Consider the following 57671-nt stretch of genomic DNA (forward strand, 5'->3'; position numbering starts at 1 on the left):
TTTTAAGGTAAGACCCCAAGAAGACTACTTGGTTGATAGGCTCAAGGTGTAAGCGCAGTAATGTGTTCAGCTTATGAGTACTAATAGGTCGAGGACTTGACCAAATATGCTATGCAGTTTTGAAAGTGTTATTGATTTGATTCACATTCCGAGTTTCCTCAAGCAAGCTTGAAAGTCAACTCTAGAATGTAAATTCAAATCAAGTACATTAAAATAACTTAGGCTTGAAAGTCGATTCTTAAGTTTATACTAAGTATGTAAAGCAAACAAGGGTATATTACACAATTAAGATTATGTGGTTACTATAGCAAAGAGGATACACCTGTTCCCATTCCGAACACAGAAGTTAAGCTCTTTTGCGCCGATGGTACTTGGAGGGAAGCCTCCTGGGAGAGTAGGACGTAGCCACATAATCTTTTTTATAATTTCCGTTATAAATTTCAAAAAAGCTTACCTTTAAAATCTTTCAAAGAAAGACTTTTTTATAATGAATAGGAAATTATAAACTTTTTGAATTGTGGATAATTTATAATTTCCGTTATGAATTTCAAAAAAGTCTACCTTTAAAATTTTTCAAAGAAAGACTTTTTTATTGCCAAAAATAATTAAACCTAACTAATTATATTTGTGCAATTTAACCATACCAAAAACTTCTAAATTGTCTTAATATTAATTACAAGATAATTTATAAGGGGTGGTATATATGGCAGGATTAGTACTTAAAGATATATGCAAAGAGTATGACAATGGGTATAAAGCTGTTAAAAATGTGAATATAGAGATAAAAGATAAGGAGTTTATAGTTCTTGTTGGTCCATCAGGTTGTGGAAAATCTACTACTCTTAGAATGATTGCAGGACTTGAAGATATAACTTCTGGAGAGATGTACATAGGAGATAGACTTGTAAATGATGTATCGCCTAAGGATAGAGATATAGCTATGGTATTCCAAAACTATGCACTTTATCCACATATGAATGTATACGATAATATGGCATTTGGATTAAAATTAAGAAAAGTACCTAAAGATGAAATAGATAAGAAAGTAAAAGAAGCTGCAAAAATACTAGACCTAGCTCATTTGTTAGATAGAAAGCCAAAGGCACTATCAGGAGGACAAAGACAAAGGGTAGCATTAGGTCGTGCTATAGTAAGGCAGCCTCAGGTGTTTTTGATGGATGAGCCACTATCGAATCTAGATGCTAAGCTTAGAGGACAAATGAGAACAGAAATAAGTAGGCTTCATAAGGAATTAGAAGCAACATTTATATATGTTACTCATGATCAAGTTGAGGCTATGACTATGGGAGATAGAATAGTAGTAATGAAAGATGGAGTAGTTCAACAAATAGATACACCTCAAAAGATATATGAAAAACCAGACAATATGTTTGTTGCAGGATTTATAGGAAGTCCACAGATGAACTTTATAGAAGTTGAATTAAAAGAGGAAAATAAAGATATAATTGCTAGCTTTGAAAATATATCTATAAAGTTACCTGGAGGAAAAGGAAAAGTACTTAAAGATAAAGAATATATCAATAAAAAGGTTATTATGGGAATAAGACCTGAAGATATACATGATGAAGAGGTATTTTTAAGTGCATCTCCTGATACAATATTTGAAGCTATTGTAGATATAAGAGAAATTATGGGTGCAGAAATATATGCTTACCTAAAAGTTGGAAGCACACCAATTACAGCAAGATTTGATGGAAGAGTGAAGATAAATCCTAAAGATAAATTAAAACTAGCATTTGATGGAAATAAAATACATATATTTGACAAAGAAACAGAACTTAGAATAATATAGTCTAAAAGAGATAGTTTACTTTAGTAGACTATCTTTTTTAAATTACAGAGAAAAGGAGTAGGTATGAAAAATCTTATTAATTTTTTAGAAGAGAAGCTAGATAAGAAAATAGAAATATATGAATATGATGAAAATTTAAAAGACAAATACGAGGAAGTTGAGTTCAGAGGAAAAAAATATCTAATAGAAATAAAAGAAAAAGAATATATCAAAATAAATGGACATACATATATACTAAGATGTAAGGACAATCAAAATGAAGCATTAGAGGTTTTGAAGAATTTATTTTGCGATGAGAAAGTATATATTAAAGAAGATTATGTTATTATACAGCTACATAATAATATAGGATTTGAAGAAAGCATAATAGATATACTAGCTAGTGAAATTTATTCTAGTGTCAAAATTGTTTACTTAGGGTACATCAAAGATAATGAAGAATTTAATTTTAGATTTAATATAGGAAAGAATATACTCAAATACACAGAGCAAATAAATGAAAGAAAAAACATATTCAAACTAAGGGATATAGTGAAATATGACTTACTAAATCTAATAGACAAAAACAAAATTAAGGAATATAAAGAATATATATTGAATGGAAAAGATATAAATATACTAGATAAAGATATTATAAATACATCATTAGAATTTATAAACTCTGATCTTAACATAGCCCAAACAGCTAAAAAACTATATATACATAGAAATACATTAATATATAGATTAGACAAGATAAAAGAAATTTTCGATCTTGATTTGAGAAAATTCGAAGATGCATTTTATTTTTATATTTCTATATTATTTTTTCAAAAAAATAAAAAAATAGATTGATTTATTACAAAAATTTTAGTAATATATATACAACGGATTATGCAAACGATTGCATGAATTGGAGGGGATTACAATAAAAAAGAGTGTAAATATAAAGGATGTAGCACAGTATGCTGGAGTTTCTCCTTCAACAGTATCAAGAGTTATATCTAATGATGAAAGAATAACTGATGCAACCAAGAAAAAAGTTTTAGAAGCTATGGATATATTAGGGTATTATCCTAATGTAATAGCTAGAAGCCTTGCAAATAGAAAAAGTAATGCAATAGGTCTTATTATGCCAGCATTTTCAGATATACTTTTTATAAATCCATTTTTTCCTGAAGCCCTAAGGGGTATAAGCATGGTAGCATCGAATAACTCTTATGACATTCTAATGTCTACTAATTCAAAGCACTCTGAAGAACTAGAAGTTATAAAAAACTTTATAAGAGGGAAAAGAGTTGATGGAATAATACTTATGAGTTCTAGAGTAAATGATGAATCTATAAAATTTTTGAGAGAAAGTAAATTTCCATTCGTAGTTGTTGGATCATCTTTAGAGTATGACGATATAAACTGTGTTGATAATGATAATGAAAAAGCAGCATACGATATGACTAAACATTTGATAGAAGTAGGATGCAAAGATATAGCACTAGTGGCTGGTAACTTAGATTTAGTAGTTACAATCAATAGACTTTCAGGTTACAAAAAAGCACTTTTAGAAAACAATATAAATTTAAACAATGATTATATAATAGCTGGAGAATTTTTAGAAGAAAGTGGATACATAGCAGGAAAAAAACTTTTAAGCTTAGATAAAATACCTGATGGGATAATTGTAACAGATGATTTGATGGCACTAGGAGTTATAAAAGCAATAAAGGAAAGAAACCTTAGGATTCCAAAAGATATACGCGTTGGAAGTTTTAATAATAGTATATTAGCTAAGTTTGCAGTTCCAACTATTACATCTATAGATGTTAATGCAGTAAAACTTGGGAAAAGTGCAGTAGATATACTCATAAATGCTATAGACAAAGGTGAAGGATTTGACAGTTTAATAGTTGATCACAATCTTGTTGTAAGAGATTCTACAACGTAATTTTTTTAAGGCTTTATGCAAGCGATTGCATAACATATATAATTAAAAGGGAGGTTTTAAAAATGAAAAAGCTTAAGAAATTAAGCATCTTATTGTCTATGCTTCTTGTATTTGTAGGAGTACTAAGTGGATGCTCTAAAAATGAAGAAGTGAATTTAGAGGAGTTAGAAAAGGAAACATCAAATGAAATCAAGGGGGAAATAGTATTCTGGCATGGATGGTCAGGAGCAGAAGAAGAAACATTAAAAGAAGCAATAGCAAAGTTTGAAGATAAGTATCCAGAAGCAAAGGTTACAGCAGTACCAGTTGTATTTGAACAATTACAAGACAAATTGAAAGCTTCTATGCAAGCCGGAGAATCACCAGATTTATTCCTTGGACCAAATGACTGGGTTGGAGTATTTGCAACACTAAATCAAATAGAGCCTTTAGATACATATTTAGCTGATGTAAAGAATGACTATATACCATCTGGTCTTGAAGCAGGAACATTTAATGGAAGATTATATGCACTTCCTGAGTCTATAGAATCTCCAGTTCTTATATACAATGCTGACTTAATAAAAGAAGCTCCAAAGACTACTGAAGAATTAATAAAGTTAGCAGTAGAGAACACTAATGAAGCTGAAGGAAAATATGGATTTGTAATGGATATAAGCAATTTCTACTTTAACAAAGGGTTCCTTGCAGGATATGGAGCAACCATATTTGCAGATGAAAACGCAAGCATAGGATTTGAAAATGAAGCAACAGTTAACTTCCTAAACTTCTTAAATACATTAAGAAATGAAAAGAAAGTTATGCCAAAAGAAGTAGATTACAATGTTATGATGACTTTATTTACAGAAGGAAAGGCAGCTATGATAATAAATGGGCCTTGGTCTTTTGGAGATATAGATAAGTCAGGTATAAATTGGAGAGCTGCTAATTACCCAGTAATTTCAGAAACTAATAAAGAAGCACAACCTTTCATGGGTGGAAAGATGCTATTCTTACCAAAGGGAGCTAAAAATAAAGAAGGATCAGTTGAATTTATGAAGTTTATAACATCTCCAGAAATATCTAAGTTATTTGCAGATAAGGCAGGACACGTTCCAGCAAATAAAAATGTTGACTTAGGAGATAACTGGAAGATAAAAGCAATACAAGAACAAGTTAAATTTGCAACACCAATACCGAGCATACCTGAAATGGCACAAGTATGGGATCCAGCGAAAGTAATGGTTGATGAAGTATTAAGTGGAAAATCAAAACCAGAAGCTGCAGTAGAAAATGCAAGAAATACTATGATAGATAAGATAAAGGAAATGAGAGGTAAATAAAATAGGGCCTTTTAAAAAGGCCCTTTTATTTTAAGAAAGGGAGATTAAGATGGTTAAAAAAGATAATAAACTAGCATACCTGTACTTAATACCAGCTTTTTTAATAGTCATGATAATATCTTTTGGACCAATACTTTACGGTATAGGGCTATCCTTTTTAAATGTTAATTTATACACTATGGGGGAAGATAATAGAATAAAGGAAATACAGGGTAACATTGAAAATACAGTTAATATTATAAATGCTGCAAAGAAACAAGATAGATTGGATTTAGTAAGCAAGTATGAAGAAAAACTTAAAATATATGAAGAGCAAAGAGACAATCTTACAAAATCTAAAATACAAACAGTAAAAAGTAGTATAGCATCACTAGAAAATGAAATAAAAAATTTAGAGCCTAACAAAGAAGACCCTAAAGTTAATGCAAGGATAATAGAAAGACAGATACAAATAGAAGGATACAAAAATGAGCTTGAATACTTAAACGAAAGACTTGAAAATAAGGAATTTTATAAGCCTATAAAATTCGTAGGACTTAGAAATTACAAAAGATCTCTTCAATCGCTAAATTCAGAGTTTGTAAAAGTTTTATATAGAACTGTAATTTGGACAATAATCAATGTATTTTTTCATGTTACCATAGGTATATTCTTAGCATTACTATTAAATAGAGAAGACTTAAAGCTAAAAGGTCTTTACAGAACAATACTAATACTTCCTTGGGCAGTACCTCAGTTTATAACAGCTCTTATATGGAAGATACTATATCACTCTCAATTCGGGTTTATAAATAAGTTATTAAATGTTGTAGGAATACCAAGCATTCCTTGGCTTGTAAATGAAAGATGGGCATTTGTAGCTGTTATAATAACTAATATTTGGCTAGGATTCCCATTTATGATACTAGTTGCAACTGGTGCACTTCAAAGTATATCAAAGAGCTTATATGAAGCAGCTGACATAGATGGAGCAACAACATTACAAAAACTAAGATTAATAACATTACCATTAATAAAGCCAACAATGATTCCTGCTACAATACTTGGAACTATCTGGACATTTACAAACTTTAACGTCGTATATCTTATAACGGGTGGAGGACCAAACAAATCAACAGAACTTATAGCAACGTATCAATATAATGCATTAGTTGGAGGTAACTATTCATTAGCAGCAACATACTCAGTTATAACATTTATAATACTTGCAATATTTACAACAATAAATACAAAAGTATCGAAGGCCTTTGATGAGTAAGGAGGACTATTATGAAGAAAAAAATTAATTTAGGCCTTATATTGAGCCATATAACACTGATTATAGCTTGTATATTAACAGTAATACCTATTTGGTGGATACTAAATACTGCACTAAGCAGTAGAGTTTCAATAGCATCAACAAAGATTTCATTCATACCAGAGGGAATAACAATAAAGAATTTCATTGAAGTATTAACTAATGACAATTTCCTGTTGTGGCTTAGAAATTCGATAATATTCTCAGCAGGAACAACGCTTCTAACATTATTTTGTGCAACAATAGCAGCGTATGCATTCTCAAGGTTTGAATTTAAAGGAAAAAAAATAGGTTTAATGTTTTTTATAGTTCTTATGATGCTACCAATAACAGCTGCTATGGTTGGTCAATTTAGGATATTTAGAGAATTTGGACTTTTAAATAAGTATACAGGTATGATTTTACTTTATTCATCAAGTGCTATGGCGTTCTCAATTTGGAACCTTAAAGGTTACTTTGACACTATACCAAAGTCACTAGAAGAAGCAGCTGTAGTTGATGGTGCTAGTAAGGTACAGATATTCATAAATATCATACTTCCACTTTCAAAGCCAGCACTTGCAATAACAGCATTATTTATATTTATAATACCGTGGACTGATTTTGCAGCAGCATTTTTATTCATTTCAGATCCAAACAAATATACATTAGCTATGGGTCTTTATCAATGGGCATCAGATCCTAGAAACATACCATGGCCACTATTTGCAGCAGGTTCTATAGTAGTTGCAGCACCACTTGCAATATTATACTTAGTTTTCCAAAGATATATAGTATCAGGACTTACGGTTGGAGGAGTAAAAGAATAGTAAATTATTAGAAACAATATAAGAAATTTTAAAATAATAGCTCCCTTTATGGGAGCTAATTTTAAGAGGTGAGAAAATGAGATTTGGGAAAAAAGATTGGAAAAGCTATGAAAGTGGAATTCAAAAAGAATGGATATTAACAAATGGACTTGGGGGATTTGCTTCATCAACCATAATAAACTGCAATATAAGAAAATATAATGCACTCTTAAATGTTTCATTAAATCCTCCTGTAAATAGAATAGTACTTTTATCTAAGGTAGATGAAGAAATAATAGTAGATGATAGAAGTTATTACCTAGGAACTAATAAAACCTTAAATGGAGTAAAGGATAAAGGATATTTACATCTTCAACAATTCATATTTGAAGATACTCCAAAATTTATTTACTCAGTGAAAGATTTATTTATAGAGAAAGAAATAGGTCTTGTCTATAATGAGGATAAAGTTGTAATAACATACAAAATAGAAAGTAAAGATAGCAGTGCAGTGCTTAGATTATATCCTTTTACAAACTACAAAGACCACCATGAAAATTCAAAAAAATATGAATTTAAATACAATCAATCGAAAATACCAAATGGATTAAAGCTAGAGCTTGAAAATAATCCAAAAATAAATATATTTATGAAAACTAGTTGTGGAAATTATATACCGAATGAAAAATGGTTTGATGGAATGTATTATGATAATGAAGAATACAGAGGACTTGATCCAATTGATTATCACTTTATACCTGGATATTTTGAAATAGAAATAAAGCCAAATACTCAAAATGAGATATCATTTATAGCATCGACTGAACACTTTGAAGATCTAAATGGATTTGAAGTAATACAGGAAATAAAAGAAAGATACAAAACCTTAGTAAACAAAGCAAATTACAATGATAGTTTCGCAGACAAATTAGTTAGAGCCTGTGATGACTTTTTGGTTTACAGAAAATCAACAAACACTAAAACTGTAATAGCAGGATATCCTTGGTTTACTGACTGGGGAAGAGATACTATGATATCTTTGACAGGTCTTACTTTAGTTACAAAACGATTTGATGAAGCAAAAGAAATTCTAACTACATTTATAAAATATTTAGATGAAGGCCTTATACCTAATATGTTTCCTGATGAAGGATGCGATCCACTTTATAACACAGTAGATGGAACACTATGGTATTTCTATGGTGTGTATAAGTACTTAGAGTACACAAATGACTACGATTTTGTAAAAAATAACATATACGAAAAACTAAAAGAAATAATAAACTATCATATAAATGGAACAAAATATAATATAAAAATGGATAGTGACTTTTTGATTACTGCTGGAGAAAAAGGAACTCAACTGACTTGGATGGATGCAAAAGTTGATGATTGGGTTGTAACTCCAAGACATGGAAAAGCAGTTGAAATAAATGCTCTTTGGTACAATGCCTTAAAGATTATGGCAAACCTTTCTGAAAAATTTGAAGAAGATCATTCATACTATGAAGATATAGCTCAAAAAGTAAAAGAAAGTTTCAATAAATTATTTTGGAATGAAGATAAAAAATATCTATACGATGTAATAAATGAAAATAGTAAAGATGATAAAATAAGGCCGAATGCAATATTTGCTGTGAGTCTTCCATATCCTATATTACAAAAAGAAAAAAGAAAATATATAGTTGATAAAGCGTACAAAGAGCTTTATGCAACTTATGGAATGAGATCTTTAAGTGAATATGAAGATGAATACATAGGAGTATACGGAGGAAATAGATACAAAAGAGATGCTGCATATCATCAAGGAACAACTTGGGCTTGGCTTATAGGTCATTTTATAACATCGTATGTAAAAGTCTATGGAAAAAGTGAAAATCTAATAAAGAAATTCATAGATCCATTTAAGGATCACCTAAAGGATCAATGCGTTGGTCAAATAGCAGAAATATTTGATGGAAATGAACCTATAATTCCTAGAGGATGTTTTGCTCAAGCGTGGTCTGTTGCAGAAATTTTGCGAACTTATATAGAGGATATAATCTAAATTTGTCTATTTCCAGGGAAATATAAATTATTTAATAAAAAAATTGGAAAATAATCATACAAATACCTGTTAAGGATAAAAATGATAGATATGTTTTAGACTATATTTGCAATAATAATAGTAGGCAACAAACTATTCAACAAAAGGAGTGAAACTATGAATAGATTAGCGCTATTATTAGTTATAATAGGAGCTTTAAACTGGGGACTAATATCATTATTTAGATTAGACTTGGTGGCTACCCTATTTGGAGGAACATACAGTTACTTAAGTAGATTAGTATATGGTTTAGTTGGACTTGCAGGAATATACTCTATAACATTTTTATTCAGAGACAGAGAAAATAGAGAATTAAGTTAAAAATAGAAGGGAATTTTCCCTTCTATTTTTGTATGCTAAATAAAAAAGTGGAAATAATACAAAAGAGAGGAGATGAGAAAATGATAGAAAATGGTGGAAATCCTATGCAGTGTTCTATATGTAGCGAGGAACGTTTAGGTGGAATAGACGTACTTGGAAGTTACATATGTAGAAGATGTGAAGATGAAATGATTAAAGAAGACCTAAATGAGCTGAAATTAGAGTATTACAAAAATAGAATGAGAAGCCTTTGGAGAAACAAACTTTCTTAAAGCTAATCCTAATGGATTGGCTTTTTTTCTGTTATAATACTTATTGAGGAGGGAATTATGCTATACAAAGAAATAGAAAATGTAACAAAGGATTTAGTTTCATTTCATGTACCAGGACATAAAAGTGGGAAATTACTTGATAAGTATAAAAATTTTAAAGACAAAATAATAAACATAGATACTACTGAAATAGAAGGAACAGATAATTTACATGACTGTGAAGGAATAATAAAAGAAGCGTCAAATAGAGCTAGCAAAGTATTCAAAAGTGACAATACATTCTTATTAGTCAATGGATCAACATGTGGAATATATGCAATGATTATGACAATAACAAATCCAGGTGATAAGCTTATAGTAGCTAGAGATTGTCACCAATCAGTTATAAATGCATGCATATTAGGAGATGTAGAACCTATATATGTATGCCCAAAGATTGATGATTATTTAGGAATATCAAAAGGAGTAAGCTATGAAGATATAAAAAAAGCTATTAGCTTAAATCGGGATGCAAAAGGAGTTATACTAACATCTCCTAATTATTTTGGAATTACCTGTGATATACAAAAGATATCAGATTTATTAAAAGAAAGTGACAAATATTTGTTAGTTGACGAGGCTCACGGTGCACACTTAGGCTTAAGCAATTTACTTCCAAGGCCCGCACTTTCTCAAGGAGCAGATATGGTAGTCCAAAGTACACACAAGACACTTCCATCATTTACTCAATCTTCCATGCTTCACACAAGAGGAAATAAAGTGAATATAGAAAAGCTAAAGTCAATACTTAGAATGGTTCAATCGTCTAGTCCTTCGTATATACTTATGTCATCTTTGGATATGGCTACAAAGATATATGAAGAAGAAGGAAAATATTTAATGAGCAACCTTATAAATTATATATTAGATCTTAAAGATTTTGCAAAAAAGCTTGATAATATAAAAATATTTGAATCTCAAGATATAACAAAGGTATATATAATAACTAAAGATCTTAAAAGAAGTGGATATGAAATTGAACAAATGCTAAGAGATAGATATAATATACAAGTAGAACTTTCAAATTTATGCGGGGTGCTTTTAGTTTGTAGTATAGGAAATGATAAAGAAGACTTTGAAAGATTAAAAAAAGCACTATCAGAAATAGATAAATTCATTGGAAAAGAAAGTATAATAATGCCTTCATACAAAAATATAAATCCAGTTAAAGTATTAAATCCTAGGAAGGCATTTTACCTTCCTAAAACTAAAATAAAAATAAGACAGTCAATAGGAAAGATATCTGGTGAATATATAATACCGTATCCTCCTGGAATACCTGTTATATCTCCAGGTGAGAAAATAAGTGAAGATATAATAAATTATATATTAAGTACAAAAAAACTTGGCATGAAAATCACTGGAATTAAAGATAGTAATTTAGACTATATAGAAATAATTGACTAGAGGTGAGAGTTTGAAAGGATTATTTATAACAATAGAGGGGCCAGATGCCTGCGGAAAATCAACTCAAATAAATTTACTTAAAGAATATTTTCAAAATAAAGGATACGATGTAGTAATAACTAGAGAGCCAGGAGGAACAAAAATAAGCGAAAAAATAAGAAACTTAATACTAGACAAAGAAAATAAAACAATGTCTTACAAAACAGAAGCACTGCTTTATGCTGCGTCTAGATCACAACATGTAGATGAGCTTATAAGACCATCTCTTAGTAATGGTAAGATAGTAATATGTGATAGATTTGTAGATTCAAGTTTAGTTTATCAAGGTATAGCTAGAAGTCTAGGAATAGAAAATGTGTATAATCTTAACTTATTTGCAATGGAAGAAGTTATACCAGATATAACTATATTTTTTGAAATAGATGAATGTGAAGTCAAAAGAAGAAAAAACAATAGAAGAAATTTAGATAGATTAGAAAGTGAAAAAGATGAATTTCACAAAATGGTATACAATGGATACAAAACACTTAAAGGTATGTATCCAGAAAGAATAAAAACAATAGATGCTAACGGAACTATACAGCAAGTTCACCAAAGAATAATAAAATTAGTTGAAAAAGTTATGGAGAAATAAAAATGTTTGATAATATCTTAGGACAAGATAAAGCAAAGAGAATTATAACTAATTCTTTAAGAAAAAACAGAATAAGTCATGGGTATTTGTTTGAAGGACCAAGTGGAATAGGAAAAATGGAGTTTGCTATACAATTTTCGAAGATGCTACTTGGAATAGAAAATATTGAAAATTCTCCCGACATTAAAGTAATAGAGCCAGATGGAGCTTCATTTAAGATAAGTCAAATAAGAGATATATGCTCAGATATACTAATAAAGCCGTATGGTCAAAAGAAAATATATATATTAAAAGATGCACATAAAATGACTATACAAGCTCAAAATAGTTTACTCAAAACACTTGAAGAGCCTCCTAATTACTCTGTAATAATACTTCTTGCTCAAAATAGCTATGCACTATTAGATACTATAAAGTCTAGATGTGAAAAAATAAAATTCAGCCCTATTTCTCAAAAAGAAATAGAATATTATTTAATAAATAATAATGGAATACCAAAAGATAGAGCTAGAGTTGTAGCATCTTTTTCCTCGGGAATAATATCAAAAGCATTAAATTTAATAAATAATGAAGAATTTAATGAAATAAGAGATTGGGTAGAGAAGTTTATAGACCTAATATTCAATGGAGATAAAGTAAGTCTTATGAACATACCTTCATATCTAGAAAACTACAAACACGATATAGAAAATATACTAGACATGATAATAACTTATTTCAGAGATGTAATGGTAGTAAAAGAAGAAATAGGGGAAGAACTTATAATAAATTTAGACAAGCTAGAGCTTATAAATGATATAAGCAAAAAACTTACCTATTTCCAAGTTTCAAGTATTATTGATATAATAGAGGAAACCAAAAAATATATAAAAAGTAATTGTAACTTTAACCTTTCAATAGAAGTTATGGTTTTAAACATACAAGAGGTGATCAAATGACAAAGGTTGTTGGAATTAGATTCAAAAAGGCAGGTAAAATATATTATTTTGACCCATTAGATTTTGAAATAAAGTTAAATGATGATGTAATAGTTGAAACTGCAAGGGGATTTGAGTATGGAAATGTAGTTGTAGGACCTAAAGAAGTTGAAGATAGCGAGATAATTCATCCTCTAAAGCCGATTGTAAGACTTGCAACAGATGAAGATAGAACTATCAATAAAGAAAATAAAGAAAAAGCCAAAGAAGCTTTCGATGTTTGCATTAGCAAAATAAAAACTCATAATTTAGAAATGAATTTAGTAGATTCTGAATATACTTTTGATAGAAACAAACTTATATTTTACTTTACAGCAGAAGGAAGAATAGATTTTAGAGAACTTGTGAAGGATTTAGCTTCAATTTTCAAAACTAGAATAGAACTAAGACAAATAGGAGTCAGAGATGAAGCAAAATCAATAGGAGGACTTGGTCCTTGTGGAGTATCTCTTTGTTGTTCTACTTGGCTTGGAGATTTTCAGCCAGTATCTATAAAAATGGCTAAAGATCAGGATCTATCACTAAACCCTACAAAAATATCAGGAATATGTGGAAGATTGTTTTGCTGTTTAAAGTATGAACACAAAACTTATAGTGATTCACTTGAAAAAATGCCTTCAGTAAATTCTATTGTATTAACTCCAGACGGTGAAGGAAAAGTTGTAGACACTAATACTCTACAAGAAAGGATAATGGTAGAATTTCCACCAGCTCCTAAAAAAACTGCACAAGTAAAAGAATACACATTAGATGAAATAAAGATAATCAAGAAAGCACATGAATGTGGTGGATGTTGTAAGGGAAAAATAGAAGATGAGTTAGATGAAGAATTAAGAAAACTTGAAGATTAAGGTAGGAAATCCTACCTTAATTTTTTCTAGGTTAAGGAGGATACCAAAATGAGAAAATTTATAGCATTTCTTATTATACTAGTTACAATGATTTCTATAACAGCTTGTGCAAGCATACAGACAAGTAACCAAAATGGAAATACTAAAAATGATGACCAAAGCAACGATATACAATACGGTATATATGAAGGGGATAAGGCCTACGATTTTACACTTACTGATCAAAATGGAGAAAGTATAAAGCTATCAGATTTTAATGGTCAGAAAGTATTTTTAAATTTCTGGGCTAGTTGGTGTCAATATTGTGAGATAGAAATGGAAGATTTAGTTAAACTTAAAGAGGAACATAAAGATGTTAAGTTTATAATGGTAAATCTAACACAATTTGAAAAAATCAGCAAAGAAGAAATAAAGGAATATCTAGATAAATACTCTAAAGACTTTACACTTTTATATGATGAAATAGCTAGTGTTGCAAAACTTTACAACATATCATCAATACCTACATCTTACATAATAGATGAAGATGGGGTAATACAAAAATATATAGTAGGACCTATAATAAATGATAGCTTAAAAAGAGAAGTAAAAGAATTACTAAGCAACTAAAGGAGAAAGACTATGCGTGAAATAAACTTAAGAGAAAATGAAAGAATAGATGACCTTCAGATGAAAGGTCTTAAAATAATACAAAATAAAGACGGATTCTGCTTTGGAGTTGATGCAGTTTTACTTGCAAACTTTGCAAAAATAAAGAAAGATGCAAAGGTAGTAGACCTTGGAACAGGCACTGGTATAATACCTATACTAATAGCTGGCAAAAGCAAGGCTAAAGAAATTATAGGAGTGGAAATACAAGAAGAAGTAGCAGAAATGGCTGAAAGATCCGTTAAGCTAAATAATCTTGAGAATAGAATAACCATACTAAATGAAGATCTAAAAAACTTAGAAAATAAACTTGAAACTCATGGATTTCACGTGGTAACATCAAATCCACCTTATATGCATCCAGAAGGACTAAAAAACCCTAACGATAAAAAGGCAATATCTAGACATGAAATAAAGTGTAATTTAGAAGACGTTATAAAAGCAGCTTCAAGACTTTTAATGCCACACGGCAAATTCTTTATGATTCATAGGCCTACAAGGCTTGCTGATATAATTACACTAGGAAGAAAGTACAGATTAGAGCCTAAAGAAATTAGATTTATACACCCTAAAATAAACAAATCTCCTAATATAATGCTAATACACTTTGCAAAAGATGGAAAACCAGAACTTAAAGTACTAAATCCTCTTTATGTCTATAACGAAAATGGAGAATATACAGATGAAATAAAAGAAATATACTCAAAAGAAGAAATAGGAGAGAACTAAATGATAGGAAAGCTTTATATATGTGCAACACCTATAGGAAACTTAGAAGATATAACACTAAGAACTATAAACACCCTAAAAGAAGTGGATTTAATAGCAGCAGAAGACACTAGACATACTATCAAGCTTTTAAATCATCTAGGGATATCAAAACCACTTATCAGCTACCATGAACACAACAAAGAAAATAAAGGTCCAGTTATAATTCAAAAACTTCTAGACGGAGAAAGTATTGCATTAGTATCAGATGCTGGGATGCCTGGAATATCAGATCCAGGAGAAGATATAATAAAACTTGCAATACAAAACAACATAGAAGTTATAGTGCTTCCAGGGCCATCAGCATTTGTCAATGCACTAGTAGGATCTGGACTTTCCACATCAAGATTTTCATTTGAAGGATTTTTAGAAAGAGATAAAAAAGAAAGAAAAAAGCAGCTTGAGAATTTAAAATATGAAGACAAAACGCTTATATTCTATGAATCTCCACATAGACTGACTAAGATGCTTGAAGATATGATGAATATATTTGGGGAAGATAGAAAAGTATCTATATGCAGAGAATTAACTAAAAGATATGAAGAATATATTAGAACTAATCTAAAAGAAGCTGTAAGCATATTCAAAGATAGAGAAATAAAAGGAGAATTTGTACTTATAGTAGAAGGATTTAAGGGAGAAAAAGAAGAAATAAATGAATATGACAATTTAAATATAAGAGAATATGTAAGCAAGCTGATGAGAGACGGTGTTAGTAAGAAAGATGCTATAAAACACGTAGCAAAAGAAAGAAATCTTTCCAAAAATGATGTATATCAAGAAGTTTTGGATATAAAATAGGCCAATTATCTAAAGATAATTGGCCTATGTATTAAAGAGAACTTATTTTTGATATACATTCTGAGCAAATGTTCTTTCCTTCAAAAGATTTAACATCTCTAGCATTTGAGCAGAATACACATGCAGGCTCGTATTTTTTTAGTATTATAGTTTCTCCGTCTACGTATATTTCAAGTGCATCTTTTTCTGATATATCTAAAGTACGTCTAAGTTCTATAGGTATAACAACTCTTCCAAGTTCATCAACTCTTCTTACTATTCCTGTAGATTTCAAGATATGACCTCCTTTTTTATACATTTTTCGACAGCATTATTATTAATATAATATCAGAGTTGTAAAAAAAAGTCAATAAACAAATTTAAAATTAAGAAAATTTAGACAGTGGGGTGAACTTATGGAAATAAATGAATCTTTAGTTAAGGAATTCAAAAAAGCCAACGAAAATTTAAGAGAAAAGTTAGGCTCTATAAAAAAGATAGATAAAAGTAATGTAAGAAAACTTTTAGATATAAGAAAAGTAGATAAATTAAATCAAAAAGAAATAGAGAATATACTTAAAAATAGAGATATAATAGGTGTTGATGGAAGTAAAAATAAAATAGGGAATTTATATCCACACTACCTAATGGCAATTCAGGCACTAGCAAAACCTATGAATTCAAATAAAGAAGGTTTATTAATAAGTGAAATTTACTGTCCTTTAATAGATGAGGAAAATAAAGACGAAGAAGATGATAGCAAAGAAAAAAGTATAATGGCAAAACTAGAAGCTAAAATAAGTATAGACTCAATTAAAAAATATAGCCCTTATCTTCTTATGGCAGACGGATCACTAATGACGTATAGAATAAGATGTGCTGATGAATGGAATGAGTTAAAAAAAATAGCAGTTCAAAACGATACTTTATTAGTAGGAGTAATTGAAGAAGTAAAAACTAGAGAAATTTCTTCATATCTACAAAACAGCATTATTATAGATGAAGAAATATACGATAAAGATATACTATTTGGGCTTTTGAATGAAGGAGAATATGTGCTTATAAATCCAGAAAAGTCAAAGAAAAATAAAGAAGGTATAATATCTTGCTTTTTTAGAACATCAAAAGATCCAAGTGTCATAGGAATAGATATATTGCAAAGTCAAGCAGAGTATATAGATACTATATGTTCAATTATATATACACTAACTCCACAGCAAAGCAGGGGTATACCTATATGGCTAGATATAGTAGATAAGGAAGTTAAAATAACAAATGAGATGATGGAGCTTTTAGCTAATGCGTATATAGACAAAGACCTTGCAGAAATTTTTATAAAACCAAAAAGAGAAAAAAGAAGTTTATAGGGAGATGATAAAATGCAAGTAGTGGGATTTACAACTCAGCAAGAGGTTAGTATAGCTACAAAAGAAAGACCTTTTAAGATAAATGAAATACTAATAATAGAAGATGAATACCAAAATGATCAGTTAGCAGAAGTATACGAAACAATGTCATACAATAAGCATATTCCTCTTAATGTTAATGAGGGATTTATAGATTCTAATATGGTTGATATTTTAAATAGCATAGGATATAAAGTAGGAGAAGAAACTATTCATATAGCTAAAGCAAGGCTTTTAGTAGAAGCTGATTACCCAATATCAACTGGTGCATGTGTGAGAAAGCCAAGATTTGAAGAAGTTAAGAATATATTCTTAAAATGCAAGAAAGAAGATGGGCTTCTTTTAGGAGAAATAAAGTCAACAGAAGATATGGAAGACACACTTGAGGATGAACTTAAAGACCTTTTTTGTATATATGATAAATCAGGAATAAGAAAGCAAAAGGGAGTACCATTTATATTTGATATAAAGAAAATGCAGCAATACCCTCACATAGGAATATTTGGTGGATCAGGGTCTGGTAAAAGCTTTGGTATTAGGGTAATGCTTGAAGAAATTATGAAGCTTAATATTCCAACAATAGTTTTAGACCCGCATTTTGAGATGGACTTTTCAAATCAGTGTCCTGATATAGAAGATAAGTATAGGGACGACTTTAGTAACAAATTTAATATATATCAGATAGGAATTGATGTAGGAGTTAAGTTTGATACATTAGACAAAAATGAACTTAAAAAGCTACTATCAGTATCAGGAGCACTTACAGATTCAATGTCAAATGTAGTTGATACAATTTATAAAAATAAAGATACTTATATAACATTCTCTACAAGACTTGAAGAGCTTAAGGAAGGACAAGCTCTAGGTTCTGTAGAAAAAATAGACAAAAAAATAAGTGAAGCTAGTGATAGATATGAGAGAGATAAATATATAAAAATTAAAGAAACTTATTCTAAATATGAAAAAACATGTCCACCAGCATCTGTAAGCGGAATTATATGGAGATTAAATAGATTAAATAATGAAGGGATATTTGCAAAAGATATTATTCCAGTTGAGGAATGCTTAAAAGAAGGCAAACTTGCCGTAATACAAGGAGATATGAGGCTTATACAAGTATTCTCAACATATCTTCTAAATAGAATGTACCTAAAAAGAAGAGAGTATAAAGATGCTAAATCTAGAAAACAAAAAGAAGGAGAATTCTTTCCACCATTTATTATAGCTACAGATGAAGCACACAACTTTGCTCCTAAAGGATATGATTCACCATCAAAGAGTATAATAAAGGAAATAGCTCAAGAGGGTAGAAAATACGGAGTATTTCTAGTTTTGGCAACTCAAAGACCTACACTGCTTGATGAAACAATAACAGCACAGCTTAATACTAAGTTTGTATTTAGAACTGTAAGAGCTTCAGATATAGGAACTATAAAAGAAGAAACAGATATAAGTGCTGAAGAAGGAAAGAGACTTCCTTATTTAAGGTCTGGAGATAGCTTTATATCATCAGCTATACTAGGAAGAACTATTCCGGTAAGAATAAGAATGGCAAAGACTACAAGTCCTCACACAGAAAATCCATTTGAAGAACTACAAACATTTATAAGTCAGAATAAGGATAAAATATATGAAGCAATAAAAGACAAGCTACCTATAAGAGAAATGCAAATGAATGATATTATTGTTTGGCTTGAAAAAAACGGTATAAAGATGAATGCAGGTCAGCTTAAGAAAGAATTAGATAAATTAGTGCATGACAAAAAAATAGTAAGAAAAGAAACAATGTTTGGATCATCGTATGAAAATATAAGCTAAAAGGATGGGTATCCATCCTTTTAGTGTTTTTCATTTTCAACTAATTCCATTACAGGAACTTCCATTCTTTCGCTATTATCTAGGTATTTTACATAAGCAGAATTTGTTTGATTGTTAATACTTTCAATCCAAACTGGCTTACCTTTGTATATAACTTCTATACTTTCAGGTGAAGTAACTATTTCTTTTGCTCTTCTAATTTGCATAAAAGCACCTCCTAGATAATAGTATTAAATATAATTTATAAAAATATGTAACAAAAACAGGGTGATAATATGAAAAAATATATATTGAAAAACAAGGATGAATTAGTAATCCAAAAAGCAAATAAAAGCGATGCTTTATATATTATAGATTACTTAAATAAAGTTGCATGTGAATCAGACTTTCTAACATTTGGAGAAGGTGAAATGAATATAACATTAGAAGCTGAAGAAGCATTTATAGAAGATTGTTTAAAGTCAGATAACAAATTATTTATAGTAGCAAAGTTAAACAATAAAATAGTTGGAGTAGCAACATTTATGGCAGGGGCTAAACCTAGGATAAGACATATGGGAGAGCTAGGAGTAAGTGTTTTGAAAGAATATTGGGGCATTGGAATTGGAAATTGTTTAATGGATTATTTGCTAAACTGGGCAAAAGAAACAAATATAATAAAAAAGGTAAATTTAAGAGTTAGAGAAGATAATCATAGTGCGATAAAGCTATACGAAAAATTAGGATTCAAAAAAGAAGGAATTGTATCAAGAGAGCTAAAAATTGATGATAAGTTTTATAGTGTGGTTCTGATGGGGCTTGAGATAGATTAGGCAGAGATAAAAAGTGAGATAAGATTTTAGAAAAATTAAAATAAACATGCAACTACACGGCAATATGAAAAACTGAATCTTAGCAAAAAAGATTATTGCTAAGATTCAGTTTAATTAATCACCACTTCTTATTATATTTTTAGTCAATTCCTCTGGAATATATAGTCTATAATGTAATTTTATTTTTTTATCACTGATATTTTTAAAATAGATTTCATAAATTATATTACAATGTTCATCATCTACAATGTGTTCAGGAGTTGTCTTGTTAAACACTAGTATGCTTTCTTTCATATCATATGAAATATATTTTCCATATCTATAGTACCAATTATAATAGGCCTTATTTGACAAAACAGTTTTATTTTTGTAATTTGGAGCTTTAGCTATATATGCTGGACTTTTTCCGTGCATTAGTATAATCCCATACGTATAAATAATGATAAAAGTTTCTAGTAGAATATTTTGTAGTTACATCTACAGATCTATATCTTAAAACAATTATACAAATTAGAAAAATTGATAATATTTTTCTAATACAAGTATACCCCTTTTCTATGTATTCATTTTTGAAGTACTAACCAATCCTTCAACTATTTTTTTCTTCTTTCACTTATCATATTATTTTTAAGATCCCAAAGCTTTTCGGAAAGATCTACCTTATACTCCTCTGGAGAAGTTATTCTTCTATATTGCGGCCAAAGTGTATTTAGCTCATTTTGGGTATATTCTCTTATAGCCATAACATCTTTCTTTTCATGAACACATTTTCCACTTAAAAATAAAGGTTTAAGAAGTCTCTTTGCAGTAAAGTTTTTGTATGTCTTTTTCTTCCAAGTATATACAGGGTGAAATATAGTAAGTTCTTTTGATTCATCTATAATCTCATCATCAAGTATAATAAGGTCAGCTTCTGCTTTATTGTGCTTATTGTATATTCTTACAACATTCTTAAATCCAGGATTTGTTATTTTCTCAGGATCTTCAGATATTTTTATTTTAGGAACTAATTTATCATTTTCCTCAACAGCACATAATTTATAAACTCCTCCAAGTGCAGGAGAATCACTAGAAGTTATAAGCTTAGTTCCAACACCCCAGCTACTAATCTTAGCTCCAGAAGATTTAAGCTCAAGTATTTTATATTCATCAAGGTCATTTGAAGCTACAATAGAAGCATCATAAAATCCAGCTTCATCTAACATAGCTCTTATTTCCTTAGAAAGATATTCCATATCTCCAGAATCAAGTCTAACGCCTGAAGGCTTAAATCCTTTATCTCTAAGCTCATTAAATACAGTTATAGCATTAGGCATACCGCTATTTAGAACATCATAAGTATCAACTAAAAGCAGTGACTTGTTAGGATACATATTAGCATATACTCTGAAAGACTCAAGTTCTGAATCGAATTTCTGAACCCAGCTATGAGCATGAGTTCCAACAACTGGAATATTAAACATCTTACCAGCAAGGACATTAGCAGTACCGACACAGCCACCTATAACAGCAGCCCTAGATCCATAAAGTCCAGCATCAGGTCCTTGTGCCCTTCTTAGTCCAAATTCTAAAACAGGATCAGATCCAGCTGCAAAACAAACACGAGATGCTTTTGTTGCTATTAAAGATTGAAAGTTTACTATATTAAGCAAAGTAGTTTCTATAAGCTGAGCTTGGTATAAAGGAGCCTTAACTCTTATTATAGGCTCATTTGGAAACATAACAGAACCTTCCTCAACAGAATATATATCTCCAGTGAATTTAAATTCTTTCAGAAAATCAAGAAAGTCATCTTCAAATAAATTTAAGGATCTTAGATAAGAAATATCCTCATCTTCAAATTTTAAATTATTTATATAATCTACTAGTTGCTCTATACCACAAACTATTGTATATCCACCTTTTGAAGGATTTTTTCTAAAGAACATATCAAATACAACTATATCGTTATGAATATTTTGTTTGAAATATCCATTAATCATAGTGAATTGATACAAGTCTGTAAGTAGTGTCAAATTCTTCATATGTACCATCCTTTTTTATATAAATATTTTTTAAAATTATTAGAAAATTAGTATACATATATGATAATATATATAATACCACAAACTACACAAAAAATAAGGATTGTTATTTTTTCTGTAATGAATAGGGGGGATAATGTGGAGTATATAGTGATTTGTGACTTTGATGGAACGATAACGGTAGAAGATACATGCACCTCAATGGCAAAAAAATTTGCTAAGGGAGATTATAGAAAGTTAGAAAATATGTGGATAGAAGGAAAGTATGACGCAGCACATATAAGCCAGAAGATACTTGACATGATGGATGTAAATGAGAATGAGCTAAAAGATTACATAAAATCTATAAAAATAGATCCTCACTTTAAAGATTTTATAAAGTATATAAGAGAAAATGCTTTGGAATTTTATATACTTAGTGATGGATTTGACTTTAATATAGATACTATATTAGAAGAGAATGGAATAGATGGATTAATGTCATTTTCGAATATAATTACCTTTGAAGAAGATAAAATAAGAGCTATGTTTCCTAACAAAAATGAAGAATGTGCAAAGTGTGGAAATTGTAAAAGCAATATAATAAAGGACATAAATATAGACAACAAAAAAGTAATCTATATAGGAGACGGATATTCTGATAGATGTGCATCAAAGCTTGGAGATCATATATTTGCAAAAGGAGAGCTTGCCCATTATCTTACAAATAAAGGAATTGAGTTTTATAGCTACACAACATTTAAAGATATAATAGATGTAATGAAAAAAATAAAATAAAAAATATTTCCTCCTCATACAATTATCTGAGGAGGTTTTTTTATGGGGAAAATATGGGTTTATATGATATGCATAGGAATAGCGAATAGTATAATATTTGGAAAGTTAGAAGATTTAAATAAAATAATAATAAGTGAAAGTGCTAGAGGTATAGACTTTACTATAAGTCTTATAGGAATAATGGCTCTGTGGATGGGGGTTATGAATATAGCTAAAGAATCAGGACTTGTAGACTTAATAGGGAAATGGCTTGAACCAGTTATAAAGTTTTTGTTTCCAAAGATAATAAAATCCAAAGAAGCAGTGTCTTTTATTCTTATGAATATGTCACTAAATATATTAGGAGCATCAAATGGTGCAACAGCATTTGGGCTTAAAGCAATGGAAAAAATGCAGGAATTAAATCCAAACAAAAGTATTGCATCTAATGAAATGATAATGTTTTTAGTTATAAATATGTCGTCTATACAATTAGTTCCAATAACAGTTTTAAAGATAAGACTAGATGAGGGAGCTGTAAATCCGAGTGAGATAATATTCACCACGTTATTTGCAACTGCTATATCAACAATTGTAGGAATAGTATCATGCAAATTAATGGAAAGGAGCAGTTAACTTGAATACATTTTCTAATACATTAATTCCAGTTATTATATTTATAATAATAATATATGGAAAATATAAAGGTATAGATGTTTATGATAGCTTTGTAAAAGGAGCATATGAAGGAATAAAAACAGCTTACAAAATAGCTCCATATTTAATAGGAATATTTTTAGCACTTGGAATATTTAAAGTAGGGTATGGAATGGAAATTTTAGAAAAAATTCTTCATCCTGTACTTAGTATATTTCACATACCTAGAGAACTTTTATCGCTTGTAATAATAAAGCCACTATCGGGAAGTGGATCATTAGCTTTGTATCAAGAAATAATACAAAGAGTAGGAATAGACACACTAAAAGAAAAAATGGCAGCAACAATAATAGGATCTTCAGAAACTATATTTTATACAATGGCAATATACTATGGAAGTCTAAAAATAAAAAATATAAGATATACTTTATTTTGTGCACTTGTAAGTCATATGGCAGGAGTACTTGCATCTATATTTATATGTAGTATTGTCTTTAGATAAATATTATAATAATAGTAATATTGAATTAATAACTAGAGGATTGATAACTATGGATAAAATATACAGAATATTAAAACATATGGAGATATTTAGAACTGTTAAAAAGGAAACACTTCAGTACATTGCACAAAAGGGAGTAGTAAAAAATCTTAAAAATGACAGTATAATATACTTAGATGGGGAAAATATTAACAAAATTTACTTAGTTTTAGACGGTAAGGTGATAATATCAAAATCATCAAAATTTGGTGAAGAAAAAATCATATATATAATGGAAAAAGAAAAATTTATAAATGAGGAATGTATAGATAACAAAAGCACATCTACATCACTTAAAGTAATGAAAGAAGCAACTCTTATAGTTTTATGTAAGGAAGATGTACTATTTTTAATGGAAAATGACTTTAATTTTAATTTATTGATTATAAACTCTATGTCAAGCAAATTGAGAAGAGCATACAGACAGATACTTAATTTAGGATTAAAGAAAATAAATAATAGAATAGCATCTAAAATTTGGAAATTAGGAAGAGACCATGGGTATGAGATAGAAGGGAATGTACATATAGATTTAGATCTAAGTAAATCCCAAATAGCATCTATGGTAGGGTGTACTAGGGAGTCTGTAAGTAGATTTCTTACAAAAATAGAAAATGAAGGGATAATATCTCAAAGTAATCAGAAAATAAGAATTTTAGATATGAAAAAACTTGAGAAATACAATGAGTAAAGCAGTGGAGATATCTCCACTGCTTTTTCTACATAGTGTGACAAATTTCACAGAAGGATTTATGGATAATTGTTAAACTAATAATAAATTATTTTTACTAGCTTTAGGCAAAAACACTAAAGGAGGAACGATATGGGGTTCAAAGTTGAAAACAATAGATTTAATGAAATCTTAAAAAATCTAAAACAAGAATACAAAATATATGCTCCTAAAAGATTTGAAAAAAGAGGGCGTTTTTCAGATACAGATCTTATAAAATATGGAGAAATTTCTTCAGTTGAAGAAATAGTTTGGAATGAAAAGTCTCAATTTTCACCTAAGGAAGTCGTTTACCCGATAACTCAAACATTATTTTATTTTACAGAAGAAGAATACAGAGAATCACTAGTACATGACAAGAAAATATTAATATTCCTAAGACCGTGCGATATAAATGGAATGAGAAGACTTGATACTATATTCCTGCAAAATGGACCATTTGAAGATATTTACTACAAAAGGCTTAGAGAAAAAGTTAAATTCGTAATGATGGAATGTAAAGAAAGTTTTGATAATTGTTTCTGTGTATCTATGAACTCAAATCATACAGATAATTACAGCATAGCAGTTTCATTCAAAGAAAATGAAGTATATTTAGATGTTAAAGATGAGGAGTTTTTAGATATACTTAAAGCTTATGATGAAATAGACTTTAAACCAGAATATGTAAAAGAAAACAAGTTTACTGTAAATATACCAGATCAAGAAAAAATAACTATAGATTTATTCAATAATGAACTGTGGAAAGATTATGCGAAAAGATGTATAGGATGTGGAAGATGTAATATGTCTTGTATAACTTGTTCGTGTTTTACTACACAAGATATTGCATATGATGAAAATCCTCAAAGTGGAGAAAGAAGAAGAGTATGGGCAGGATGTCATATAGATAAGTTTACTACTATGGCAGGAGGTCATGATTTTAGAACTGACTACGGATCTAGGATGAGATTTAAGACTATGCACAAAATCTACGACTACAACAAAAGATTTAACGAGCATATGTGTGTAGGATGCGGAAGATGCGACGATAGATGTCCAGAATATATATCATTCTCAAAATGTATAAACATAGTTAATGAAGTGCTAGAGAAGGAGGAAAATAACAATGTCAAATAATCCCCTTATTCCTGAAAAAATGGAGATATTAGAAGTTACAGCTCAAACAGATATAGATATAACATATAAAGTTAAGTGCAATATGAAACCTCAAAATGGTCAGTTTGTACAAGTATCGATTCCAAGAGTAGGCGAAGCTCCTATATCTATAAGCGACTTTTCTGATGATCATATAGAAATGACTATAAGAAAAGTAGGAAGTTTAACTAATGAAATATATAATCTTAAAAAAGGAGATTACCTATACTTAAGAGGACCTTATGGTAAAGGATTTCCAATAGAAAAGTACAAAGGAAAGCATCTAATAATAGCAGCAGGAGGAACTGGTCTTGCTCCTGTAAAAAGTATAGTAAATCACTTTTATAGAAATGAGCATGAAGTGAAAAGATTTGATCTTTTAATAGGATTTAAATCTCCTAAAGATATTCTATTTAAAGATGAAATAAAAGCTTGGGAAGAAAAAATAAATCTTACATTAACAGTAGATAATGCTGATGAAGGGTATGAAGGAAATGTAGGACTTATAACAAAGTATGTTCCAAATATAAAAATAGAAGATATGGATAATGTAGAGGTTGTAATAGTAGGACCGCCTATAATGATGAAATTTACTGCATTAGAATTCCTAAAGCTTGGAGTGCCTAAAGAAAAAATATGGGTATCATTTGAGCGTAAAATGTCTTGTGCTATAGGAAAATGCGGTCACTGCAAAATAGACGAAACTTACGTATGTCTAGAAGGACCTGTGTTTAACTATACTAAAGCAGAGCAATTAATAGACTAGAAGGGAGGATAAAAATGCAATTAGATCTTAATACAAAAGCCATAAAGAAAAATGCATATAGAATAACTAAAAAAAGAGGACTTACATCACTTCGTGTTAGAGTTCCAGGTGGATCGTTAGATGTTTCTCACTTAGAAATAATTAACAATATAGCTAAAAAGTATGGAGACGGTCATATACACATAACAACAAGACAAGGATTTGAGATAACTGGAATTCCATTTGAAAAAATAGATGAAGTAAACAAAGAAGTAAAATCTTTAATAGAAGGATTAGAAATAAATGCAGTTGACCCTGAAAGTGGATATCCTGCTTCAGGAACAAGAAATATCTCAGCTTGTATAGGAAATAGAGAATGTCCATTTGCAAATTATAACACGACGGAATTTGCAAAAAAATTAGAAAAAGAGATATTCCCTAATGACTACCATTTCAAAATTGCATTTACAGGATGTCCAAATGACTGTATAAAAGCACATATGCAAGACTTTGGTATATTAGGAATGGCAGATGTTCAGTACGATCAAAACTCATGCATAGGCTGTGAAGCTTGCGTTAAAAACTGTAAAAAAAGAGCAACAGGAGCACTAACTATGCACAGTGGAAAAGTAAAAAGAGACGAAAGAAGATGCATAGGCTGTGGAGAATGTGTTTTAAATTGCCCAACTCAAGCATGGACAAGAAATCCAGAGAAATTCTACAAGATGGTTATAATGGGAAGAACAGGAAAGAAAAATCCTAGACTTGCAATGCCATTCTTAGAGTGGGTAGATGAAGATTCTATAATAAAAATTATAAAAAATACTTATGAATATGTAGATAAATATATAGATAGATCTCTTCCAAAAGAACACGTAGGATATATAGTTGATAGAACAGGATATATTGAGTTTAAAAACTACGCACTAAAAGATGTAAAGCTTTCTCCTAAGGTTAAAGTTGCTGAATTTATAGATTTTGGTGGATATAAATACGAGAAAGATGCTTTTATGGATAAGGTAGAATAATATAAAAGGAGCTGAGAAATCAGCTCCTTTTATACTTAGATAACTATGTTAAAAAACATATACTATTTTCCTCAAAAATGAAAAAATAAAAAAAAATTATTCAAAAATAAATATGTTAAATCAAAAACTATATAGCATACTGAATGTGTTGATTCTGTAAAACTTGAAAATACTAGACTTTGTGAAGTGTCTGTTTTATATCAATACGTACAAAAGTAATTTTTGGTGCATATAAATATAAAAAAATCAAAATTCAGAAAATTATCTGATGGGGGGATATATATGAAAAATAATATAGTTAAAGCTTACGCTGTTGAGGCTATGAATTATTTATTAAATATGGGAATAATCCAAACTGATGAAAGAGAAATGGCTATGACTTCACTAGCTTTTGAAATAGATTCCCTTATGAAAAGATTTGATGAAGAAGAAATATTAGAAGGAAAGGTATATAAAAGCTTAGAACTTATAAAATAGATATCCAATAAAATACACTTTATCCATATCTTCTATAGAATTGATATTAAAAATACTGAAATAATAAATATGATAATAAAAAGAAAGAGGGATGGATATGGATACAAAGGATAAAAAAATCCCAAAGGAAGCTAAAAATATAGATTTGAAGGCAGAAATGGGAGAAGACTTTGGTATAAATGAAAAAGATATTTTTTCCTACAGAGAAAACAACAAACAAAATGGAAACTTCTACAAACAAGGCGTGACAGAGAGAATGGGAAAGTAGGCAAAGGGAAAACCTTTGCCTATTATTATGTAAAATTTACATAGAATTTAATTTCATTTTCTTCAAAAAATAAAAGCGAAAATGATAAAAAGGAGTGAATTAAATTGGCAAAGAAAAATAAAAATAAACAAACAAGAATAGAAAAAGTAGCTAGATTAAGAAGCAATGAAAGAAATTTAGAGTTTGCTAAAGAGCTTGGATCTTACAATATAGATATGGACGAAGGAGTTATAAAACACGGAAAACAAAAAGGAAAAAAAGTAATATCCGCAAGTAAACAATACGAAAAATAAGGAGAATATATATGTCAAAGCATAAGGAAAACCAAAAGAAAGTAGCAGAGGTTAAGAGAGCTTCAAAGAAGCTCAATGTAGAGGTAGGACAAGAATCTGGAGTTAATGAGTTTGGAGTTGAAGTAACATATAGAAGAAATGGAAAACAAAGAGGAAAGTTTTATCCAAAACAAAGTCCAAATAAAGGATAAATAAAAAAACTCCCTAGTGGAGTTTTTTCTTTATATCTTTAAAAAACATAATCATAGCTCCTGCAGAAGTTCTCTGTGCTAGAGGAATGCCACATCTAGATATTCTATAAAATCTTTCATTATCTTCTTTTATGTGCTTGAATTTACGGTATATCTTCATAGCAACCCTAGCGTTAAATCTGATATATTCATCAACTGTATCCAAAATATAAGCACTTTCTTCACACTTAAAATCACTTATATATCTATAAGTTCTCTTAACAAAAGTTTCGTATTGTTTGTGATTGTCCAAAAGTTTAATATTAGCATGTTGTGGTATAGTCATATCCTGAATTATATGAATACACGCTCCTAAATAAAACATAGAATTATATTCATCATTTATATTCCAAAACTTAATAGCACTATTATAATAATCCTGTGCTAAATGCATTGCATTATTACCACCGTAAAGCCCCTTTTTAGTTTTGGTGCTATAAAAATGACCATTACTCTTAAAGTCTTGATCTGCCCAAACAGCTCCATCGTTAATAGGAACTATATACTTTACAAAAAAATTAAATTCTTCCATTCTCTTATCATTTTTTAGAATTTTTATGGCCTGAACATTTATGAATTTGTGAACTTTGCAATGAGTATTTATAACTCTTTTTTTAAGTGGATTTATTGCAGCAAAAGATAATTGCAAAGCCCTAGAATACGTTCTTTCAATAAATCTCACAATATCACCTGCCTAATGAATAAATTATACATTTATTATCTGTAGTTTAATATATAATAGACATGGAAATTTTAATAAGTAATGCTTGACATAATAGGAATAATTATATAGAATTTTGCTTAAAATATGTATAAGTTCATAATATAAAGGCATTGAAAGGAAGAGTAGATAAAGTTTTCTTCTAACAGAGAGCTAGATTAGGTGAAAGCTAGCGTTGAAAGTTTTATCGAAGATGGCCCTTGAGCTTTTCATCTGAAATTAAGTAAGATGAAACGTAAAGACGCGTTATAGTCTACTAGAGTAAAAACTAGGGTGGTACCGTGAGATAACCTCGCCCCTACACAGGGGGCGAGGTTTTTTGATTGCAAAATATAAATTGAAGGAGGAATAAAAATGGGAAACAAGAGCTTTTATGTAACAACTCCTATCTATTATCCAAGTGGAAAATTACACATAGGACATACATACACAACAGTAGCAGCAGACGCTATAGCTAGATTCAAAAGATTTACAGGTTACGACGTGAAATTTCTAACTGGAACTGACGAGCATGGAGAAAAGATACAAAAAACAGCAATAGAGAAGGGGTTATCTCCTAAAGAATATTTAGACGATATAATAGAAGATATAAAAAAACTATGGAAAACAATGGATATATCTTACGATGACTTTATAAGAACTACTGAAGATAGACACAAAAAAATAGTTCAAAAGATATTCACTACTTTATATGAAAAAGGAGATATATACAAAAGTGAATATGAAGGATGGTACTGTACTCCTTGCGAAAGCTTTTGGACTGAAACTCAGCTTCTAGAAGGAAATAAATGTCCTGATTGCAAAAGAGAAGCTAAAATAGCAAAAGAAGAAGCATACTTTTTTAAGCTATCGAAATATCAAGACGCTTTAATAAAGCATTTCGAAGAAAACCCAATGTTTTGTTATCCGGAAAGCAGAAAAAATGAAATGCTAAATAACTTTCTAAAAGCAGGGCTTGAAGATCTTTGTGTTTCACGTACAACTTTCGATTGGGGAATTAAAGTTCCATTTGATGAAAGACACGTTATATACGTTTGGTTTGATGCGGTTTGCAACTATATAACTGGACTTGGATATCTAAGTGAAGACGATGCGGACTACAAAAAGTTCTGGCCAGCAGATGTTCATATAGTAGGAAAAGAAATAGTTAGATTCCACAGTATAATATGGCCAGCTATACTTATGGCTCTTGATGTAGAACTTCCAAAGCAAATATTTGGACATGGGTGGATATTATTTGCAGATGACAAAATGTCAAAATCAAAAGGAAATATAGTATATCCAGAGCCGCTTATAGAAAGATATGGAATAGATGCACTAAAATATTTCTTACTTAGAGAATTTACTTTTGGCCAAGATGGAAGCTACACTAATAGAAACTTCCTAAATAGAATAAATTCAAATCTATGTAATGACTTAGGAAACCTAGTAAGTAGAACTGTGGCTATGGTTGAAAAATATAGAGATGGAAAAATACCTTCTTCAAAAGTATTTGAAGGGGTACACACAGAAATTAAAGAAGTAGCACTTAGTGTGTATTCAAAAGTAGAAGATAACATGAACAAACTAAATTTCAGTGAAGCACTAGAGGAAATATGGAAACTTATAAGGAGAAGTAACAAATATATAGATGAAACTATGCCTTGGGCTATAGCTAAAGATGAAAACAAAGCCGATGAACTAGATACTGTTCTTTACAATCTTTGTGAAAGTATAAGAATAGTTGCAGTTGCACTTACTCCTTTCATGGAATTAACCTCTAAAAATATATACACTCAGCTTGGAATAAGCGAAGATAAAGAAATATTAACTTGGGAAAGTATACAAGTGTTTGGAAAAATAAAGAAAGATACTATTGTTAAAAAAGGAGAAGCTTTATTCCCAAGAATAGATATAGAGAAAGAACTTGAGGAGATGGAAAAAATGTTTGAAACTAAAGAGGAAGTAAAGCCGCTAGAGCATAAAGAGGAAATAACTATAGATGAATTTGATAAAGCAGAGCTTAGAGTTGGAAAAATATTAAAAGCAGAAAAACATCCTAAGGCAGATAAGCTATTAGTATTTGAAGTTGAGCTTGGAAGTGAGAAAAGACAAATAGTTTCTGGAATAGCAAAATACTATAAACCAGAAGAATTAATAGGAAAAAGTGTTATAGTTGTTTGCAACTTAAAGCCTGTTAAATTAAGGGGAGTAGAGTCTCAAGGAATGATATTAGCTGCAGCTACTGACGATGATGAAAAACTTGTACTTCCAACAGTTGAGAATATGCCTTCAGGAGTTATAGTTCGTTAGAGGTGAAAAAATGTTATTTGATAGTCACGCACATTTAGATGATGAAAGATTCGATGAAGATAGAGATGAAGTAATAAAAAGACTTGTCAACGAAAAAATAGAATATGTACTAAATGCAGGAGCTGATATACCTTCGTCATTAAGGAGTATAGAGCTTTCTAAAAAGTACGATTTTATATATGCATCTGTGGGGGTACACCCTCACGATGCAAAAGATATAAATGAAGATACTATAAATTTACTTAGAGAACTTTCTAAAAATGAAAAAGTAGTAGCTATAGGAGAGATAGGGCTTGATTATTATTACGACAATTCTCCTAGAGATATTCAAAAGAAATGGTTCAAAAGACAAATAGAATTAGCAAATGAACTTAAATTACCTATAATAGTTCACGATAGAGATGCACACAAAGATACTATGGATATAATAAAAAATACTAAAAGTGAAGACATAGGTTGCGTTTTACACTGTTATTCAGGAAGTGCAGATCTTGCAAAAGAATATGTAAAAATGGGTTGCTTTATATCTATTGCAGGACCTGCAACTTTTAAGAATAATGTAAAAACGACACAGGTAATAAAAGAAATACCACTAGAATATCTACTTATAGAAACGGACTCCCCATATTTATCTCCACATCCTCATAGAGGAAAGAGAAATGACCCATCTTACGTAAGATATGTGGCAGAAAAAATAGCAATAGAAAAAGGTATTTCGTACGAGAAAGTATGTAAAACAACAACAGAAAATGCAAAGAGATTTTTTGGTATAAAATAAAGGAGCGAACTTTTGCTCCTTTATTTTTTTGGTATAAATACTAAAAATGGTTAATATCTTTAAGGATAGTAAAAAATTCTAATAAGTACACATAATTACCATTGTATATGGACACAATATGAATAAATACCAAATTAATGCACAGAAGGCACTAGGAATTTGACAATAATCAAAAAATCGTTTAGAATGGATAAAGGCTTCTTAAGGGAGGGTCTTTTTCCATGAAAAGGAGGGATCTAGTATGAGCCTAAAGACAAAGAAAATTTATATACTTATAATTTCTGTATGTTTAATATTAGGTACAACAGGTATATATCAAGCTTTAAATAAAAAACTAAGTATAAAATTAGAAGATGAAACAATAGCAGTTAGTACATTTGCTAGTACTGTAAGAGAAGTTTTAGAAGAAAATGATATACAAATTAGTAGTAATGACAAAGTCCTCCCTGATATGGACACAAAGTTGAAAGACGGCATGGAAATATTAATAAAGAAGGCCTTCAATGTAGCTTTGTTGGTAGATGGTAAAGAAAGAACCATAATTAGTACAGGGGAAAGTGTAAGAGATTTATTAAAAGAAGAAAATATAGAGCTTTCAGAGCTTGATAAAGTATTTCCTTCTTTAGATCACAAACTAAAGCCAAATGATGAAATCAAAATAGTAAGAGTTACAGAAACAATAGTAACAGAAAGCAAAAGCATACCATTTGTAGTAAATACTATTTATGATGACAATCTAGAAATAGGTAAAGTAGTAAACGTTCAAAAAGGATCTGAAGGAAAGAAAGAATTATCATATAAAATAATTGAGGAAGATGGAAAAGAAGTACAGAGAATATTAGTATCAGAAAATGTAGTTAAAGAGCCACAGAATGAAGTTATTAAAAAGGGATCAAAAAACTTTATAATAACGTCAAGGGGAGAGAGAAGAACATTCACAAAATCTATGGTAGTAAGTGCTAGTGCATACACAGCAGGATATGAAAGTACAGGAAAAACCCCTTGCCACCCTCAATATGGAATAACTAGCATGGGAACAAGGGTAAGACATGGAGTTATAGCTGTAGACCCGAAAGTTATACCACTTGGAAGTAGTGTATATATAGAGTCTATGGGTATATATAGAGCAGAAGACACTGGTGGAGCTATAAAAGGAAATAAGATAGATATATATATGGACGATTTATCTAGAGCTAGAAAATTTGGTAGAAGAAACCTTAAAATATATGTGTTAAAATAATTATTGCGGCACCCTTTGGGTGTCGCATTAAGTTTTGTATGTAAGGTGTGATAATATGATAAAAGAGGTAATAGTTGTAGAGGGAAGAGATGATATAACAGCTGTAAAAAGAGCTGTAGATGCGGAAGTTTTGGCAACTGGTGGTTTTGGATTTCAAAAAAATGTTATTCAAAAGATAAGAGAAGCTCAAAGAAGAAGAGGAGTTATAATATTTACTGATCCTGATTATGCAGGAGAAAAAATAAGAAAAATAATATCAAGAGAAGTAAGTGGCTGCAAACACGCATTTTTACCTAGAGAAGAAGCCACAAAAGATGGTGATATAGGAATAGAAAATGCATCGCCTCAAAGTATAATAGATGCACTTTCTAAAGTTAGAAGTGAAAGTATAGAAAGAAGAATTGAATTTACTCAAACAGACCTTATAAAAAATAATCTTATAGGAGGAGAATCTTCTTCAGTAAGGCGAGATAAGCTAGGTAAAATATTAGGTATAGGATATGGAAATGCAAAGCAATTTCTAAATAGGCTTAATAATTACGGAGTAAGCAGAAAAGAATTTGAAGATGGCATAAAAAATATTGACAAATAGGAGTGAAAAGATGGAAAGACTTTCTACACCAAAAGCTACAAAAGAAATAGTTGAAAAATATGGATTTAAGTTTTCTAAATCTTTAGGACAGAACTTTCTTATAAATTCTAATATAATAGATAAAATAGTAGATGGTGCACAAATAAGTCCAGGAGATTATGTTATAGAAGTAGGACCTGGTATAGGAACACTAACAAGGGAAATGGCAAGTATTGCAAAGAAGGTAGTAGCTGTAGAAATAGATAAGACATTACTTCCTATATTAGATGAAACTTTAAAAGACAGCCCAAATGTAGAAGTTGTTAATGAGGATATACTAAAGTGTGATATACAAAAACTTGTAGATGAAAAGCTAGAAGGTGGACCTGTTAAGTTAGTTGCAAACCTTCCATACTACATAACAACTCCAATAGTTATGAAATTTCTAGAGGAAAATATTCCTGTTACACATATAGTAGTTATGGTTCAAAAAGAAGTTGCTGACAGAATGAAAGCAGTTCCATCTACTAAAGATTATGGATCTTTATCTGTAGCAGTTCAGTATTATTCAGATGTTGACATAGTAACTACTGTCCCAAGAAGCATGTTTATGCCACAACCTAACGTAGAATCTACAGTTATAAGGCTAAAAAGTCATAAAGAGCCTAAGTACAATGTGAATGATAAGGATTTATTTTTCAGGGTAGTCAAAGCTTCTTTCTCAAAAAGAAGAAAAACTATCCTAAATGCACTAAGCACATACGGATTAGAATTTAGCAAAGATGATATAAAAGAAAGCTTAAAAGAGGCTAATATAGAGGAAAATAGAAGAGGAGAAACTCTTAGTATAGAAGAATTCGTAAAACTAGCCAATGTAATGAGTCAAAAAAGTACTTCTAAATAATGAGGTACTTTTTTTGCATCCTCCATCATATATGTTAATATAGATTTACTTAAGGGGGGGATAGGTTTGAGAAAATCCTACAAAAGGGACTACATAACATTAGATTGCAAAGATGTATCCTTTAGATCAAGAGGAAGATCAAAGCCATCAGGATATGTACAGTTAGAAGTTAAAGATAACAAATCTTCAGTAATGGTTTTTGTTGAGGGTATCAAATATACAAGCGAAGGCTATAGAGTTATAATGATAGACGATGAACTAAATACAAGAGATATAGGAAGAGTTCTTGTGAGTGAAAGAGTAGGCAGAGGGGAGTTAAGAGTAAGTTTTGATAATCAAGATTTAGATATAAAATGTATAGCCATAACTTACAATGAAGAGATACCGTTAATTGGATTTAAAGGTCAGAAAATAGAAAACTATGAAGAGTTATTGTTTAGAAAGTATGAAGAAGTAGAAGATAGTGATGAAGAAACAGATTATAGAGAAGAAATAAAAGATGATGAAAAGCTAGTAGAAAGCATTAATGAAGATATTGAAGAGGTAGTAGAAGAAAGTGAAGATTTGATAGAAAATGTTGAAGAAGAAAATATTGAAGAGTTAATAGTAGAGCGTGAAGAAGTAGAAAGTAGTGAGGAGAGGGAGAACCCTCAAAAAAAAAAGGAAGATCTCGAAGAAAAAGAAAAAGAGAAAAAAGAAGACGCTCCTAAGATATCTTTTGAGGAATATAAAGAAAAAGAGCGAGTAGTTGAGGAAAAAACATATTTAGTTCCAAGAAGACTAAAGAAAATACTAAAAAGATATAAAGAAGTTAAGCCTGTTACAGATGATGTAGACAATATTAGATGGTGGAAAATAGATATAAATCCTATGAGCATGGTTGGATATGATATGCCACACCTAGGATATATGTATTATATAAATTATACAGCATATTCAGATATAGGTTTCTTAGCATATAAATACAGACACTATATATTCGGCATAAATTATGATGAAGATGGTCAAAGAAGATACTATGTATATGGTATTCCAGGAAGAAGACATGAACAACCAGATGGTGGTGAAACAGGATTTACTCACTTTATTGGATGCAAAGATAAAGAAGATGACTATGGATACTGGGTTTGCCATATAGATTGTAAAAGCAGATTAATAGCTATGCCACAAGAATAGGGGATACCCTATTCTTGCATTTTTTGAATAAAATGGTATAATTAAAACTTAGGGGTAAATTTTAAAAGTAAGATTATGTGAAGGAAGAGATTAATGAGATACTTTATAAAAAACTATAAAAAGTTTTATATACCATTAGTAATGATTGCATTATTTAGTATATTATCTTACTATATGTTATTTCAAAGTATTATAGGAACTAGAAATGCAATAATAGAATCTAATGAAGAAAGATCACGTATGGTTAGGTATCAAGTTGAGGAGTACCTAGACGAAAAGCATAGATTGCTCGCAAGTATAGATGAAATAATATCATCTATGCAGATGTTAGGTTATAACTACAATGAAATAGAATTAATAATAAAGGATATGATATCAAATTATAAAGATATAAATGCTATATCTATAACGGATACATACGGAAATATAACAAGATTTATAACAAATAAAGAAGAATTTAATCCATCAGATTATATAGGACTAAATGTATCTCATAGAGAATATTTTAAGGGTGGCAGAATCGGGAAAAAAACAACATTTAAACTAGTAAAAGATATGATATCCGATAAAGAGATACTCATAATATCAAAGCCTTATTACAGTAAGGAAGGAAGATTTCAGGGAACTATAACATTTTCAGTAAATAGAAATTCATTAATACAAATGCTTCAAAAATATAATGTAGACAATAAAGATTATGTTGTTCTTTTAAATCAAGACTCTCATATTTTGTATCATCCAAAACTTCAAGAAGCAAGAAAATCGGTAAGCAATAGTAATTTCTTAGATAGAGTGTTAAGAGAAATAAAAAGAGAAAACAGCGGAACTATAGATTTAAGATCAAAGTTAGATGAGCAGTATAAAGTAATTTCATACACTCCTATTAGAAATACCGACTGGGGAGTTTTATCTGTAAAGCACATATCTAGAGTATACACTCCTTTAATAAAGCAGTTCATAATAAATTTCAATATGATGATCGTTGTAGGACTACTCTTATATTTAATCCTAAGAACTTATCTATTGGAAATGAAAAGAGAAGAGGACTTTCTTATTTATAACATGGAAAGAATGGACATGCTAGGGCAAATATCAGCAGGTATAGCACATGAAATAAGAAACCCACTATCTAGTATAAAGGGCTATATACAACTAGAGCATCTAAAAAATCCTACAGAACTTTCGAAGATATCTTTAATAGATCTAAAAAGAATAGAAGAAAGTTTAAATCAGTTTCTAAATCTTGCAAAGCCACTAGATAGCACCAATAATGAATTTTATCCAAGTGATATAGTTAAGGAGACACAAACAATACTAGAAGCTATAGGTCTTTTAAATGACTTGAATATAGAATATGAAGTAGAAGAAATTGACTTTAAGATCGACTTTCCTAAGGATTATTTGAGATTTATAATACTTAATTTAATACAGAAAATATCTAATCAGCTTCAAAAAGGAGAAACTCTAAGAATTGTATCCCAAAAAGGTGAGAAAAGCATTATATACAAAATTGAAAGCGATGGAATTGGAAAAATAAAAAATGATAGCTTAACACTTCAAACAAGCAAAAAAATAATAGAGTCAAAAGGTGGAAAGTTATATGTAGATAATAAAGGCTATCAAAAAATAACGATAATTATACCATATAACAAATAAAATGTATAGATAGTTTTATTGTGTAAAAATGTAGTATAATGTAATAAATAAGAGAAAACGTATTCATCAATAAAATAAATGGAGGTTTGTTATGGTAAATAGAGACAGAATAATAAACGAATTTGTAGAGCTTGTAAAAATAGACAGCCCATCTTCTAAAGAAGCTAAAGTTGCTCAAGTTCTAATCAAAAAGCTTGAAGAATTAGGATTTGAAGTTGTTGTAGATGATGCAGGAGTTAAAGCTGGTGGAGAAATAGGAAATGTTATAGGAACATTAAAAGGAACAAAGCCAGGAAAGAAAATAATATTCAGTGCTCACATGGATACAGTAAGCCCTGGAGAAGGAATAAAGCCAATAGTAGATGAAGAAAATGGAATAATAAAAAGTGATGAAACAACAGTATTAGGGGCAGATGATAAAGGAGGAATAGCTGCTATACTTGAAGGAGTAAGAGTTCTTAAAGAAAATAACATAGAGCATCCAGATTTCCAAGTTGTATTTAGTATATGGGAAGAAGGAGGATTATTCGGAGCTAAATACATGGATTACTCTAAAATAAATGCTGAGTATGCATTTGTATTAGATAGTGGTGGATCTCCTGGGGAAATAATAGTTAAAGGACCTGCTCAAGATAAAATAGACGTTAAGATAACAGGTAAACCAGCTCACGCAGGAGTAGCTCCAGAAGAAGGAATAAGTGCTATAATGGTAGCGGCAAGAGCTATAGAAAATATGAAGCTTCTTAGAATAGATGAAGATACAACAGCTAATATAGGGATAGTTAAGGGAGGTATAGCAACTAATATAGTTATGCCAGAGCTTGAAATAAAAGCTGAGTCTAGAAGCTTAGTTGATGAAAAATTAGATAAGCAAACAGCTCATATGGTAGAAGTATTCAAGAAAGCTGCACAAGATTTTGGAGCACAAATAGATATAAATGTTGAAAGAATGTACGGAGCATTCAATATATCTGAAGATGATGAAATAGTAAGCATGACTAAAAAAGCATTTGAAAATATGGGAGTAACTCCATATATAACTTCAACTGGTGGAGGAAGTGACACTAACATATTAAATGCAAACGGAATAAAAGCTGTAAATCTTGGAATTGGTATGAAAAAACCACATACACTACAAGAATATATAGCTATAGAAGATTTAGTAAAATCTGCACAAATGGTTTATGAAATAATAAAACAAGCATAGTTTAAATAGTAAATGGGCATATATCCTTTAGGATATATGCCTATATTTATTGATATTAAATATCAAATAAAAATGAAAGGTCATACCAAATAATAAGTAAAACCATTGAAAATACTAGCTTGCAATAATTAGCGCACAGTAGTATAATCTAAATCATATTGCTAATTGATAAAGGAGATGAAAAAATGGACGATAGACTAAATGAGTCTACAAATGTAACTATAAAGTCAATAGTTATAAATATAGTATTATCAATATCTAAAATAGGAGCAGGTGTATTTGGAAATTCAAATGCAATGGTAGCAGATGGTATTCACTCAGCATCAGATATAGTAACATCAATTGGAGTATTACTAGGAAATATAATAGCTAGGAAACCTAATGATGAAGATCACAACTATGGACACGAAAAAGCAGAAACATTAGTTGCATTTGTTTTGTCCTTAATATTAATTTACGTAGGATTTAAGATAGGATCAAGTTCATTTAAGCTTATATTTAATTTAAATGATATAAAAACTCCTACAATCCTTCCTATAATTGCTGCAATAGTTTCTATATTACTTAAAGAATATCAATTTTATATCACTATAAAAGTTGCAAATAAAATAAACTCACCTTCTCTTAAAGCAGATGCTTGGCATCACAGATCAGATTCACTATCATCAATAGGAGCACTTTTAGGAATAATAGGTAGTAGATTAGGATTTAAGATATTAGATCCAATAGCTGGAGTTTTGGTATCTATTTTGGTTATTAAAGTTGGAATAGATATACTAAAGACATCAGCAAATGAACTATTAGATTACTCTATAAATAAAGATGAAGAAGAAAAAATAAGAAATATAATAATTTCTGTTGAAGGAGTAAATCATATAACTAGCTTTAAAAGTAGAAAGCACGGGCCGTATGTTTATATAGATCTTGCAATTTGCGTAGATCCTAACATAACTGTATATAAAGGTCACGAAATAGCACACAATGTTGAAGATAAGATTAAGGAGAGTATTGACAACATAAAAGGAATAGCTGTTCATATTGATGCTTGTACTATGAGATATAATGAAAAAAAATATTGATTTTTGTATGAAAATATTATAAATTATAATATGTTGGTTTCTAAAAAAAGCCTTCAAAGTTTATAAATATGAAACGAAGGAGATGAGAGCATAAGTTGAAAAGATTAGATCAAACTATGACACCTCTTTTTACAGCACTTAAGGATTATCATAGCAAAAATGTTATTCCTTTTGATGTTCCTGGACATAAACACGGAGTAGGTCTTAGAGAGCTTGCAGATTTTATAGGAGATAGAGTTTTAGAAGTTGACGTAAACTCAATGAAATGCTTAGATAATTTATCTAACCCTATAGGGGTTATAGCAGAAGCTGAAGAACTTGCAGCTGATGCATATTGGGCAGATTACGCTTATTTTATGGTAAATGGAACTACTGCAGCTGTTCAAGCTATGATAATGAGTGTATGTGAACCTGGAGATAAAATAATTCTTCCAAGGAATGCTCACAAATCAGCTACATCAGCTATAATATTAAGTGGTGCAATTCCAGTTTATATACAGCCAGAGATAAATGAAGAACTTGGAATAGCGATGGGAGTTTCTATACAAGAAATAGAAAGAGCTATAGGAAAGCACCCAGACGCTAAAGCTATATTTCTTATAAACCCAACTTATTACGGAGCTATTTCTGATCTTGCGGGTATAGTAAAGATTGCTCACAGAAATGGTATTGCAGTTTTAGTTGATGAAGCACATGGAGCACATATGCACTTTCATCCTGAACTTCCTGAATCTGCAATGTCAGTAGGAGCTGATATGGCTGCTGTAAGTATGCACAAGACAGGAGGATCATTAACTCAAAGTTCTGTGCTTTTAGTAAGAGATGGAATAGTTGATGCAAAGCAAGTTAGAACTACAATAAATCTAACTCAAACAACATCAGCATCTTATCTTCTTATGACATCACTAGATGTTGCTAGAAAGCAGCTTGCTACAAATGGTCAAGAAATGATTGAGAATGTATTAACTTTAGTAAGAGATGCTAGAGATAAAATAAATAAAATAGATGGTCTTTATGCTTTTGGAAAAGAGCTTATAGATACTCCAGGAGTATATGACTTTGACGAAACAAAGCTTGGAATAAATGTAAGAAAGCTAGGTCTTACAGGATATGAAGTTTACGATATATTAAGAGATGAGTACAATATCCAAATGGAACTTGGAGATAATTATAACGTGCTTGCAATAGTAAGTCTTGGAGACACTAAAGAAAATTTAGATAAATTAGTAGATGCACTTTACGATATATCTATAAAACATAGAAGAGATGAAGAAATAAAACTTAAAAAGAGCATACTAAAAAATCCAGATTTAATAGTAGCACCAAGAGATGCATTTTATTCAACTAAGCATTCTATATTACTTGAAGATGCTGTAGGAGAAATAAGTGGAGAGTCTGTTATGGTTTATCCTCTAGGAATACCAATTATAGTTCCAGGTGAGAAGATAACAAAGGATATAGTTGAATATATCAAATTTCTAAAAGAAGAAGAAGTTGTACTTCAAGGAACACAAGACCCATATGTAGATTATATAAATGTATTAGGTATTGAATAAGAATTTCACATTGTGAAATTCTTTTTTCATTATGTAAATCTATGATATAATTTATACAAGAGGTGATTGTATGTATAAGAAATTAATAATAGCATGCATAATAATATTTGTACTTGTATTTGCTATAACTTTTTCTCTTACTTATATAAAAACAAAAGAAGAAGCACAAGATACCAAATCTACTATAGCTTCTAGAATGAAGGATGTTCCACTAATAAACTTGCTAAAAGACGAAGTAGACATAAAGGTAAGTGGCAACAGACTTGAGGATATGAGTCTTAATGAAGATATAATATCTGAACTAAATTATTACATAGAAAAAATGAAAAAATTAGACGATAAGGTAACTGTTCAAAGTATAATAAAAGGTGAGGGAGAAAAAGTAAAATTCACTACAGACTACAAAAATATGAAAATAGAAAAATCAGGAAAAGAAGAATATTACGAAATACCAAGTCAGTACAGCAATGAATTAGAGCAGCTATTTGAAAGAGGAATGTTCACATCTTTTGATATAACTCAAAACAATAAGATATGGAATAAGGTTGAAATTGAAGATGAATACTCTAAACAAAAGAAAGAATTACAAAAATCGAAATTCAAAGAATTTAGTGATAATACAAAGCTTGTAGCATATACAAAAGAACACAAAATAGTTTCAAGTAACAATGCTAATGATAACTTTTATATAACAATAGGAACTAGAGATAATGAAATATATTTACAGCTAATGGGTAGAAGTGTATTAGGGGTTTATTATAAAGCTCATAGATCTTATTATCAAATACAAGAAGATTTATATGACTATCTATCACAAATGATGAGAAATACTAAACCTTCACAAACCAAACAAGATCAAAGTAATTATGACTGGGTTGAGGAAATAGAAATAAAAGATATAGTAAACAATATAAACTCAGTAGTAAAAGGAAAAGATGCAAAGGATCTTGTAGACTTTTTATTTAATAAGCATACAGTAGAAGGAACATTAGGACAGTTTGAGGAAAAAAGATATGAACTTACTTTAAAAGGAAAAGGAAGAACTCAAAATATAATTGCTTATGAGAACAATATACAATTAAATGGAAAAGTATATCAGGTTAAGAGCGTAGATATAATAATAAGTGCTTATGCAAACACTCCATAAAAAAGGGATGCCTAATTGGCATCCTTTAATATTTTCTCTCCTATTAAATATACATTTCCAGCTCCTACAGTAAGAACAATATCATTTTCATTAATATTTTTTAGAATATAAGAAGAAATATCATCAAAATTGCTCATATAAATAGCATTAATTCCATTTTCTTTTAGCTTATTTACAAGATCTTTAGAATGTATACTTCCGTCATCCTTTTCTCTTGCAGCATATATATCTGTTATTATTACTTTTGTAGCATCATTAAATGAAGAAGCAAATTCATTTAAAAGAGTTCTTGTTCTAGTATATGTGTGAGGCTGAAATATACAATATAAATTACCTTTACAAATATTTTTAGTAGCAGCTAATGTAGCTTTAACTTCTGTTGGGTGGTGGGCGTAATCATCTATTATTATAGCACCATTTACTTCACCTTTTTTTTGAAATCTTCTTTCAACACCTTTATACTTAGATATATTTTCTCTTATATTATCAATATCAATTCCAGAAACCAAAGCACAAGAAATAGCAGCAGTAGCGTTGTATATATTGTGAAGTCCAGGTATTGAAAGTGAGAATACTCCAAGATCTTCATTATTAAAGCTTAAAGAGAATATTCCACATCCCATATGATCAAATGATACATTCTTTATAATCATATCGTTATCATCATTTCTTCCATATTTTATGATATTAGCTTTAACATCTTTTGTAATGTCAAAAGTGTTTTCGTCATCTCCATTTATTATAAAGTACCCATCGTTAGGAATTAACTTTCCAAAGTTATTGAAAGATTTTTTTATATCATCAATTCCACTAAAGTAATCTAAATGGTCTTCATCAACATTTAAAACAACACCTATATTAGGATAGAATTTCAAGAAACTATCTACATATTCACAAGCTTCTGTTATAAAATTTTCAGAATTTCCTATTCTAACATTTCCATTTATCTCGCTTAAATTTCCGCCAACCAATATAGTAGGATCTTTATGAGCATATGTAAATAATAAAGAAGTCATAGAAGTTGTGCTAGTTTTTCCATGAGTTCCAGCTATAGCTATAGCATTTTCATAGTCTTTCATAAGTTCTCCTAAAAATGTAGCTCTTTCAAGAGTTTTTATATTTTTTTTCTTGCAGGCTACAAGTTCTTCATTATCACTTTTAACAGCAGCAGTATAAACGGCAAGATCTATATTATCAGATATATTATCTTCCCTATGCCCTATATATATATTTGCACCTAACTTTTCAAGTTTTTCAGTTATATTTGAAGATTGAGCGTCAGAGCCAGATACAGAATATCCTTTGTTAATACATATTTGAGCTAAGGCACTCATACTTATTCCGCCTATTCCTATAAAATGTATATGCATTTTAAAATCATCTCTCCTTACATTAAGAATAATATGTTATAATATCATAAAGTTTATATTTAACATTATACTCTTATATTAATATGAATAAAATATAAATTATATTATAACACATAGGAAATCATATTCAATTTTAAATATATAACCGTTTCGGGAGGATAGAACATGAAATTTAAAAGAAACGAAAGAATAGGAGCTATAGTTAAAATACTATCAGACAATCCAAATAAGGTTTTTACTCTTAGTTACTTTACTGACAAATTTAATGCAGCTAAATCTACAATAAGTGAAGATGTTTTAGTAGTGAAAAATGTATTTGAAAAGATGAATTTAGGACAAGTAATAACAATAGCAGGAGCGGCCGGAGGAGTAAAGTACATTCCTAAAATATCTAAAACAGACAACATAAAATTCTTAGAGTCACTTTGTGATAAGTTAAATGATAATTCAAGACTGCTTCCAGGAGGATTTTTGTATATAATAGACCTTATATACAATCCTCAAATAGCAGCCAAAATAGGAAAGATATTCGCATCTTATATAGACTATAAAGATGCAGACTATGTAGTTACGATAGAAACAAAAGGTATACCTATGGCACTTATGACTGCAAATGCTATGAATCTACCACTTGTAATAATAAGAAAAGACTCTAAAGTATCAGAAGGATCTGCACTTAGCATAACTTATATGTCAGAAAGTTCAAAGAGAGTACAAATGCTATCACTTCCAAGAAAAGCATTGAAAGAAAACAGTAAAGTTATACTTATAGATGACTTTATGAGAGGTGGAGGAACTTTCAAAGCAATGGAAGATTTGATGAATGAATTTAATGCCAAAGTTATCGGCAAAGGCGTATTCATATCAATGGCAGAACCTAAAGAAAAGCAAGTTAGCGACTATGTATCGTTAGTAGACTTCAAAATGATAGGGGAAGAAATGCAAATAACTCCAAATAGTGATTTTGTGATACAAAATTCAGAAAATTAAAGAGGAATTTAGAACTAGATGTAGAATATAAAAATAGGAAAGTATTCTAAATTAGCTCAAAGGGGAGTGGGGAATTTGCAAATTACAGACATAAGAGTGAGAAAAATAACTGACGAAGGCAGAATGAAGGGAATAGTTTCGGTAACTTTTAACGACCTATTTGTAGTCCATGATATAAAGATAATTGAGGGACAAAATGGTCTATTCATAGCAATGCCAAGCAGAAAAGTAGCTGAAGGAGAGTTTAGAGATATAGCTCATCCTATAAATTCACAAATGAGAGAATTACTTGAAAAAGAAGTAATATCTGCATATGAAGAAGCTTTAAATAATGTAGAAGTTACAGCAGTATAAAAAGAGCCCGCCACGGCTCTTTTTCATTTTTTGTGTAACTTTAAATTGTATACAATTTCGTCGAAAAATGTTATACTATATAAGGAATTTATATATATAGAGGTGAAAATATGAGTATAAAATCTATAATACTTGCCGCAGGACAAGGAACTAGAATGAAATCTAAAATTCCTAAAGTTTTACATAAAGTATGTGGCAAGGAAATGGTAAATCACGTTATAGATGTAGCAAAAGATGCAGGAGTAAATGAAAATATAGTTGTTATAGGACATGGTGGAGATAAAGTTAAGGAAAACATACCAAATGAAGTAAAAATAGCAATTCAAGAAAAGCAACTAGGAACAGGACATGCTGTTTTGATGGCAAAAGAATATATAGATGACAACTCTTTAATAGTAGTATTATGTGGTGATACACCATTAATCAAAAGCGAAACACTAAATAATCTATTTAACTACCACAAAGAAAATGGATACAAAGCAACAGTACTTACAACAAAAATAGATAATCCAACAGGATACGGAAGAATAATAAGAGATAGTGACAATAACTTACTTAAGATAGTTGAACAAAAAGATGCAAATGAAGAAGAAAAGAAAGTAAATGAAATAAATTCTGGTATATACTCATTTGATGGAAAAGCTTTACTTCAAAGTCTATCTAAGCTTTCTAATAACAATGCACAAGGAGAATATTACCTTACAGATGTTATAGAGATACTAAGAAATGATGGATACAAAGTAGGAGCATATATGGGATCTACTATAGAGGAGCTTATGGGGGTTAACTCAAGAGTAGATTTATCTAAAGCAGAAAAAGTGATGAGAAGAAGAATAAATGAATACCACATGTCAAATGGAGTTACTATAATAGATCCAGAAAATACTTATATAGAATCTGATGTAAAAATAGGAATGGACACAACTATATACCCTGGTGCAGTAATATGCTCAAAAACAAGCATAGGAGAGGACTGTATTATAGGTCAAAATAGTAGAATAGAAAATTCAGATATAGGAAACAATGTTGAAGTTCAGATATCAACAATAATAGATAGTAAAGTAGGAGATAATAGCACTATAGGTCCTTACGCTTATTTAAGACCAAATAGCGATATAGGAAAGAATGTTAAAATAGGAGACTTTGTTGAAGTGAAAAATTCAACAATAGGAGATAACTCAAAGGCATCACATCTTTCTTATATAGGCGATGCACAAGTTGGTAAGAATGTAAATATTGGATGTGGAGTAGTTTTTGTAAACTACGATGGAAAAAACAAGCACAAAACAGTAATAGAAGATGATGCATTTATTGGGTGTAATGCAAATTTAGTATCCCCAGTTAAAATACATGAAAAATCATATATAGCAGCAGGGTCTACTATAACAGAAGATGTTCCAAAGGAAAGCCTTGCTATAGCTAGACAAAGACAAACTGTAAAAGAAGGTTGGGTAAACAAAAAATAATTTAATAGCTTGGAGGGTATGTAGATGAATACTAGTGGTTCTGAAATCAAAATATTTTCAGGAAATGCAAATCCAAATCTTGCAAAGAAGATAGCAGATGCTCTTAATGTTCCTTTAGGAAATGCAGATGTAGGTACTTTCAGTGATGGAGAAATTACAGTTAACATAAATGAAACTGTAAGAGGAACAGATGTGTTTGTAATTCAATCAACAAGTAACCCAGTGAACAATAATTTAATGGAACTTCTTATAATGATTGATGCACTAAAAAGAGCCTCAGCTGGTAGAATAACAGCAGTTATACCATACTATGGATATGCAAGACAAGATAGAAAAGCAAAAGCAAGAGATCCGATAACAGCAAAATTAGTTGCTGATATAATAACAGCGGCAGGAGCAGACAGAGTTTTAACAATGGATCTTCACGCAGCTCAAATACAAGGATATTTCAACATACCTGTTGATCACCTTTTAGGAGTACCTATACTAGCTAAATACTTCAAAGACAAACAAATAGAAGATTTAGTAGTTGTATCTCCAGACCTTGGAAGTGTTACAAGAGCTAGAAATTTCGCAAACCACTTAGATGCTCCGATAGCAATAATAGATAAAAGAAGACCTAAGGCAAATGTATCAGAAGTTATGAACATAATAGGAGATATAGAAGGTAAGAATGTAATACTAATAGATGATATGATAGATACAGCAGGAACAATAGCAAATGCAGCAAATGCACTTAAAGAATACGGGGCAAAAGATGTATATGCTTGCTGTACTCACCCAGTTTTATCAGGACCTGCAATAGAAAGGATACAAAATTCATCTATAAAAGAACTTATAGTACTTGATACAATAGAATTACCAGAAGAAAAGAAAATAGAAAAAATAAAAATACAATCAGTAGCTCCTATATTTGCTGAAGCAATAAATAAAATATTTACAAATGAATCAGTAAGTTTACTATTTAACTAGAAGATGGCTAAGCCATCTTTTTTTTATGATGAATAGGAAATTATAAACTTTTTGAATTGTGGATAATTTATAATTTCCGTTATGTATTTCAAAAAAGTCTACCTTTTAAAATCTTCAAAGAAAGACTTTTTTATTTATGATAAATATACAAATATGATATAATAGTTCTAACTGTCTTTAAGGAGGTTTAAATATGTATGTAGTAGTTGGACTGGGAAATCCAGGTAAAGAATATGAAAACACTAGACATAATGTAGGATTTAACGTAATAGATATATTAGGAGAAAGAAATAATATAGAAATAAAAAAAATAAAGCATAAAGCAATGATAGGAGAAGGAAGAATAGGAAATGAAAAGGTTTTATTAGTAAAACCTTTGACATATATGAACCTAAGTGGAGAAAGCCTTTTAGAAATATACAAATACTATAAAGTAGATAACGAAAGAATAATAGTGATATACGACGATATAGACCTTGATATAGGCAAAATAAGAATAAGAAAAAAAGGTGGTCCAGGAACTCACAATGGTATGAGATCTATAATAGGAAAGCTTCAGTTTGAGAATTTTCCAAGAGTTAGAATAGGTGTGGGCAAACCTTTTAAAGGACAAGATCTAGCTTCATTCGTCCTTTCAAGATTCTCAAAAGAAGAAACACATGATTTAAATGAAGCTCTAAACAAAAGTGCATTATCTATAGAAAGCATAATAAATGAAAGTATAGACACAGCCATGAACAAATTTAATGGTTAGAAAAGGTGATAAATATGAGAGATATCTTTATATATCCACTCCAAAACTCAATAGAATACAACAATATAATACAATCTATACAAAACAACAAGTCCCCTCTTTTGATAAATGGACTTATATCTTCTCAAAGACCGCACATAACTTATAGTCTATTTAATGACACCAAAAGGCAAACTATCATAATAACTCATAACGACTTTGAAGCTAAGAAAGTTTATGACGATTTGAAATTTTATATAGGAGATAAGGCTATTTATCTATCTTTTGAAGAAATATTCTTTTATCACTTAGATGCAAAAGATAAGAAAGAGGAATCAAAGAGAATAAATGTATTATCAAAACTGGCTAAAGAAGAAGACGTGGTACTAATCACGTCTATAGAAGCTGCGCTAAAAAAATATATCCCAAAAGATGTACTAATAAAGAACATATCTAAGTATGAAGTAGGAGATACAATAAATCTTGAAGAAATATCTAAAAAACTCGCCAACATAGGATACGAAAGAGTATCTAAGGTTGAATCTTTAGGACAATTCTCCATAAGAGGAGGAATACTAGATATATACACTCCAAACTACGAAAGCCCTATAAGAATAGAGCTATTTGACGATGAAATAGATTCTATAAGAATGTTTGATAGAATAAGTCAAAAATCAATAGAGAAACTAAAAAATATAGAAATAATACCTTCAAGAGAGTTAACGTATCCAGAAGATATAGAAAATGCTATAAAGAAAATGAAAAGTGAAATAAGAGAATATACTAAAGATGAAGTATATTCAGATATAGAAAAAATAAAAGAAAGGATATATTTTGAAGGAGCAGAAAACTTTATAGATTACTTATACGAAGAATTCGATAAAAGTATATTTAGCTACCTAAAGAAAGACGCAATAATAATTCTTAATGAACCTTCAAGAATACATGAAAAAAGCAAAAATGTACTTGATGAATTCAAAGAAAACTACAAATCAAACCTAGAAAAAGGATATGTATTAAAGTCACAAGGTAATTTACTTTACAAATTTGAAGACTTAGAAAGCTTAATAAAAGATAGATTTGTAATACTAAAATCCCTACTACCAAAGTCTACAAAGGGATTTAATGCTATGTCTATAGTAAATTTTAATTCTAGAGAAGTAGCCACATTCAATGGAAAAATAAATCTATTAGCAGAAGAATTAAAATATCTAAAATACAATGGATATAAAGTTCTTTTAGTTCCAGGATCAGAAGAAAGAAGTAAATCTCTATACAAAAGCTTACTAGATGAAGAAATAGAATGCACATTCATTAAGGAAAGAAGCAAAGAATTAAAATCATCTCAAGTTATAATAGTTCCAGGAGACATATCATCAGGATTTCAATACAGCGACATAAAATATACACTTATAACAGATAAAGAAATATTCGGAGTTCATAAGAAATCTTCTGATAAGAAAAAGAAATTCAAAAAAGGTGAAAAAATAGAATCATTCCTAGAACTTAATGTAGGAGATTATGTAGTACATGAAAGTCACGGTATAGGAAGATACCTAGGAATAGAACAGTTAAAAGTAAATGGAATAAAAAAGGATTATATGAAGCTTGTTTACTCTGCTGGAGATAGTCTTTATGTACCTACAGATCAGATGGATAAAGTACAAAAATATATAGGTGGCGGTGGAGAAAACCTAAAACTTAATAAACTTGGAACTAATGATTGGAACAAAGCTAAAAGCAAAGTAAGAAAAGCAGTAGAAGATATGGCTAAAGAACTTATAGAACTTTATGCTAAAAGAGAAAAAGTAAAAGGATATAGATTTAATTCTGATTCTCATTGGCAAAGAGAGTTTGAGAGCTTATTCCCATACGAAGAAACAGAAGATCAGCTAAAGTCTATACAAGATGTAAAAAAAGATATGGAAAGCGACAAAGTAATGGATAGATTGATATGTGGAGATGTTGGATATGGAAAAACAGAAGTCGCTATAAGAGCAGTATTTAAAGCTTGCATGGATTCAAAGCAAGTAGCAGTATTAGTTCCAACTACTATATTAGCTCAGCAGCACTATAACAACTTCAAAGAAAGATTTGCAAACTTTCCAATAAGAGTTGAGGTTTTAAGTAGATTCAAAAGCTCAAAAGATCAAAAACTAATATTAGAAGACATAAGAAAAGGTCTAGTAGACGTTGTTATAGGTACACATAGAATACTATCTAAAGATATAGAATTTAAGGACTTAGGTCTTGTAGTTATAGATGAAGAGCAAAGATTTGGAGTTAAGGACAAAGAAAAATTAAAGCAAATAAAAACATCAATAGATGTACTTACTTTATCTGCAACTCCTATACCAAGAACACTTCACATGTCTTTAAGTGGAGTTAGAGATATGAGCCTAATAGAAGAGCCACCGCAAGAAAGACATCCCGTATTAACTTATGTAGTAGAAGCAAAAGAAAGCATTATAGCAGATGCAATAGATAGAGAGATATCTAGGGGTGGACAGGTATTTTTTGTTTATAACAGAGTGAATGGAATAGAAAATATGGCAGCAAAAATAAAAAAATTAGTACCAAATGCCAAAATAGCGATGGGACATGGTCAAATGAGTACAAAAGAACTTGAAAAGATAATGATAGGATTTTTAGAAAAAGAGTACGATGTACTTGTTTGTACAACAATAATAGAAACAGGAATGGATATCCAAAATGCAAACACTATAATAATATACGATGCTGACAAAATGGGACTAGGGCAGCTCTATCAGTTAAGAGGTAGAGTTGGAAGATCATCAAGGCAAGGATATGCATACCTTATGTACGAAAGAGATAAGATATTAAGCGAAGTTGCAGAAAAAAGATTAAAGGCAATAAAGGAGTTTACAGAATTTGGGTCAGGATTCAAAATAGCAATGAGAGATCTTGAAATAAGAGGAGCTGGAAATGTACTTGGATCACAGCAGCACGGGCATATGGCAGTTATAGGTTATGACCTTTATGTTAAGATGCTAAATGAGTCAATAAAGAAACTAAAAGGAGAAGTACTAGAGGAAACAATAGACACAGAAATAGATATAAATATAAATGCATATATACCAGATAAATATATAAGTGATGAAGTAACAAAAATAGAAATCTACAAAAAAATCGCAGCAATTGAATCTAAAGAAGATATGCATGAAATAGAAGAAGAAATAGAAGATAGATTTTCTGATATACCTACACCTGTTAGAAACCTTTTAATGATAGCTTATATAAAGTCCCTTGGAAAAAAATTAAAAGTGAAATTAATAAAATACGATGGTCAAAGAGTACATCTTCAGCCACATTATGTATTTAAAACGGATGAAAAAAATGATTACAAGCTTGTTTGTGAAATTGCAAGTGTAATGGAAAAAATGTTATAATGGATAAACTAAACTTTAAAGGGAGTTGTTAAATATGAAGAAAATTGCAGCAATAGTTTTGGCAATGGTCATTATACTATCTTTAAGTGCATGTCAAAATGTAGATCTAAGCCAAGAAGTAGCTAAAGTAAATGGTCAAGCAATAACACTTGGAGAGTACAATAAAAGATTAGCACTGCAAAAGAAAAATTATGAAAGTATATACGGCGGTGATATATGGGAACAAGAAATAGAAGAAGGCAAAACAGTCTTAGATTTAGTTAAAGAAGAAATATTAGATATGATGGTATTAGAAGAAATAATATATCAAGTAGCTTCAAAAGAAGTAACAGTCGAAGAAAGTGAGATAGATGAACAGTTTAAGCCTTTCAAGGAATATATAGATCAAGATGAAAGCTTCAAAAAATTCATGAAAGAAAATAAAATATCTGACGAGTATATAAAAGAAACAATAAAAAGAGATATAACTATATCTAAATACAAAGAAAAATACATGGATAACTTAAATATAAGTGAAGAAGAAGCTAAAGAATTTTTTGATGAAAATAAAGAGTATTACAGAAAAGAAGAAGTTAAAGCATCTCACATCTTGCTTAAAACTATAGACGAATCAAACAATCCTTATCCAGAAGAAAAAATAAATGAAATAAAAGAAAAAGCACAGGAAATACTAAATAGAGTAAAAAGTGGAGAAGATTTTGCAAAGCTAGCCAAAGAGTACTCAGAAGACACAGGTTCAGCTCAAAATGGAGGAGACTTAGGAAACTTCAAAAGAGGAGTTATGGTTCCTGAATTTGAAGAAGCGGCATTTAGCTTAAAAGTAGGAGAAATATCTGATCTTGTAAAAACAAAGTTTGGATATCATATAATAAAAGTTACAGAAAAAATAGATGAAATACCAGATTTTAGTCAACTTAAAGAAATTATAGAGTCAGAACTTAAAGAAATGAAGTATATAGACAATATAGAAAGATTAGAAAAAGAAGCTAAAGTTGAAAAAAATATAGAAGTTATAAAGTAGGGGAGAATAATTTATCTATTCTCCCTTTTTTTGTATATTTTTTTTCTTTTGGTAAAAACTATACTCAAAGAAGCTATGGAGGGATAAAATAATGAGAGCTACAGGAATTGTTAGAAGAATAGATGATCTAGGAAGAGTTGTAATACCAAAAGAAATAAGAAGAACCCTCAGAATAAAAGAGGGAGATCCACTTGAAATATTTACAGCAAAAGATGGAGAAGTTATATTAAAGAAATATTCTCCTATAGGAGAGCTAAACGATTTCTCTCAAGAATACGCAGAGACATTAGGAGAGAATACTAGTTTAGGAGTTGTAATAACTGATGTAGATAGTATAGTTTCTGTATCAAAACTATCTAAGAAAGAATATAAAGATAGAAGTATAAGTAGAGATTTAGAAGATTTAATAGAAAATAGAGCGTCTATACTAGCTAAAGACTCTAGAGTAATTCCTATATACAGAGATGATAACAATGAATACCAAAAGCAAATAGTAGTTCCTATAATAAGCGGATCAGGAGATCCTATAGGAGCAGTTATATTTGTAAGCAAAGATAAAGAAGAAATAACAGAGGCAGATGAAAAGCTAGCTAAGGTGGCAGCAGGATTTTTAGGAAAGCAGATACAATAAAAAAGACCCTAAGGGTCTTTTTTATTATGGCTATAAATCAATAGTTGTGATATATTATTACTTAGTTTATATCTTAGGAGGGAAACATATGGGCAAGAATTCCTTTTTAAAAGGAGCTTTTATACTTGGAATTTCAGGAATTATAGTAAAAATAATGGGTGCATTTTTTAGAATACCTCTTGGAAATATAATAACTTCGGAGGGAATGGGGTATTATCAAACTGCATATCCTATATATGTTCTGCTACTTGCAATATCATCTGGAGGATTTCCAGCTGCTATATCTAAGTTAGTTTCAGAAAAAATAGCAATAGGAGATAAAAAAGGAGCACATAGAGTATTTAAAGTATCATTTGGAGCATTAATATGCACCGGTATTATAAGTTTTGCTATGCTGTTTTTTGGTTCTCATTATATAGTTACAAGCTTAATAAAAAATGAGAAAGCATATTATTCAATGCTTGCAATATCTCCAGCACTATTGTTCGTACCTATAATGGCAGCATTTAGAGGATATTTTCAAGGTAGACAACAAATGGGCCCAACAGGGACATCGCAAGTAATAGAGCAATTTGGTAGAGTAGTAATAGGAATATATCTAGCATTTTTACTTTTAGGAAGAGGAAAAGAATATGCAGCGGCAGGAGCATCATTCGGTGCAACTGCAGGAGCAATATTAGGATCTATATTTATGTTCTTTGTTTACTTTAAGAACAGAAATAAAATAAAAAGTGAACTTGAAAGCAGTAAAAGCTTTAAGGAAGATACTACTTATGAAATACTTAATAAGCTTTTAGTTATAGCCGTACCTATAACTATAGGATCAGCTATAATGCCTATAATGAATATGATAGATGTATCTATAGTAATGAGAAGATTGCAAGAGTCTGGATTCACATATGAACAAGCTAACAGCTTATACGGACAATTGACAGGGATGGCAGCAACTCTTATAAATCTTCCTCAGGTTCTAACTATGGCACTTGCTGTAAGTTTAGTTCCTGTAATATCTCACTCATTTACAATAGGAGATTTAGCTACTGCTAGAAAAGATGTGAAAGCAGCTACAAGAACAGCACTTATAATAGGCCTTCCAGCTGCATTTGGTCTTGCATCTTTATCAGGACCTATTATGAGGTTGCTTTATCCTAATGAACCAGCATCTGCAGGACAAATACTTCTTTATTTATCAATGGGAGTAATATTTATAAGCTTAATTCAGACATTTACAGGAATACTACAAGGAATGGGAAAAGCACACATACCTGTTATAAATCTAGTTATAGGATCTATATTTAAAATAGCAATAACATATACACTAACAGCAGTTCCTTCTTTAAATGTTAAAGGAGCTGCAATAGGAACGGTAATAGCTTACATGGTTGCAACAATTCTTAATTTATATGCAATAAAAAAACATATAGGTGTGAAATTTGAATTTATGGAATTTGTTGTAAAGCCATTAGTATCTGTAATAGTAATGTCAATAGTGGCTATAACATCTTATAGATTATTAGTTTCTAATCTTGGAAATTCAATGGCTTGTGTTGTTTCTATAGGATTTGCTGGTATAGCTTATTTTGTAGTATTACTAGGGGTTGGAGGAATAAAAGAAGAAGAAATAAATATGATTCCTAAGGGTAAGAAAATAAGCAAAATCCTAAAAAAAGCTAAATTACTTAGATAAACAGTTATATTCACAACATTTGTGGGTATAATGCTAATTATAGTATACTGTCAAGAAGGTGAGAAAATGGGAAGCATAACTATTGTAGGGCTAGGACCTGGAGATTTCGATTTGATAAGCAGTGGAGCCTTAAGGCTCCTTAAAAATAGCAAAAATATATACCTTAGAACAGAAAAGCATCCAATAGTTAAAGATCTTACAAAAGAAGGAATAAACTATACAGGATTAGATTATTTTTATGAGAAAGAAAGTAATTTTGAATCTGTATATGAAAATATAAGTAAGTTCATAATAGAAAAATCTAAAAAAGAAGATATAGTGTATGCAGTTCCAGGACATCCTAGAGTTGCAGAACAAACTGTAGATATAATAGAAAATATTGCAATAAAAGAAAATATAAAAATAAACATAATACCATCTATGAGCTTTGTCGATGCAATGTTTAATACATTAGGAGTAGATCCAGTTCATGGATTTAAGCTTACAGATGCACTAAATATAGAAAGTGAAAAAATAGATACAAATTCAAATTTAGTAATAACTCAGGTTTATGACAAGTTTACAGCTTCTAATCTTAAAGTAAAACTTATGGATTACTATAATGATGATACTGATATATATGTTGTAAGAGGAGCTGGAATAAAGGATTTAGAAACTGTTCAAAAGCTAAAGCTTTATGAGATGGACATTGAAGGAAACTTTGATTATTTAACGAGTGTGTATATTCCAAAAGCAGATGAAAAGAAATTTAAAGATGTTTATGATCTTGAAGATATAATGGAAAAGCTAAGAAGTGAAAATGGATGTTCATGGGATAAAAAACAAACACATGAAAGTTTAAAGACATACATAATAGAAGAAGCTTATGAACTTGTAGAAGCGATAGAAAAAGAGGATATAGATGAGCTTATAGAAGAACTAGGAGATATACTCCTGCAAGTAGTATTTCACTGTCAGATAGGAAAAGAAGAAGGATATTTTGATTTAAATGAGGTTGCTCATGGAATATGTAATAAATTAATATACAGACATCCTCATGTGTTTGAAGGTAAGAAGATACAAGGAGATTACAACAAGCAGTGGGAGGAGCTAAAGAAGAAAGAAAAGGGAGAAAGCACTATAACAGAGAGTCTAACTAGAATACCAAAACATCTTCCTGCACTTATGAAGTCAAATAAAATACAATCAAAAGCAGCCATGGTTGGATTTGATTGGGACAACATAGAAGATGTATACAAGAAAATACAAGAAGAATTCAAAGAAGTTATTGACGCACAAAGGAATTTGAATATACAATACATAGAGGAAGAGATTGGAGATTTACTGTTTGCAGTTGTTAATCTAGCTAGATTCCTGAATGTAAATCCAGAAAATGCACTTAACAAAACTAATCAAAAATTCATAGATAGATTTAAGTTCATAGAAGAAAGTGCTAAGAATATGAATAAGAAATTAGAAGATATGACACTAGAGGAAATGGATGAGCTTTGGAATAAAGCAAAAAACTTTAGAAAATCTTAATAAAAAAGAGGAATTACAATAGTTAAGTAGAATTATTAAGATTATCCAAAGGTTATTATAAATTAATACATATACTGAGGAGGAAATTAACATGAATAAAGCTGAATTAGTAGCTAAAATGGCTGAACACAGTGGATTAACTAAAAAGGATGCAGAAGCTGGATTAAATGCATTCATGAAAGCTGTAGAAGAAGCATTATACGCAGGAGATAAAGTTCAATTAGTTGGATTTGGAACTTTCGAAACAAGAGAAAGAGCAGCAAGACAAGGAAGAAATCCAAGAAATCCAGAGCAAGTAATAGAAATACCTGCATCAAAAGCTCCAGTATTCAAAGCTGGAAAA

At 30.0% G+C, this 57671-nt stretch carries 58 protein-coding genes, 2 rRNA genes and 1 other annotated feature (1 of these 61 running past the window's edge); of the genes, 54 read left to right on the forward strand and 6 right to left on the reverse strand.

Annotation, left to right across the window (positions count from 1 at the left end):
* The 18 genes from CLOTH_RS10815 to rsmI form a co-directional block, all read left to right on the forward strand.
* Window positions 1-104: ribosomal RNA gene (locus CLOTH_RS10815) — 23S ribosomal RNA — on the forward strand; the annotation flags it as partial.
* Window positions 105-294: 190 nt separating this feature from the next.
* Window positions 295-411 (forward strand): 5S ribosomal RNA (gene rrf, locus CLOTH_RS08410).
* 292 nt (window positions 412-703) lie between these two features.
* A complete protein-coding gene (locus CLOTH_RS08415; protein ID WP_079413062.1) occupies window positions 704-1813 on the forward strand; it encodes an ABC transporter ATP-binding protein in 1110 nt (369 codons plus the stop codon).
* A 63-nt stretch (window positions 1814-1876) separates the two neighbouring features.
* Window positions 1877-2647 carry a PucR family transcriptional regulator gene (locus CLOTH_RS08420; protein ID WP_079413064.1) on the forward strand — a complete coding sequence of 257 codons (771 nt, stop codon included), beginning with the start codon at window positions 1877-1879 and terminating at the stop codon, window positions 2645-2647.
* Window positions 2648-2705: 58 nt separating this feature from the next.
* Window positions 2706-3734 (forward strand): LacI family DNA-binding transcriptional regulator, encoded by a 1029-nt coding sequence (locus tag CLOTH_RS08425; RefSeq protein WP_143715452.1) that lies wholly within the window; start codon window positions 2706-2708, stop codon window positions 3732-3734.
* A gap of 62 nt (window positions 3735-3796) precedes the next feature.
* Complete coding sequence (locus CLOTH_RS08430; protein ID WP_079413068.1) at window positions 3797-5056, forward strand: sugar ABC transporter substrate-binding protein; 1260 nt, start codon at window positions 3797-3799, stop codon at window positions 5054-5056.
* A gap of 49 nt (window positions 5057-5105) precedes the next feature.
* The gene (locus tag CLOTH_RS08435; protein ID WP_079413070.1) at window positions 5106-6314 is read left to right on the forward strand and encodes a carbohydrate ABC transporter permease; all 1209 of its coding nucleotides are present in this window, start codon (window positions 5106-5108) and stop codon (window positions 6312-6314) included.
* 11 nt (window positions 6315-6325) lie between these two features.
* Window positions 6326-7162, forward strand: coding sequence for a sugar ABC transporter permease (locus CLOTH_RS08440; protein ID WP_079413072.1), 837 nt, complete (start codon window positions 6326-6328; stop codon window positions 7160-7162).
* Window positions 7163-7238: 76 nt separating this feature from the next.
* Window positions 7239-9188, forward strand: coding sequence for an amylo-alpha-1,6-glucosidase (locus tag CLOTH_RS08445; RefSeq protein WP_079413074.1), 1950 nt, complete (start codon window positions 7239-7241; stop codon window positions 9186-9188).
* 156 nt (window positions 9189-9344) lie between these two features.
* Window positions 9345-9548, forward strand: coding sequence for a DUF378 domain-containing protein (locus tag CLOTH_RS08450; RefSeq protein WP_079413076.1), 204 nt, complete (start codon window positions 9345-9347; stop codon window positions 9546-9548).
* A 32-nt stretch (window positions 9549-9580) separates the two neighbouring features.
* A complete protein-coding gene (locus tag CLOTH_RS08455; protein WP_079413078.1) occupies window positions 9581-9820 on the forward strand; it encodes a sigma factor G inhibitor Gin in 240 nt (79 codons plus the stop codon).
* A 57-nt stretch (window positions 9821-9877) separates the two neighbouring features.
* Window positions 9878-11266 carry an aminotransferase class I/II-fold pyridoxal phosphate-dependent enzyme gene (locus CLOTH_RS08460; protein ID WP_143715453.1) on the forward strand — a complete coding sequence of 463 codons (1389 nt, stop codon included), beginning with the start codon at window positions 9878-9880 and terminating at the stop codon, window positions 11264-11266.
* A gap of 10 nt (window positions 11267-11276) precedes the next feature.
* Window positions 11277-11900 carry a dTMP kinase gene (gene tmk / locus CLOTH_RS08465; RefSeq protein ID WP_079413082.1) on the forward strand — a complete coding sequence of 208 codons (624 nt, stop codon included), beginning with the start codon at window positions 11277-11279 and terminating at the stop codon, window positions 11898-11900.
* Window positions 11901-11902: 2 nt separating this feature from the next.
* The gene (locus tag CLOTH_RS08470) at window positions 11903-12838 is read left to right on the forward strand and encodes a DNA polymerase III subunit (protein ID WP_079413084.1); all 936 of its coding nucleotides are present in this window, start codon (window positions 11903-11905) and stop codon (window positions 12836-12838) included.
* Window positions 12835-13728 carry a PSP1 domain-containing protein gene (locus tag CLOTH_RS08475; RefSeq protein WP_079413086.1) on the forward strand — a complete coding sequence of 298 codons (894 nt, stop codon included), beginning with the start codon at window positions 12835-12837 and terminating at the stop codon, window positions 13726-13728. Before CLOTH_RS08470 ends, CLOTH_RS08475 begins: the two co-directional genes overlap by 4 nt.
* A 48-nt stretch (window positions 13729-13776) precedes the next feature.
* Complete coding sequence (locus CLOTH_RS08480) at window positions 13777-14337, forward strand: TlpA family protein disulfide reductase (RefSeq protein WP_079413088.1); 561 nt, start codon at window positions 13777-13779, stop codon at window positions 14335-14337.
* Between the two features lie 12 nt (window positions 14338-14349).
* Window positions 14350-15105, forward strand: a complete 756-nt coding sequence (locus CLOTH_RS08485) for a tRNA1(Val) (adenine(37)-N6)-methyltransferase (RefSeq protein WP_079413090.1) — start codon at window positions 14350-14352, stop codon at window positions 15103-15105.
* Window positions 15106-15945 (forward strand): 16S rRNA (cytidine(1402)-2'-O)-methyltransferase, encoded by an 840-nt coding sequence (rsmI, locus tag CLOTH_RS08490; RefSeq protein ID WP_079413092.1) that lies wholly within the window; start codon window positions 15106-15108, stop codon window positions 15943-15945.
* Window positions 15946-15976: 31 nt separating this feature from the next.
* Here the strand turns inward: rsmI and CLOTH_RS08495 are convergent, their stop codons facing one another.
* The gene (locus CLOTH_RS08495; protein ID WP_079413094.1) at window positions 15977-16219 is read right to left on the reverse strand and encodes an AbrB/MazE/SpoVT family DNA-binding domain-containing protein; all 243 of its coding nucleotides are present in this window, start codon (window positions 16217-16219) and stop codon (window positions 15977-15979) included.
* 121 nt (window positions 16220-16340) lie between these two features.
* Between CLOTH_RS08495 and CLOTH_RS08500 the strand changes: the two genes are divergently transcribed.
* Window positions 16341-17291 (forward strand): DNA double-strand break repair nuclease NurA, encoded by a 951-nt coding sequence (locus CLOTH_RS08500; RefSeq protein ID WP_079413096.1) that lies wholly within the window; start codon window positions 16341-16343, stop codon window positions 17289-17291.
* 12 nt (window positions 17292-17303) lie between these two features.
* Window positions 17304-19148, forward strand: a complete 1845-nt coding sequence (locus CLOTH_RS08505; protein WP_079413098.1) for an ATP-binding protein — start codon at window positions 17304-17306, stop codon at window positions 19146-19148.
* Window positions 19149-19168: 20 nt separating this feature from the next.
* Here CLOTH_RS08505 and CLOTH_RS08510 read toward each other — a convergent pair whose 3' ends face one another.
* Window positions 19169-19354, reverse strand: a complete 186-nt coding sequence (locus tag CLOTH_RS08510; protein ID WP_079413100.1) for an H-type small acid-soluble spore protein — start codon at window positions 19352-19354, stop codon at window positions 19169-19171.
* Window positions 19355-19423: 69 nt separating this feature from the next.
* Here CLOTH_RS08510 and CLOTH_RS08515 point away from each other — a divergent pair, with 69 nt between their 5' ends.
* Entirely contained in the window at window positions 19424-19960 is a 537-nt protein-coding gene (locus CLOTH_RS08515; RefSeq protein ID WP_079413102.1) for a GNAT family N-acetyltransferase, read from the forward strand.
* A 114-nt stretch (window positions 19961-20074) separates the two neighbouring features.
* Here the strand turns inward: CLOTH_RS08515 and CLOTH_RS08520 are convergent, their stop codons facing one another.
* Together CLOTH_RS08520 and CLOTH_RS08525 are read right to left on the reverse strand one after the other, a co-directional pair.
* Window positions 20075-20374, reverse strand: a complete 300-nt coding sequence (locus tag CLOTH_RS08520; protein ID WP_079413104.1) for a hypothetical protein — start codon at window positions 20372-20374, stop codon at window positions 20075-20077.
* Window positions 20375-20553: 179 nt separating this feature from the next.
* Complete coding sequence (locus tag CLOTH_RS08525) at window positions 20554-21984, reverse strand: nicotinate phosphoribosyltransferase (protein ID WP_079413106.1); 1431 nt, start codon at window positions 21982-21984, stop codon at window positions 20554-20556.
* Window positions 21985-22122: 138 nt separating this feature from the next.
* On the opposite strand from CLOTH_RS08525, the gene CLOTH_RS08530 reads away from it, so the two are divergent.
* The 11 genes from CLOTH_RS08530 (at window position 22123) to CLOTH_RS08575 (ending at window position 28807) form a co-directional block, all read left to right on the forward strand.
* Window positions 22123-22761: an MtnX-like HAD-IB family phosphatase gene (locus CLOTH_RS08530; RefSeq protein ID WP_158080496.1), complete on the forward strand. Its 639-nt coding sequence runs from the start codon at window positions 22123-22125 to the stop codon at window positions 22759-22761.
* Window positions 22762-22803: 42 nt separating this feature from the next.
* On the forward strand, window positions 22804-23376 hold the full coding sequence (locus tag CLOTH_RS08535) for a nucleoside recognition domain-containing protein (protein ID WP_169835139.1): 573 nt from the start codon (window positions 22804-22806) through the stop codon (window positions 23374-23376).
* A gap of 1 nt (window position 23377) precedes the next feature.
* Window positions 23378-23899, forward strand: coding sequence for a spore maturation protein (locus CLOTH_RS08540; RefSeq protein ID WP_079413110.1), 522 nt, complete (start codon window positions 23378-23380; stop codon window positions 23897-23899).
* A 49-nt stretch (window positions 23900-23948) separates the two neighbouring features.
* Window positions 23949-24629 (forward strand): Crp/Fnr family transcriptional regulator, encoded by a 681-nt coding sequence (locus CLOTH_RS08545; protein WP_143715454.1) that lies wholly within the window; start codon window positions 23949-23951, stop codon window positions 24627-24629.
* A gap of 132 nt (window positions 24630-24761) precedes the next feature.
* Window positions 24762-25787: an anaerobic sulfite reductase subunit AsrA gene (gene asrA / locus CLOTH_RS08550; protein ID WP_079413114.1), complete on the forward strand. Its 1026-nt coding sequence runs from the start codon at window positions 24762-24764 to the stop codon at window positions 25785-25787.
* Entirely contained in the window at window positions 25777-26571 is a 795-nt protein-coding gene (gene asrB / locus CLOTH_RS08555) for an anaerobic sulfite reductase subunit AsrB (RefSeq protein WP_079413116.1), read from the forward strand. The genes asrA and asrB overlap by 11 nt, the downstream gene beginning before the upstream one ends.
* A 14-nt stretch (window positions 26572-26585) precedes the next feature.
* Window positions 26586-27578 carry a sulfite reductase subunit C gene (gene asrC / locus CLOTH_RS08560; RefSeq protein WP_079413118.1) on the forward strand — a complete coding sequence of 331 codons (993 nt, stop codon included), beginning with the start codon at window positions 26586-26588 and terminating at the stop codon, window positions 27576-27578.
* 282 nt (window positions 27579-27860) lie between these two features.
* A complete protein-coding gene (locus tag CLOTH_RS08565) occupies window positions 27861-28055 on the forward strand; it encodes a hypothetical protein (protein WP_079413120.1) in 195 nt (64 codons plus the stop codon).
* A gap of 97 nt (window positions 28056-28152) precedes the next feature.
* Window positions 28153-28323 carry a hypothetical protein gene (locus CLOTH_RS10625; RefSeq protein WP_158080497.1) on the forward strand — a complete coding sequence of 57 codons (171 nt, stop codon included), beginning with the start codon at window positions 28153-28155 and terminating at the stop codon, window positions 28321-28323.
* A gap of 104 nt (window positions 28324-28427) precedes the next feature.
* Window positions 28428-28616: a hypothetical protein gene (locus CLOTH_RS08570; protein WP_079413122.1), complete on the forward strand. Its 189-nt coding sequence runs from the start codon at window positions 28428-28430 to the stop codon at window positions 28614-28616.
* Between the two features lie 11 nt (window positions 28617-28627).
* Complete coding sequence (locus CLOTH_RS08575; RefSeq protein ID WP_079413124.1) at window positions 28628-28807, forward strand: hypothetical protein; 180 nt, start codon at window positions 28628-28630, stop codon at window positions 28805-28807.
* A gap of 13 nt (window positions 28808-28820) precedes the next feature.
* Here the strand turns inward: CLOTH_RS08575 and CLOTH_RS08580 are convergent, their stop codons facing one another.
* Window positions 28821-29528 (reverse strand): zinc dependent phospholipase C family protein, encoded by a 708-nt coding sequence (locus CLOTH_RS08580; RefSeq protein WP_331722068.1) that lies wholly within the window; start codon window positions 29526-29528, stop codon window positions 28821-28823.
* A gap of 143 nt (window positions 29529-29671) precedes the next feature.
* Window positions 29672-29870, forward strand: a binding site (T-box leader).
* Between the two features lie 51 nt (window positions 29871-29921).
* On the opposite strand from CLOTH_RS08580, the gene metG reads away from it, so the two are divergent.
* The 11 genes from metG (at window position 29922) to CLOTH_RS08635 (ending at window position 43173) form a co-directional block, all read left to right on the forward strand.
* Entirely contained in the window at window positions 29922-31859 is a 1938-nt protein-coding gene (gene metG / locus CLOTH_RS08585) for a methionine--tRNA ligase (RefSeq protein WP_079413128.1), read from the forward strand.
* A gap of 10 nt (window positions 31860-31869) precedes the next feature.
* The gene (locus CLOTH_RS08590; protein WP_079413130.1) at window positions 31870-32637 is read left to right on the forward strand and encodes a TatD family hydrolase; all 768 of its coding nucleotides are present in this window, start codon (window positions 31870-31872) and stop codon (window positions 32635-32637) included.
* A gap of 241 nt (window positions 32638-32878) precedes the next feature.
* A complete protein-coding gene (locus tag CLOTH_RS08595) occupies window positions 32879-33877 on the forward strand; it encodes a 3D domain-containing protein (RefSeq protein WP_079413132.1) in 999 nt (332 codons plus the stop codon).
* A 55-nt stretch (window positions 33878-33932) separates the two neighbouring features.
* Window positions 33933-34469, forward strand: a complete 537-nt coding sequence (gene rnmV / locus CLOTH_RS08600) for a ribonuclease M5 (protein ID WP_079413134.1) — start codon at window positions 33933-33935, stop codon at window positions 34467-34469.
* Between the two features lie 10 nt (window positions 34470-34479).
* Window positions 34480-35352: a 16S rRNA (adenine(1518)-N(6)/adenine(1519)-N(6))-dimethyltransferase RsmA gene (gene rsmA, locus CLOTH_RS08605; RefSeq protein WP_079413136.1), complete on the forward strand. Its 873-nt coding sequence runs from the start codon at window positions 34480-34482 to the stop codon at window positions 35350-35352.
* A gap of 66 nt (window positions 35353-35418) precedes the next feature.
* Window positions 35419-36528, forward strand: a complete 1110-nt coding sequence (locus CLOTH_RS08610) for an AAA family ATPase (protein WP_079413138.1) — start codon at window positions 35419-35421, stop codon at window positions 36526-36528.
* 93 nt (window positions 36529-36621) lie between these two features.
* Window positions 36622-38184: a PAS domain-containing sensor histidine kinase gene (locus CLOTH_RS08615; RefSeq protein ID WP_079413140.1), complete on the forward strand. Its 1563-nt coding sequence runs from the start codon at window positions 36622-36624 to the stop codon at window positions 38182-38184.
* A 91-nt stretch (window positions 38185-38275) separates the two neighbouring features.
* Window positions 38276-39391, forward strand: coding sequence for a M20/M25/M40 family metallo-hydrolase (locus tag CLOTH_RS08620; protein ID WP_079413142.1), 1116 nt, complete (start codon window positions 38276-38278; stop codon window positions 39389-39391).
* A 185-nt stretch (window positions 39392-39576) separates the two neighbouring features.
* Window positions 39577-40470: a cation diffusion facilitator family transporter gene (locus CLOTH_RS08625; protein ID WP_079413144.1), complete on the forward strand. Its 894-nt coding sequence runs from the start codon at window positions 39577-39579 to the stop codon at window positions 40468-40470.
* Window positions 40471-40565: 95 nt separating this feature from the next.
* Window positions 40566-42026 carry an aminotransferase class I/II-fold pyridoxal phosphate-dependent enzyme gene (locus tag CLOTH_RS08630; protein ID WP_331722069.1) on the forward strand — a complete coding sequence of 487 codons (1461 nt, stop codon included), beginning with the start codon at window positions 40566-40568 and terminating at the stop codon, window positions 42024-42026.
* 70 nt (window positions 42027-42096) lie between these two features.
* Window positions 42097-43173, forward strand: coding sequence for a hypothetical protein (locus CLOTH_RS08635; RefSeq protein ID WP_079413146.1), 1077 nt, complete (start codon window positions 42097-42099; stop codon window positions 43171-43173).
* Between the two features lie 11 nt (window positions 43174-43184).
* Here the strand turns inward: CLOTH_RS08635 and murC are convergent, their stop codons facing one another.
* On the reverse strand, window positions 43185-44543 hold the full coding sequence (gene murC / locus CLOTH_RS08640; protein WP_079413148.1) for a UDP-N-acetylmuramate--L-alanine ligase: 1359 nt from the start codon (window positions 44541-44543) through the stop codon (window positions 43185-43187).
* Window positions 44544-44708: 165 nt separating this feature from the next.
* Here murC and purR point away from each other — a divergent pair, with 165 nt between their 5' ends.
* The 11 genes from purR to CLOTH_RS08695 form a co-directional block, all read left to right on the forward strand.
* Window positions 44709-45533 carry a pur operon repressor gene (purR, locus tag CLOTH_RS08645; RefSeq protein WP_079413150.1) on the forward strand — a complete coding sequence of 275 codons (825 nt, stop codon included), beginning with the start codon at window positions 44709-44711 and terminating at the stop codon, window positions 45531-45533.
* 75 nt (window positions 45534-45608) lie between these two features.
* Complete coding sequence (gene spoVG / locus CLOTH_RS08650) at window positions 45609-45887, forward strand: septation regulator SpoVG (RefSeq protein ID WP_079413152.1); 279 nt, start codon at window positions 45609-45611, stop codon at window positions 45885-45887.
* Between the two features lie 110 nt (window positions 45888-45997).
* The gene (glmU, locus tag CLOTH_RS08655) at window positions 45998-47353 is read left to right on the forward strand and encodes a bifunctional UDP-N-acetylglucosamine diphosphorylase/glucosamine-1-phosphate N-acetyltransferase GlmU (RefSeq protein WP_079413154.1); all 1356 of its coding nucleotides are present in this window, start codon (window positions 45998-46000) and stop codon (window positions 47351-47353) included.
* A 24-nt stretch (window positions 47354-47377) separates the two neighbouring features.
* Window positions 47378-48325, forward strand: a complete 948-nt coding sequence (locus CLOTH_RS08660) for a ribose-phosphate diphosphokinase (protein ID WP_079413156.1) — start codon at window positions 47378-47380, stop codon at window positions 48323-48325.
* Window positions 48326-48518: 193 nt separating this feature from the next.
* Window positions 48519-49079, forward strand: coding sequence for an aminoacyl-tRNA hydrolase (gene pth / locus CLOTH_RS08665; protein WP_079413158.1), 561 nt, complete (start codon window positions 48519-48521; stop codon window positions 49077-49079).
* Window positions 49080-49093: 14 nt separating this feature from the next.
* Window positions 49094-52468 (forward strand): transcription-repair coupling factor, encoded by a 3375-nt coding sequence (gene mfd / locus CLOTH_RS08670; RefSeq protein WP_079413160.1) that lies wholly within the window; start codon window positions 49094-49096, stop codon window positions 52466-52468.
* Window positions 52469-52502: 34 nt separating this feature from the next.
* On the forward strand, window positions 52503-53489 hold the full coding sequence (locus tag CLOTH_RS08675; RefSeq protein WP_079413162.1) for a peptidylprolyl isomerase: 987 nt from the start codon (window positions 52503-52505) through the stop codon (window positions 53487-53489).
* Between the two features lie 91 nt (window positions 53490-53580).
* Window positions 53581-54120, forward strand: coding sequence for a stage V sporulation protein T (gene spoVT / locus CLOTH_RS08680; RefSeq protein WP_079413164.1), 540 nt, complete (start codon window positions 53581-53583; stop codon window positions 54118-54120).
* A gap of 88 nt (window positions 54121-54208) precedes the next feature.
* Complete coding sequence (locus tag CLOTH_RS08685; protein WP_079413166.1) at window positions 54209-55807, forward strand: putative polysaccharide biosynthesis protein; 1599 nt, start codon at window positions 54209-54211, stop codon at window positions 55805-55807.
* A 30-nt stretch (window positions 55808-55837) separates the two neighbouring features.
* Window positions 55838-57328: a bifunctional methyltransferase/pyrophosphohydrolase YabN gene (gene yabN / locus CLOTH_RS08690; RefSeq protein WP_331722070.1), complete on the forward strand. Its 1491-nt coding sequence runs from the start codon at window positions 55838-55840 to the stop codon at window positions 57326-57328.
* 91 nt (window positions 57329-57419) lie between these two features.
* Window positions 57420-57671 carry the 5' portion of an HU family DNA-binding protein gene (locus CLOTH_RS08695; protein ID WP_079413170.1) on the forward strand. The gene runs 27 nt beyond the window's last position, so 252 of the gene's 279 nt are visible here — the first part of the coding sequence; its start codon is at window positions 57420-57422; its stop codon lies off the right edge, out of view.

Origin of the sequence: Alkalithermobacter paradoxus (assembly GCA_002029295.1) — a bacterium.
In the GTDB taxonomy this organism is placed as follows: Bacteria; Bacillota; Clostridia; order Peptostreptococcales; family Peptostreptococcaceae; genus Alkalithermobacter; species Alkalithermobacter paradoxus.

Bases quoted from the DNA above. Each gene is read 5' to 3' on its own strand.
- CLOTH_RS08415 (WP_079413062.1), top strand. From the start codon at position 704: ATGGCAGGATTAGTACTTAAAGATATATGCAAAGAGTATGACAATGGG.
- CLOTH_RS08420 (WP_079413064.1), top strand. From the start codon at position 1,877: ATGAAAAATCTTATTAATTTTTTAGAAGAGAAGCTAGATAAGAAAATA.
- CLOTH_RS08430 (WP_079413068.1), top strand. From the start codon at position 3,797: ATGAAAAAGCTTAAGAAATTAAGCATCTTATTGTCTATGCTTCTTGTA.
- CLOTH_RS08435 (WP_079413070.1), top strand. From the start codon at position 5,106: ATGGTTAAAAAAGATAATAAACTAGCATACCTGTACTTAATACCAGCT.
- CLOTH_RS08440 (WP_079413072.1), top strand. From the start codon at position 6,326: ATGAAGAAAAAAATTAATTTAGGCCTTATATTGAGCCATATAACACTG.
- CLOTH_RS08445 (WP_079413074.1), top strand. From the start codon at position 7,239: ATGAGATTTGGGAAAAAAGATTGGAAAAGCTATGAAAGTGGAATTCAA.
- CLOTH_RS08450 (WP_079413076.1), top strand. From the start codon at position 9,345: ATGAATAGATTAGCGCTATTATTAGTTATAATAGGAGCTTTAAACTGG.
- CLOTH_RS08455 (WP_079413078.1), top strand. From the start codon at position 9,581: ATGCTAAATAAAAAAGTGGAAATAATACAAAAGAGAGGAGATGAGAAA.
- CLOTH_RS08460 (WP_143715453.1), top strand. From the start codon at position 9,878: ATGCTATACAAAGAAATAGAAAATGTAACAAAGGATTTAGTTTCATTT.
- CLOTH_RS08470 (WP_079413084.1), top strand. From the start codon at position 11,903: ATGTTTGATAATATCTTAGGACAAGATAAAGCAAAGAGAATTATAACT.
- CLOTH_RS08475 (WP_079413086.1), top strand. From the start codon at position 12,835: ATGACAAAGGTTGTTGGAATTAGATTCAAAAAGGCAGGTAAAATATAT.
- CLOTH_RS08480 (WP_079413088.1), top strand. From the start codon at position 13,777: ATGAGAAAATTTATAGCATTTCTTATTATACTAGTTACAATGATTTCT.
- CLOTH_RS08485 (WP_079413090.1), top strand. From the start codon at position 14,350: ATGCGTGAAATAAACTTAAGAGAAAATGAAAGAATAGATGACCTTCAG.
- rsmI (WP_079413092.1), top strand. From the start codon at position 15,106: ATGATAGGAAAGCTTTATATATGTGCAACACCTATAGGAAACTTAGAA.
- CLOTH_RS08500 (WP_079413096.1), top strand. From the start codon at position 16,341: ATGGAAATAAATGAATCTTTAGTTAAGGAATTCAAAAAAGCCAACGAA.
- CLOTH_RS08505 (WP_079413098.1), top strand. From the start codon at position 17,304: ATGCAAGTAGTGGGATTTACAACTCAGCAAGAGGTTAGTATAGCTACA.
- CLOTH_RS08510 (WP_079413100.1), bottom strand. From the start codon at position 19,354: ATGCAAATTAGAAGAGCAAAAGAAATAGTTACTTCACCTGAAAGTATA.
- CLOTH_RS08515 (WP_079413102.1), top strand. From the start codon at position 19,424: ATGAAAAAATATATATTGAAAAACAAGGATGAATTAGTAATCCAAAAA.
- CLOTH_RS08520 (WP_079413104.1), bottom strand. From the start codon at position 20,374: ATGCACGGAAAAAGTCCAGCATATATAGCTAAAGCTCCAAATTACAAA.
- CLOTH_RS08525 (WP_079413106.1), bottom strand. From the start codon at position 21,984: ATGAAGAATTTGACACTACTTACAGACTTGTATCAATTCACTATGATT.
- CLOTH_RS08535 (WP_169835139.1), top strand. From the start codon at position 22,804: ATGGGGAAAATATGGGTTTATATGATATGCATAGGAATAGCGAATAGT.
- CLOTH_RS08545 (WP_143715454.1), top strand. From the start codon at position 23,949: ATGGATAAAATATACAGAATATTAAAACATATGGAGATATTTAGAACT.
- asrA (WP_079413114.1), top strand. From the start codon at position 24,762: ATGGGGTTCAAAGTTGAAAACAATAGATTTAATGAAATCTTAAAAAAT.
- asrB (WP_079413116.1), top strand. From the start codon at position 25,777: ATGTCAAATAATCCCCTTATTCCTGAAAAAATGGAGATATTAGAAGTT.
- asrC (WP_079413118.1), top strand. From the start codon at position 26,586: ATGCAATTAGATCTTAATACAAAAGCCATAAAGAAAAATGCATATAGA.
- CLOTH_RS08565 (WP_079413120.1), top strand. From the start codon at position 27,861: ATGAAAAATAATATAGTTAAAGCTTACGCTGTTGAGGCTATGAATTAT.
- CLOTH_RS10625 (WP_158080497.1), top strand. From the start codon at position 28,153: ATGGATACAAAGGATAAAAAAATCCCAAAGGAAGCTAAAAATATAGAT.
- CLOTH_RS08575 (WP_079413124.1), top strand. From the start codon at position 28,628: ATGTCAAAGCATAAGGAAAACCAAAAGAAAGTAGCAGAGGTTAAGAGA.
- metG (WP_079413128.1), top strand. From the start codon at position 29,922: ATGGGAAACAAGAGCTTTTATGTAACAACTCCTATCTATTATCCAAGT.
- CLOTH_RS08590 (WP_079413130.1), top strand. From the start codon at position 31,870: ATGTTATTTGATAGTCACGCACATTTAGATGATGAAAGATTCGATGAA.
- CLOTH_RS08595 (WP_079413132.1), top strand. From the start codon at position 32,879: ATGAGCCTAAAGACAAAGAAAATTTATATACTTATAATTTCTGTATGT.
- rnmV (WP_079413134.1), top strand. From the start codon at position 33,933: ATGATAAAAGAGGTAATAGTTGTAGAGGGAAGAGATGATATAACAGCT.
- rsmA (WP_079413136.1), top strand. From the start codon at position 34,480: ATGGAAAGACTTTCTACACCAAAAGCTACAAAAGAAATAGTTGAAAAA.
- CLOTH_RS08615 (WP_079413140.1), top strand. From the start codon at position 36,622: ATGAGATACTTTATAAAAAACTATAAAAAGTTTTATATACCATTAGTA.
- CLOTH_RS08620 (WP_079413142.1), top strand. From the start codon at position 38,276: ATGGTAAATAGAGACAGAATAATAAACGAATTTGTAGAGCTTGTAAAA.
- CLOTH_RS08625 (WP_079413144.1), top strand. From the start codon at position 39,577: ATGGACGATAGACTAAATGAGTCTACAAATGTAACTATAAAGTCAATA.
- CLOTH_RS08635 (WP_079413146.1), top strand. From the start codon at position 42,097: ATGTATAAGAAATTAATAATAGCATGCATAATAATATTTGTACTTGTA.
- murC (WP_079413148.1), bottom strand. From the start codon at position 44,543: ATGCATATACATTTTATAGGAATAGGCGGAATAAGTATGAGTGCCTTA.
- purR (WP_079413150.1), top strand. From the start codon at position 44,709: ATGAAATTTAAAAGAAACGAAAGAATAGGAGCTATAGTTAAAATACTA.
- glmU (WP_079413154.1), top strand. From the start codon at position 45,998: ATGAGTATAAAATCTATAATACTTGCCGCAGGACAAGGAACTAGAATG.
- CLOTH_RS08660 (WP_079413156.1), top strand. From the start codon at position 47,378: ATGAATACTAGTGGTTCTGAAATCAAAATATTTTCAGGAAATGCAAAT.
- pth (WP_079413158.1), top strand. From the start codon at position 48,519: ATGTATGTAGTAGTTGGACTGGGAAATCCAGGTAAAGAATATGAAAAC.
- mfd (WP_079413160.1), top strand. From the start codon at position 49,094: ATGAGAGATATCTTTATATATCCACTCCAAAACTCAATAGAATACAAC.
- CLOTH_RS08675 (WP_079413162.1), top strand. From the start codon at position 52,503: ATGAAGAAAATTGCAGCAATAGTTTTGGCAATGGTCATTATACTATCT.
- spoVT (WP_079413164.1), top strand. From the start codon at position 53,581: ATGAGAGCTACAGGAATTGTTAGAAGAATAGATGATCTAGGAAGAGTT.
- CLOTH_RS08685 (WP_079413166.1), top strand. From the start codon at position 54,209: ATGGGCAAGAATTCCTTTTTAAAAGGAGCTTTTATACTTGGAATTTCA.
- yabN (WP_331722070.1), top strand. From the start codon at position 55,838: ATGCTAATTATAGTATACTGTCAAGAAGGTGAGAAAATGGGAAGCATA.